At 66.7% G+C, this 55075-nt stretch carries 56 protein-coding genes (2 of these 56 cut by a window edge); 35 read left to right on the plus strand and 21 right to left on the minus strand.

Annotated elements, in window-relative coordinates; translation table 11 throughout:
- Window positions 1-401 carry the 5' end (the start) of an S-(hydroxymethyl)mycothiol dehydrogenase gene (locus tag ABRP28_RS16735; protein ID WP_350001431.1) on the minus strand. 685 nt of this gene lie to the left of the window's left edge, so only the first 401 of its 1086 coding nucleotides appear in the window; its start codon is at window positions 399-401; its stop codon lies off the left edge, out of view.
- Between the two features lie 500 nt (window positions 402-901).
- Between ABRP28_RS16735 and ABRP28_RS16740 the strand changes: the two genes are divergently transcribed.
- From ABRP28_RS16740 to ABRP28_RS16765, 6 genes are all read left to right on the plus strand, one after another.
- Window positions 902-2263, plus strand: coding sequence for an MFS transporter (locus ABRP28_RS16740; protein WP_350001429.1), 1362 nt, complete (start codon window positions 902-904; stop codon window positions 2261-2263).
- A 63-nt stretch (window positions 2264-2326) separates the two neighbouring features.
- Complete coding sequence (locus ABRP28_RS16745) at window positions 2327-3592, plus strand: aminopeptidase P family protein (protein WP_350001428.1); 1266 nt, start codon at window positions 2327-2329, stop codon at window positions 3590-3592.
- An 89-nt stretch (window positions 3593-3681) separates the two neighbouring features.
- Window positions 3682-4491 (plus strand): IclR family transcriptional regulator, encoded by an 810-nt coding sequence (locus tag ABRP28_RS16750; protein ID WP_350001426.1) that lies wholly within the window; start codon window positions 3682-3684, stop codon window positions 4489-4491.
- Window positions 4492-4500: 9 nt separating this feature from the next.
- Window positions 4501-5319, plus strand: coding sequence for an HAD family hydrolase (locus ABRP28_RS16755; RefSeq protein ID WP_350001425.1), 819 nt, complete (start codon window positions 4501-4503; stop codon window positions 5317-5319).
- 176 nt (window positions 5320-5495) lie between these two features.
- The gene (locus tag ABRP28_RS16760) at window positions 5496-5759 is read left to right on the plus strand and encodes a hypothetical protein (RefSeq protein ID WP_350001423.1); all 264 of its coding nucleotides are present in this window, start codon (window positions 5496-5498) and stop codon (window positions 5757-5759) included.
- 84 nt (window positions 5760-5843) lie between these two features.
- Window positions 5844-6602: a glycerophosphodiester phosphodiesterase gene (locus tag ABRP28_RS16765; RefSeq protein ID WP_350001600.1), complete on the plus strand. Its 759-nt coding sequence runs from the start codon at window positions 5844-5846 to the stop codon at window positions 6600-6602.
- A 49-nt stretch (window positions 6603-6651) separates the two neighbouring features.
- On the opposite strand, the gene ABRP28_RS16770 is transcribed toward ABRP28_RS16765, so the two are convergent.
- Window positions 6652-7119: a hypothetical protein gene (locus ABRP28_RS16770; RefSeq protein ID WP_350001421.1), complete on the minus strand. Its 468-nt coding sequence runs from the start codon at window positions 7117-7119 to the stop codon at window positions 6652-6654.
- A 140-nt stretch (window positions 7120-7259) separates the two neighbouring features.
- Here ABRP28_RS16770 and ABRP28_RS16775 point away from each other — a divergent pair, with 140 nt between their 5' ends.
- A complete protein-coding gene (locus ABRP28_RS16775; protein ID WP_231456350.1) occupies window positions 7260-7526 on the plus strand; it encodes a DUF6480 family protein in 267 nt (88 codons plus the stop codon).
- A 63-nt stretch (window positions 7527-7589) separates the two neighbouring features.
- Here the strand turns inward: ABRP28_RS16775 and ABRP28_RS16780 are convergent, their stop codons facing one another.
- The 3 genes from ABRP28_RS16780 to ABRP28_RS16790 all read right to left on the minus strand — a co-directional run bounded on the left by ABRP28_RS16780 (window position 7590) and on the right by ABRP28_RS16790 (window position 12023).
- Window positions 7590-8651: an EAL domain-containing protein gene (locus tag ABRP28_RS16780; protein WP_350001419.1), complete on the minus strand. Its 1062-nt coding sequence runs from the start codon at window positions 8649-8651 to the stop codon at window positions 7590-7592.
- Between the two features lie 165 nt (window positions 8652-8816).
- Complete coding sequence (locus ABRP28_RS16785) at window positions 8817-10367, minus strand: EAL domain-containing protein (RefSeq protein ID WP_350001418.1); 1551 nt, start codon at window positions 10365-10367, stop codon at window positions 8817-8819.
- 18 nt (window positions 10368-10385) lie between these two features.
- Window positions 10386-12023, minus strand: a complete 1638-nt coding sequence (locus tag ABRP28_RS16790) for an ATP-binding protein (RefSeq protein ID WP_350001416.1) — start codon at window positions 12021-12023, stop codon at window positions 10386-10388.
- 259 nt (window positions 12024-12282) lie between these two features.
- Here ABRP28_RS16790 and ABRP28_RS16795 point away from each other — a divergent pair, with 259 nt between their 5' ends.
- From ABRP28_RS16795 to ABRP28_RS16815, 5 genes are all read left to right on the plus strand, one after another.
- On the plus strand, window positions 12283-13065 hold the full coding sequence (locus tag ABRP28_RS16795; protein WP_350001598.1) for a class I SAM-dependent methyltransferase: 783 nt from the start codon (window positions 12283-12285) through the stop codon (window positions 13063-13065).
- Window positions 13066-13225: 160 nt separating this feature from the next.
- The gene (locus ABRP28_RS16800) at window positions 13226-13669 is read left to right on the plus strand and encodes a hypothetical protein (RefSeq protein WP_350001414.1); all 444 of its coding nucleotides are present in this window, start codon (window positions 13226-13228) and stop codon (window positions 13667-13669) included.
- A gap of 93 nt (window positions 13670-13762) precedes the next feature.
- Entirely contained in the window at window positions 13763-14179 is a 417-nt protein-coding gene (locus ABRP28_RS16805; protein WP_350001412.1) for a hypothetical protein, read from the plus strand.
- 71 nt (window positions 14180-14250) lie between these two features.
- Entirely contained in the window at window positions 14251-15060 is an 810-nt protein-coding gene (locus ABRP28_RS16810) for an SDR family oxidoreductase (RefSeq protein WP_350001411.1), read from the plus strand.
- Window positions 15061-15174: 114 nt separating this feature from the next.
- Window positions 15175-16299: a glycerate kinase gene (locus tag ABRP28_RS16815; protein WP_350001410.1), complete on the plus strand. Its 1125-nt coding sequence runs from the start codon at window positions 15175-15177 to the stop codon at window positions 16297-16299.
- A gap of 4 nt (window positions 16300-16303) precedes the next feature.
- On the opposite strand, the gene ABRP28_RS16820 is transcribed toward ABRP28_RS16815, so the two are convergent.
- From ABRP28_RS16820 to ABRP28_RS16830, 3 genes are read right to left on the minus strand one after another with little or no spacing between them, the layout of a single operon-like run.
- Window positions 16304-16648, minus strand: a complete 345-nt coding sequence (locus tag ABRP28_RS16820; RefSeq protein WP_350001409.1) for a LuxR family transcriptional regulator — start codon at window positions 16646-16648, stop codon at window positions 16304-16306.
- Window positions 16649-16673: 25 nt separating this feature from the next.
- Window positions 16674-17336 carry a DUF6766 family protein gene (locus tag ABRP28_RS16825; protein ID WP_350001407.1) on the minus strand — a complete coding sequence of 221 codons (663 nt, stop codon included), beginning with the start codon at window positions 17334-17336 and terminating at the stop codon, window positions 16674-16676.
- A gap of 2 nt (window positions 17337-17338) precedes the next feature.
- Complete coding sequence (locus tag ABRP28_RS16830; protein ID WP_350001406.1) at window positions 17339-17860, minus strand: DUF6328 family protein; 522 nt, start codon at window positions 17858-17860, stop codon at window positions 17339-17341.
- Window positions 17861-18069: 209 nt separating this feature from the next.
- On the opposite strand from ABRP28_RS16830, the gene ABRP28_RS16835 reads away from it, so the two are divergent.
- The 5 genes from ABRP28_RS16835 (at window position 18070) to ABRP28_RS16855 (ending at window position 22294) form a co-directional block, all read left to right on the plus strand.
- Window positions 18070-18969 (plus strand): SDR family oxidoreductase, encoded by a 900-nt coding sequence (locus ABRP28_RS16835; RefSeq protein ID WP_350001404.1) that lies wholly within the window; start codon window positions 18070-18072, stop codon window positions 18967-18969.
- 55 nt (window positions 18970-19024) lie between these two features.
- The gene (locus ABRP28_RS16840; RefSeq protein WP_350001402.1) at window positions 19025-19372 is read left to right on the plus strand and encodes a hypothetical protein; all 348 of its coding nucleotides are present in this window, start codon (window positions 19025-19027) and stop codon (window positions 19370-19372) included.
- A gap of 181 nt (window positions 19373-19553) precedes the next feature.
- Window positions 19554-20426, plus strand: a complete 873-nt coding sequence (locus ABRP28_RS16845; RefSeq protein WP_350001400.1) for a glycosyltransferase family A protein — start codon at window positions 19554-19556, stop codon at window positions 20424-20426.
- 93 nt (window positions 20427-20519) lie between these two features.
- Entirely contained in the window at window positions 20520-21416 is an 897-nt protein-coding gene (locus ABRP28_RS16850; protein WP_350001399.1) for a GAF and ANTAR domain-containing protein, read from the plus strand.
- Complete coding sequence (locus tag ABRP28_RS16855; protein WP_350001397.1) at window positions 21413-22294, plus strand: SGNH/GDSL hydrolase family protein; 882 nt, start codon at window positions 21413-21415, stop codon at window positions 22292-22294. Before ABRP28_RS16850 ends, ABRP28_RS16855 begins: the two co-directional genes overlap by 4 nt.
- On the opposite strand, the gene ABRP28_RS16860 is transcribed toward ABRP28_RS16855, so the two are convergent.
- On the minus strand, window positions 22291-23631 hold the full coding sequence (locus ABRP28_RS16860) for a solute carrier family 23 protein (RefSeq protein WP_350001396.1): 1341 nt from the start codon (window positions 23629-23631) through the stop codon (window positions 22291-22293). The two genes, ABRP28_RS16855 and ABRP28_RS16860, sit on opposite strands and share 4 nt — an antisense overlap.
- 210 nt (window positions 23632-23841) lie before the next feature.
- Here ABRP28_RS16860 and ABRP28_RS16865 point away from each other — a divergent pair, with 210 nt between their 5' ends.
- Window positions 23842-24447, plus strand: coding sequence for a malonic semialdehyde reductase (locus ABRP28_RS16865; RefSeq protein WP_350001395.1), 606 nt, complete (start codon window positions 23842-23844; stop codon window positions 24445-24447).
- 134 nt (window positions 24448-24581) lie between these two features.
- Window positions 24582-25091: a 2'-5' RNA ligase family protein gene (locus ABRP28_RS16870; protein WP_374152878.1), complete on the plus strand. Its 510-nt coding sequence runs from the start codon at window positions 24582-24584 to the stop codon at window positions 25089-25091.
- Here the strand turns inward: ABRP28_RS16870 and pgm are convergent.
- Complete coding sequence (gene pgm / locus ABRP28_RS16875) at window positions 25088-26749, minus strand: phosphoglucomutase (alpha-D-glucose-1,6-bisphosphate-dependent) (protein WP_350001393.1); 1662 nt, start codon at window positions 26747-26749, stop codon at window positions 25088-25090. The two genes, ABRP28_RS16870 and pgm, sit on opposite strands and share 4 nt — an antisense overlap.
- Window positions 26750-26996: 247 nt before the next feature.
- Between pgm and ABRP28_RS16880 the strand changes: the two genes are divergently transcribed.
- Entirely contained in the window at window positions 26997-27863 is an 867-nt protein-coding gene (locus ABRP28_RS16880; RefSeq protein WP_350001391.1) for an NERD domain-containing protein, read from the plus strand.
- Between the two features lie 51 nt (window positions 27864-27914).
- Window positions 27915-28520, plus strand: a complete 606-nt coding sequence (locus tag ABRP28_RS16885; RefSeq protein ID WP_350001389.1) for a DUF4190 domain-containing protein — start codon at window positions 27915-27917, stop codon at window positions 28518-28520.
- 131 nt (window positions 28521-28651) lie between these two features.
- Here ABRP28_RS16885 and ABRP28_RS16890 read toward each other — a convergent pair whose 3' ends face one another.
- Together ABRP28_RS16890 and ABRP28_RS16895 are read right to left on the minus strand one after the other, a co-directional pair.
- Complete coding sequence (locus ABRP28_RS16890) at window positions 28652-30079, minus strand: FAD-binding oxidoreductase (RefSeq protein WP_350001594.1); 1428 nt, start codon at window positions 30077-30079, stop codon at window positions 28652-28654.
- A gap of 240 nt (window positions 30080-30319) precedes the next feature.
- Window positions 30320-31018 (minus strand): FCD domain-containing protein, encoded by a 699-nt coding sequence (locus ABRP28_RS16895; RefSeq protein ID WP_350001387.1) that lies wholly within the window; start codon window positions 31016-31018, stop codon window positions 30320-30322.
- Window positions 31019-31152: 134 nt separating this feature from the next.
- On the opposite strand from ABRP28_RS16895, the gene ABRP28_RS16900 reads away from it, so the two are divergent.
- The 3 genes from ABRP28_RS16900 to ABRP28_RS16910 are packed head-to-tail and all read left to right on the plus strand — an operon-like array spanning window position 31153 to window position 35294.
- On the plus strand, window positions 31153-32520 hold the full coding sequence (locus ABRP28_RS16900) for an SLC13 family permease (protein ID WP_350001384.1): 1368 nt from the start codon (window positions 31153-31155) through the stop codon (window positions 32518-32520).
- Between the two features lie 49 nt (window positions 32521-32569).
- Window positions 32570-33784, plus strand: a complete 1215-nt coding sequence (locus tag ABRP28_RS16905; RefSeq protein ID WP_350001382.1) for a CoA transferase — start codon at window positions 32570-32572, stop codon at window positions 33782-33784.
- 1 nt (window position 33785) lies between these two features.
- On the plus strand, window positions 33786-35294 hold the full coding sequence (locus tag ABRP28_RS16910) for a carboxyl transferase domain-containing protein (protein ID WP_350001380.1): 1509 nt from the start codon (window positions 33786-33788) through the stop codon (window positions 35292-35294).
- 25 nt (window positions 35295-35319) lie between these two features.
- Here ABRP28_RS16910 and ABRP28_RS16915 read toward each other — a convergent pair whose 3' ends face one another.
- The 4 genes from ABRP28_RS16915 to ABRP28_RS16930 all read right to left on the minus strand — a co-directional run bounded on the left by ABRP28_RS16915 (window position 35320) and on the right by ABRP28_RS16930 (window position 38173).
- On the minus strand, window positions 35320-35796 hold the full coding sequence (locus tag ABRP28_RS16915) for a lipopolysaccharide assembly protein LapA domain-containing protein (protein ID WP_350001378.1): 477 nt from the start codon (window positions 35794-35796) through the stop codon (window positions 35320-35322).
- 187 nt (window positions 35797-35983) lie between these two features.
- Window positions 35984-36184 carry a hypothetical protein gene (locus ABRP28_RS16920; protein WP_350001376.1) on the minus strand — a complete coding sequence of 67 codons (201 nt, stop codon included), beginning with the start codon at window positions 36182-36184 and terminating at the stop codon, window positions 35984-35986.
- A 171-nt stretch (window positions 36185-36355) separates the two neighbouring features.
- On the minus strand, window positions 36356-36583 hold the full coding sequence (locus tag ABRP28_RS16925; protein WP_350001374.1) for a hypothetical protein: 228 nt from the start codon (window positions 36581-36583) through the stop codon (window positions 36356-36358).
- Between the two features lie 138 nt (window positions 36584-36721).
- Window positions 36722-38173: an amidase gene (locus ABRP28_RS16930; RefSeq protein WP_350001372.1), complete on the minus strand. Its 1452-nt coding sequence runs from the start codon at window positions 38171-38173 to the stop codon at window positions 36722-36724.
- A gap of 195 nt (window positions 38174-38368) precedes the next feature.
- Here ABRP28_RS16930 and ABRP28_RS16935 point away from each other — a divergent pair, with 195 nt between their 5' ends.
- From ABRP28_RS16935 to ABRP28_RS16945, 3 genes are all read left to right on the plus strand, one after another.
- Window positions 38369-38695, plus strand: coding sequence for a rhodanese-like domain-containing protein (locus ABRP28_RS16935; RefSeq protein WP_350001370.1), 327 nt, complete (start codon window positions 38369-38371; stop codon window positions 38693-38695).
- Window positions 38696-38823: 128 nt separating this feature from the next.
- A complete protein-coding gene (pheA, locus tag ABRP28_RS16940) occupies window positions 38824-39804 on the plus strand; it encodes a prephenate dehydratase (protein ID WP_350001369.1) in 981 nt (326 codons plus the stop codon).
- A 94-nt stretch (window positions 39805-39898) separates the two neighbouring features.
- On the plus strand, window positions 39899-40102 hold the full coding sequence (locus ABRP28_RS16945; protein WP_350001367.1) for a hypothetical protein: 204 nt from the start codon (window positions 39899-39901) through the stop codon (window positions 40100-40102).
- 3 nt (window positions 40103-40105) lie between these two features.
- On the opposite strand, the gene ABRP28_RS16950 is transcribed toward ABRP28_RS16945, so the two are convergent.
- Entirely contained in the window at window positions 40106-41161 is a 1056-nt protein-coding gene (locus tag ABRP28_RS16950; RefSeq protein WP_350001365.1) for a diacylglycerol kinase family protein, read from the minus strand.
- A 91-nt stretch (window positions 41162-41252) separates the two neighbouring features.
- Between ABRP28_RS16950 and serS the strand changes: the two genes are divergently transcribed.
- From serS to ABRP28_RS16970, 4 genes are all read left to right on the plus strand, one after another.
- Window positions 41253-42533, plus strand: a complete 1281-nt coding sequence (serS, locus tag ABRP28_RS16955; RefSeq protein ID WP_350001364.1) for a serine--tRNA ligase — start codon at window positions 41253-41255, stop codon at window positions 42531-42533.
- Window positions 42534-42709: 176 nt separating this feature from the next.
- Window positions 42710-43723 carry a hypothetical protein gene (locus ABRP28_RS16960; RefSeq protein WP_350001362.1) on the plus strand — a complete coding sequence of 338 codons (1014 nt, stop codon included), beginning with the start codon at window positions 42710-42712 and terminating at the stop codon, window positions 43721-43723.
- Window positions 43724-43893: 170 nt separating this feature from the next.
- Window positions 43894-44754 carry an HAD family hydrolase gene (locus ABRP28_RS16965; RefSeq protein WP_231456318.1) on the plus strand — a complete coding sequence of 287 codons (861 nt, stop codon included), beginning with the start codon at window positions 43894-43896 and terminating at the stop codon, window positions 44752-44754.
- Window positions 44755-44779: 25 nt separating this feature from the next.
- Window positions 44780-45364 carry a histidine phosphatase family protein gene (locus ABRP28_RS16970; protein ID WP_350001360.1) on the plus strand — a complete coding sequence of 195 codons (585 nt, stop codon included), beginning with the start codon at window positions 44780-44782 and terminating at the stop codon, window positions 45362-45364.
- Window positions 45365-45376: 12 nt separating this feature from the next.
- On the opposite strand, the gene ABRP28_RS16975 is transcribed toward ABRP28_RS16970, so the two are convergent.
- Window positions 45377-45976, minus strand: a complete 600-nt coding sequence (locus ABRP28_RS16975) for a hypothetical protein (protein WP_066273089.1) — start codon at window positions 45974-45976, stop codon at window positions 45377-45379.
- Window positions 45977-46113: 137 nt separating this feature from the next.
- Here ABRP28_RS16975 and ABRP28_RS16980 point away from each other — a divergent pair, with 137 nt between their 5' ends.
- Window positions 46114-48492, plus strand: coding sequence for a phosphoketolase family protein (locus tag ABRP28_RS16980; protein WP_350001356.1), 2379 nt, complete (start codon window positions 46114-46116; stop codon window positions 48490-48492).
- 72 nt (window positions 48493-48564) lie between these two features.
- Here the strand turns inward: ABRP28_RS16980 and ABRP28_RS16985 are convergent, their stop codons facing one another.
- Complete coding sequence (locus ABRP28_RS16985) at window positions 48565-49317, minus strand: DUF429 domain-containing protein (protein ID WP_350001354.1); 753 nt, start codon at window positions 49315-49317, stop codon at window positions 48565-48567.
- A 158-nt stretch (window positions 49318-49475) separates the two neighbouring features.
- On the opposite strand from ABRP28_RS16985, the gene ABRP28_RS16990 reads away from it, so the two are divergent.
- On the plus strand, window positions 49476-50324 hold the full coding sequence (locus tag ABRP28_RS16990; RefSeq protein WP_350001352.1) for an alpha/beta hydrolase: 849 nt from the start codon (window positions 49476-49478) through the stop codon (window positions 50322-50324).
- Here the strand turns inward: ABRP28_RS16990 and ABRP28_RS16995 are convergent.
- Window positions 50246-51655 carry a carboxylesterase family protein gene (locus tag ABRP28_RS16995; protein WP_374152879.1) on the minus strand — a complete coding sequence of 470 codons (1410 nt, stop codon included), beginning with the start codon at window positions 51653-51655 and terminating at the stop codon, window positions 50246-50248. The genes ABRP28_RS16990 and ABRP28_RS16995 overlap by 79 nt on opposite strands.
- A gap of 175 nt (window positions 51656-51830) precedes the next feature.
- Window positions 51831-52319, minus strand: coding sequence for an inorganic diphosphatase (locus tag ABRP28_RS17000; RefSeq protein ID WP_079596875.1), 489 nt, complete (start codon window positions 52317-52319; stop codon window positions 51831-51833).
- Window positions 52320-52472: 153 nt separating this feature from the next.
- Here ABRP28_RS17000 and dacB point away from each other — a divergent pair, with 153 nt between their 5' ends.
- Window positions 52473-53999: a D-alanyl-D-alanine carboxypeptidase/D-alanyl-D-alanine-endopeptidase gene (gene dacB, locus ABRP28_RS17005; protein WP_350001348.1), complete on the plus strand. Its 1527-nt coding sequence runs from the start codon at window positions 52473-52475 to the stop codon at window positions 53997-53999.
- Between the two features lie 167 nt (window positions 54000-54166).
- Window positions 54167-55075, plus strand: the 5' portion of a protein-coding gene (locus tag ABRP28_RS17010) for a zinc-dependent metalloprotease (RefSeq protein ID WP_350001346.1). The gene runs 225 nt beyond the window's last position; 909 of the gene's 1134 nt are visible here — the first part of the coding sequence; it begins with the start codon at window positions 54167-54169; its stop codon lies beyond the right edge, outside the window.

Consider the following 55075-nt stretch of genomic DNA (forward strand, 5'->3'; position numbering starts at 1 on the left):
AAGGCCCCGATGCCAAGAGCGGGAGAGAGTTCGGTGCCGTCTTCCAGGGTCATTTTCTGGGTGGCGTTGGCGGTGTTGAAGCAGTACTGCGGCTGGCCCTTGGCGCAGGCGCGGCATTCACCGCAGACGGCACGCCAGTTCAGGATCACACGGTCGCCGGGGGCGATGGAGGTAACACCGTCGCCTACGGCGCTGACAACACCGGTGGCTTCATGGCCCAGCAGGAAGGGGAAGTCATCGTTGATGGCGCCCTGCTTATAGTGCAGGTCCGTGTGGCACACCCCGCACGTCAGAATGTCCACGAGGGCCTCGCCCGGGCCCGGATCCGGCACCAAAATGGTCTCCACCGACACCGGAGCGTTCTTTTCCTTGGCGATGACTGCCTTGACTTTATGAACCATGATTCCTGTGTTCCTTTCATTGGCCGGACAAAGATCCCGGCCCGACTACCAAGTCTAGAAGCTGTGGCCTCTCCGGGGACTACCCAAATGGGCGGGTGGCGGGCAACCAGACGGGTGGTCGGGCCACGCGATCTCCTCCAGCCCGTTGCCGCTAATTGCGTAATGCACAACACGATGCGCACAGCGCTTACTCGAAATATGTCAGTCGGCATTGGGGGTGTCAATAGACCGCCCGCGCGTAGGGGGCGTAAAGCGAGAGCACGCCAAGGGGTGATTGGAATACTGATGCAACTCTATTGCATCTGCGACAACTGCAGTGATCCGGTGCGTACGCCGCTCCGAGTGCCGCGCAGGCCTGGGTCCAGTTAGGGCACTGCACACCTCTTACGAAGAACCAGAAAAAGTATCCGCTCCGCAACCATTGACCGTGGCGGCCATCACACCTTAGTCTGTTGCAACAGCGTTGCGCTGAATGCAACCCCAGACACTTTGGTGGATACATGAGTAACGAAACTTCCTCCCCATCCCGCCGCCGCTCCCCGGGCGGCACCCTGAGTGATCCGCGCCCCGCCCCTGCCGACAACGCCGTCAGCAAGGAAACCAGGCGCCGGGTCATCGCTGCCAGCTTCATCGGCAACTTCGTTGAATGGTTCGACTACGCCGTCTACGGCTACCTGGCCGTCACCATCGCAACGGTCTTCTTTCCGGAATCCGATCCGCAAACCGGGCTGCTGCTGACCTTCGCCCTCTTTGCCATCTCGTTCCTGGTACGCCCGCTCGGCGGATTCATCTGGGGCCACATCGGCGACAGGGTGGGCCGGCGGACGGCACTCTCCCTGTCAATCCTCATCATGTCTGGAGCGACGTTCTGCATCGCCCTGATCCCGGGCTATGACACGATCGGCATCTGGGCGCCCGTCCTGCTCCTGATCATCAGGGTGGTCCAGGGCTTCTCTGCCTCCGGCGAATACGCCGGCGCCTCGGCCTTCCTGGTGGAGTACGCCCCCGCCAACCGCCGCGGCCTCTACGCCGCCGTCGTCCCCGCCAGCACCGCCGCCGGCCTGCTCCTCGGTTCGCTCATGGCCGGCCTGCTGACTACCTTGCTCTCCTCCGATGCGATGCAGAGCTGGGGCTGGCGGCTGCCCTTCCTGCTGGCGGCCCCAATGGGCCTGATCGGCCGGTACATCCGGACCAAGCTCGAGGACACCCCCGTGTTCCGGGAACTGGCCGCCGAGGACCACGCCGTCAAGGCCCCTGTGTCCAGCCTCTTCCGCAATCACTGGCGGCAGCTGCTGCAGGCCGTCGGCGCCGTACTGCTCAACGCCGTCGGCTTCTACGTGATCCTCAGCTACATGCCCACCTATCTGTCCTCTGAGCTGGGCCTGGGCGAAACCGAATCCTTCCTGGCCACCACCATCGCCCTGATCACCTACATCGGCTTCATCTTCCTCACCGGCATGCTCTCGGACCGGTACGGGCGCAAGAAGGTGCTGATCAGCGCTTCGGTTGCCTTTATTGTCCTGACCGTCCCGGCCTTCGCACTGCTCGGCACCGGCAACTTCCTGGTCATCGTCCTGGTCCAGATCCTGCTGGGCGCCATGCTCACCCTCAACGACGGCACGCTCCCCAGCTTCCTGGCGGAAATGTTCCCCACCCGGGTCCGTTACAGCGGCTTTGCGGTCAGCTTCAACCTTTCCAACGCCCTGTTCGGCGGCACCGCCCCGTTCATGGCAACGCTCCTCATCGCCGCAACCGCCAGCGACCTGGCACCGGCCTGGTACCTGGTGGCTGCCGCCGTCGTCTCCCTCATCGCAGTGTCCCTCTCCCGGGAAACCTGCAAAGAGCCCCTGCGGCACGAATAGCTTCCCTCCCTAAACCAAACCAACCGCACCTCAAGAAATGCATTAGAGAAAGGCATCGCCACGATGACCATCACCACCGAGAACGCCACCACCAACGCCACCACCGTCGCCGAACTCGAGCGCACCAAGATCCTCAAGAACGGCGAGAAGGTCAGCCTCACGTTCTCCGATACCGAGTTCGAGCGCCGCCTGGCCGGCCTGCGCCGCATCATGGCAGAGAAGGACCTGGACGCCGTCGTCCTCACCAGCTACCACTCCATCAAGTACTACTCCGACTTCCTCTTCACCACCTTCGGACGCTCCTACGGCATGGTGGTCACCAAGGATGACACCGTCACCGTCACCGCCAATATCGACGCCGGCATGCCTTGGCGCCGCAGCTACGGCGACAACATCGTGTACACGGACTGGCGCCGCGACAACTACATCTTCGCGATCCAGGAAGTCCTGCGGACCCGCGGCATCAACCCACGCCGCCTCGGCGTCGAGGACGACTCGCTGCCGCTGGACAACCGCAACAAGATCCAGGCGGCCTTCCCGTCCGCCACCCTGGTGGACGTGGCCCAGGCAGCCATGCGCCAGCGCATGATCAAGTCTGCCGAGGAAATCGAAGTCATCAAGCACGGCGCCCGCATCGGCGACCTCGGCGGCGAAGCCATCCGCAACGCCATCACCGCGGGGATCACCGAGTACGAGGTTGCGCTGATCGGCACCGAGGCCATGGTCCACGAGATCGCCCGGACCTTCCCCGACTCAGAGATCCGCGACACCTGGGTGTGGTTCCAGTCCGGCATCAACACCGACGGTGCCCACAACTGGGCCACCACCCGCAAGATCCAGGAACACGACATCCTGTCCCTGAACTGCTTCCCCATGACGTCCGGCTACTACACGGCGCTGGAGCGGACGCTGTTCTACGGTGAACCGGATGCCCGCTCATTGGAGCTGTGGAACATCAACGTGGAGGTCCACAAGCGCGGCCTGGAGCTGATCAAGCCGGGAGCCGTCTGCAAGGACATCGCCGCTGAGCTCAACGAGATCTACGTGGGTTACGGGCTCCTGGCCAACCGCACGTTCGGCTACGGCCACTCGTTCGGCGTCCTGAGCCACTACTACGGCCGCGAAGCCGGACTCGAACTCCGCGAGGACATCGACACGGTCCTGGAGCCGGGCATGGTGGTCTCCATGGAACCGATGATCACCGTCCTGGACGGCCAGCCGGGCGCCGGCGGCTACCGCGAGCACGACATCCTGGTGGTGGGCGAGGACGGCGCGGAGAACATCACCAAGTTCCCGTTCGGCCCCGAGCACAACATCATCGGCGCCTAATCTCCTCCCTGTGTCAACGAACACCCGGAAGCGGCGCCAACCCCCTGGCGCCGCTTCCGGCCCTCCCTTAGGGAATGATGGGTAGCACCATGACTGCAACAGAACCCGAGACCACAGGCAACGGCGACAGCAAGGGCGCTTCCGTCATCGTCAACGCGATCGCGGTCCTCCGGACCTTCTCGGCGGACGAGCCCCTGCTCGGCGTCACCGAGATCGCCAACCGGGTGGGGCTGCACAAGAGCACGGTCTCGCGGATACTGGCCACCTTCGAGCAGGAGCACCTGGTGGAGCGGGACGCCGAAACGCGGCGGTTCCGGCTTGGGCTGGGACTGATTGCCGTGGCCGGGCCGCTCCTCGCCGAGCTTGAGGAGCGCCGGGTTGCCTATCCCGTACTGCGTGAGCTGTCAGAACAGACCGGCGAAACAAGCGCCCTCATGGTGTGGAGCGGTGATGAATCCATTTGCGTGGAGCAGATCGCCAGCCACCACCAGATCAAGCACACCACGCCGCTGGGAGCCCGGTACAACGACGCCCTCAGCGCCTCCGTCCAGGTCTTCCTGGCCCGCGAACCCGAACCCCGGGTCCGCTCCCTCCTCAGCAGCGGGGCCATCAGCTATCCGGGCCTGGACGACTCCAGCCTGGACGGCTACCTGGTCCGGCTGAAAGATGACATCCGGCGCGGCTGGGCCGTCAACTACGGGGAAACCTCCATCGACGAGGTGGGCCTCGCAGCTCCCGTCTTTGACCACCGGGGCGAGGTGGTGGCCGCCGTCCTGATCCCGGCACCCCGGTTCCGGGTGTCCCAGGACAGGCTGCAGGCGCTGGGGGAGGCCTGCGCCGGGGCCGCAGCGAAGGTCACCGCCCGGCTGGGTGGGAGGGGACGCAGGCCCGCAACGTAGACTGGCAGGATGCGGTTGGTAGCAAGCGACATTGACGGAACGATCCTCGGCCACGACGGAAAAATCAGCGGCCGCACCGTCCGTGCCTTCCACGCCTGCCGGGATGCCGGCGTCGAACTCGTTTTTGTCACCGGGCGCCCGCCGCGCTGGCTGCACCCCCTGCAGGACCAGCTGGGCCATACCGGCACCGTCATCTGCTCCAACGGAGCCGTGGTCTGGGACCTTGAGGCTGACAAGCTGGTTTCCGCCCGGACGCTGACCCTCGATGCGGTCCTGGAAGTCCGCCGCGTCATCAAACGGCTGCGCCCCGCAGCGCTGTTCGCCGCCGAGACGCTCGGCGGGTTCCATCTTGAACCCGGGTTCATCGAAAACGGCTCCAGCGAACTGCTCTCTGAATTCACGCCGGCGCCGCTGGCGGAAACGCTGGTTAAAGACGACGCCGTGGTGAAGTTCCTGGCAATTGTCCGCGAAGGCACCGCCGACGACTTCCTCGCCGAGGTGGCCCCCGCCGTCGAACACCTCGCCTCCGCCACCCATTCCTCACCCGGGGTGTCCATGCTCGAGCTCGCCCTGCCCGGGGTCAACAAGGCCGTCACCCTGGCCGAGTACGCCTCCGCCCTGGGCATCGGTGCCGAGGACGTGGTGGCGTTCGGGGACATGCCCAACGACATCGAGATGCTCCGCTGGGCCGGGCACGGCTACGCCATGGCCAGCGGGCATCCGGAAGCCATCCGCGCGGCCGGGCAGCAGGCGCCGCATTTCGACGACGACGGCGTGGCCCAGGTTCTGGAATCGCGGCTGGCCTCGCTGGGCGTGCGGCTTTCCTGATCCCGGCGCGGGACATTGCCCCGCCCAAGTGCCGCACTTTCTCCCAGGTGCGCTGGACATTGCCCCGTTTTCACAGCTGGCGCTCACCTCACGTTCACCTTCGCTCCCTAACGTTGGGGATGGAGGGCCCAACCCCTCCATCCCGGCTCAAGGGGTAACAGGCTCGAGGGGTAGCAATGGCAAGAAAAACTAAGCTTGGAACCGCTGACGTGCCGCGCCAGGCGGCGCCCGCGCCGCACTGGAAGAAGCTCAGGCAGGGCGACCGCGTCCGCGTCCTCTTCGCTCCCGGCTTCGAGGCCGGCGGTCTGGTTGATGCAGTCACCGCTGACCACTCCGCGGTGTGGATCGATTTCGACGGCGGCCGCGGCCGGACGCTGCTGCACTGCAGCGATGGCGTGGACATCGTTCTTGAAGAAGACGCAGTCACGCACGAGGGCTGACGCTGACCCGGCCTGCTGCGGCAGGGGTACGCTCGCAGTGTGAGCCTTCCGTTCTTTGACCATGCCGCCGCGGACGGGTCCCCGATGCCCATCGCGATGGCGCATCGGGGATTTTCACGTGACGGCCTGGAAAATTCCATGGCCGCGTTCCGCGCCGCCGTCGACCTCGGCTACCGCTACCTCGAAACCGATGTCCACACGACCGCCGACGGGGTAGTGCTCCTCTTCCACGATGAAACGCTGGACCGCGTGACCGACGGCAGCGGAAAGGTGTCCGAGCTCCCCGCCCACGAGGTGGCTAACGCACGGATCGGCGGGCGCGAGCCTATCCCGCGGTGGGACGAACTGCTGGAGGAGTTGCCCGGGGTCCGGCTCAACGTGGACGTCAAGGACTGGAACTCCGTCCGCAGCATCGCGGCCGGAATCGAAAAACACCAGGTGCACCACCGGGTATTGCTGACCAGTTTCTCGGACCGCCGGCGGCGGGCGGTGCTGAAGTTGCTGAGCCAGCCGGTGGCGGCATCGGCCGGTGTGGTGTCGGTGGGCTTGTTCACGCTACTGGGCCGCCTGCTCCCCGGGCCGGTCTTCAGGTGGAGCATGCGCTGGAACCTTCGCGGAGTCCACGCCCTGCAGGTTCCGGTGCGCTATGGCCAGCTGCAGGTGGTGACGCCCGGCTTTGTCCGCCGCGCCCACGCCCTGGGCCTCGTAGTGCACGTCTGGACCATCAACGATCCGGACGAGATGCACCGGCTCCTGGAGCTCGGCGTGGACGGGCTGGTCACCGACCGTGCGGACCTGCTCCGCGGGGTGCTGCTTGAACGCGGAGAGTGGCCGCACGGCTGACGGCGCCGGCGCCAGCCGTGCTGTCTACTCCCCGGATCCCGCGCGGCTGCTAACCGCGGCCGGTGCTGGTGGACGGGTCCTGGTCGCCTTCGGACGGGTCGGCCCGCAATTCGTCAGGGTTGGACTCCGGCAGGCCTCCTGAGCCCGGGACGCCACGCTGGGATGCGGGAGAGCCGCCCGGTGCCTGCGCGCCGCCGGTGAGGCCGCCGTCGTCGTCCTGGCCTGTACTGCTGTTTCCAGCGGCGGCCGGGCCGCCACCCTCACTATCCGGCTCCACGTCCCCGCCAAAGGGGGACTCGGAGACCGGGCCCGGAGCAGCTCCGGTCTTGAGCCCCGGGGCCTTCTGCTTCTCCGCCTCCATGGCATTGGAGCCCTCGCTGATGGAGGAGTGGACCTCCACGTCATCGTTCGGGTCGGTGGGTTCAGGAACATGCGCTGACTCTGTGGGCTTCGATGTCCCCGCCAGATCCTCCATGGCGTTTTCTGCTGCCTTGCCGATGCTGTCGCCGATACCCATGTGACTGCTCCTTCTCACGTCGCGTGCCGGGCGCCCCAGCGGATGCCCGGAGCATTACCCTTCCAGAATTATCAGCATGCTTACAATTAGTCCAGAGCCGGGGCAAGGAACCGCGGCCGGGCAGGAAGGACGCAAGCACCATGAGCAGCTACCATCCCGAAAATGATCCAGCAAACCCGGACCAGCCGGGCAAGACCCCGCCTGCCGATGCCAGGGAAGGCGTGAGCCAGCCAGCTGCCGGCCAGCCCGGCGGCGCCGGTCAGGGCGGGAAAGACTCTGCCGGCTCGTCGAATCCGGATCCCGCCGAGGGCAACATCACTGGGCTGGAACCGGGCGGGGGAGTACCTCCGGGCGAGACGCCTCCGGCGGAAGACCAGATGAGCGGCGACCAGGGGCACAGCGAATAGCACCAGCGGCGGCTGGTCCTCCGGATGTCCGCCGGAGGGCCGCCGGCCCCGCTGGCGGCGGGGTCAGTGCGATTCGTTGGCCACCGACGATTCGCCGGCCTGCCCGCTTCCCGCAAGATGGCGGTTGATCCCGTCCACGTCGAGGCGGCCGTTCCAGCTGGCCCAGTCTTTGGGCCGGACAGAAGGCCTGCCCAGCAGGTAGCCCTGCCCGGCGCTGATGCCCAGCTCGGTGAGGACTTTGAGTTCCCCCACGGTCTCGACGCCTTCGGCGACGAGGGTGGTGCCGATCTGCTCCGCGAAGTCCACCAGGCAGGCGGCCAGGGCGCGCTGGATGCCGTCATTGTCCACATCACCGATCACGTTCCGGCCCAGTTTCAGGAAGTCCGGCCGGAGGTGCACCATCCGGCTTAGTGCCCCCGCCCCTGAGTGGGTGTCGTCCACGGCGATCCTCAGGCCGCGGTCCCGCAGCGGATTGATGGCGGAAATGAACTGCGGGTATTCCTCGTCCTTGACGGTCTCCGTCATTTCGAGCACAACCCGGTCGATGGGCAGGTCGATGTGGTCGAACAATTCAGGCAGGCGGGGGTCCAAGCAGGAAGCGGGCGAAATATTGAGGGACACGAACAGGTTCCCGGGAAGCGACTTCGCCGCAGCGGCCGCAGATCCCAGCGCTGCGAATTCCAGGTTCGCGCCGAGGCCGACGGCGGCGGCCTCGGCAAACCACAGTTCCGCGGCAGCTCCGTCATCGCTGACGAACCGGGACAACGCCTCGACTCCCACCACGGTTTTTTCTTCCAGCCCATAGATTGGCTGGAAGGCGGTCATGAGCATCTGGCTTTCGAGCAGCGCGCTGATGCGTGACATGCTGCGGATCGCGTCGATTTGTTCTGCCACTTTTGGCGGGACCGCGGGGGTGATCCGCATTTCCCGGGCGCTCTCCAGCGTTTCCACGGTGTTGGCGTCGCTGCGCCGCGTTTCCAGGAGATATTCGAGCAGCGCCCGTTCCGGCACTCCCGGATTTTCGTCCAGGCTGTTGCTCAGCCGCTGCCGGACAGCCTCTCCGGACGGATCAGTATCCGCCAGCACAGCGGCAATAATTCCCCATGCTTGTGTACGAACCGACATTAGCTACGCCCCCAGTTGACGAAGTAATGACCCAGTGGCCCCGATGTTGTTCAATTTCCAAACGCCTTTTAATTCCGGTGTCCATGCTGAAACCTGATTTTCGCGGCGACGAAAACCAGACACCGCACGATGATCGTATATCGCGGGAAACAAAAGCGCAGTACTTTACCCCTGTTGGGCTGCGCTTTCAGCCCGGCCCGCCAACAATTCGGGAATTTGCTCGGGCGGGACGGGCCTGCTGAAGAAGTAGCCCTGCGCGCTGAGGCAGCCCAGGCCGCGAAGGAGCTCGGCCTGCTCCGCCGTCTCCACGCCTTCCCATACGGCCTCCAGCCCGCAGGCCCTGACCAGTTGCAGGACCGCTGCCACCAGTGCGGGCTGGGTCGGATCGGTTCCCAGGCCGGTGATGAGGGACCGGTCCACCTTCACCCGGTCCACGGGAAGCCGGCGCAAATAACTGATGGACGAGTACCCGGTGCCAAAATCGTCGATTTCGATGCCCACGCCCAGGCCCCGCAGCCCGCCCAGTGAATAGCGGTCCAGCTCGTTCCCTTTGACGATTGCCACTTCCGTCAGCTCCAGCACTACCTGCTCAGGCCTCACGCCGGTTTCCTTCAGGACATTCCTGACGTCCTCGATGAACTGCAGGCTCTGCAGGTCGGTGGCCGAGATATTGATCCGGACGGAGAACCGGCTGTCCACCAGCCCTGCGCCGATCCAGTCGCGGAGCTGATGCACCGCGGCCCGGAGGACCCACAGCCCCAGCTCGGAGATCAGGCCGGCCTCTTCGGCGAGGGGAATGAACTCATCGGGCATGATGAAGCCGCGGGTCGGATGGTTCCAGCGGACCAGGGCCTCCACGCCTTCGATCCGTCCGGTAGCCAGCTCAACCACGGGCTGGTAGTAGAGGGTCAGGCCGCCGTCCTTGAGGGTGGCACGCAGGTCCTCCACCAGCTGGCTGCGGAGCCTGCGGACCAGCAGGAGCCCGGGTTCGAAGCGGTGCAGCCGGTTCTGGCCTTCCGCCTTTGAGGCATACATGGCGACGTCGGCTTCCATCAGCATGTCCTCGGGGGTCTTGCCGGCACCGCCGGCGCTGAGCCCGATGCTCGCACCGCAGCGCACGCTGCGGCCGGGCAGCTCCACCGGCTGTCCCAGGGCCGCCAGGATGCGGTGCCCCACGATGCCTGCCTGGTCCGGGGACGCCGCGGGCAGGACAATGGCGAACTCATCACCGCCCAGGCGGGCAACCACGTCGGATTCACGGACGGCGCCGCGGATCCTTTCTCCCACGGTCACCAGGACATGGTCGCCGGCGGTGTGGCCCAGGCTGTCGTTGATGGATTTGAAGGCGTCCAGGTCCATCAGCAGGAGGGCGGGGCCCTCCCCGGACTGGGGGCCGGCGTCGTCCGCCTCCAGTGCGCCCTTCAGAGCGTCGATCAGGGCGGAGCGGTTTGCCAGGCCCGTGAGCGGGTCCTGCATGGCCATCTTCTGCATTTCCAGGTGGGCCTCGTGCAGGAGCTGGGTCCGCACCTGCACGCGCTGCTCGAGCTCTTCGTAGATGATCTGCAGATCCTCGGCCAGCAGGTTGGTGCCCATGATGATGGCGTCGAGTTCATCGCGCGCGGGAGACACCTCGATCCGGGAGGTGAGGTCGCCGGAGGCAAGGCGCACGATGCCTTCCAGGAGCTGGGAGAGCCGCGGGTCGTTATCCGCAAACATTCTGTTCCTGCATCGGGTTCAGTTTTCCTGGCTGCGGGTGTCAAGGGGGAGGCTGACGGTGACCGTTGTACCGCTGCCCAGGGTCGAGGACACATCGATCCGGCCGCCGTGCCGGGACACGATGTCCTTGGTGATGGCCAGCCCCAGGCCGGTCCCGGGAATGGCGCCGGACATGGCGTTGGAGGCCCGGTAGAAACGCGTAAAGACGTGGTCGATCTCATCACTTGAGATGCCGATACCCGTGTCCGCGACGCTGACGGTGGCCCAACGGGTGCCATCCGATGCCGAGTGCGACTCGCTGCCCACCTCGATCCGCCCACCGCTCGGAGTGAACTTGATGGCGTTGGAGACAAGATTGGTGAAGACCTGCTGCAGCTGCACCTCATCGGCAAGAATCTCCGGGTCCTCGGGAACCGGGTCCACCGCGATTGTGACGTTTTGCTGCGTGGCCAGGGGCCTGAGTGCTGCCGCAACCAGGTCCAGTGTTTGTCCCAGCCGCACCGGGGTGAGGTGCAACAGGCTGTCATCCAGGCCATTGCGCGAGACGCTCAGCATGTCCTCGATCAGGATCCGGAGCCGCTCCGTGTTCCGGACCACGATGTCCAGCATCTGGTGGACTTCGGGGGAGACGGGCTGCTCGGTGCTCTCCTGGATCATGTCCAGGTAGGCCATAATGGACGTCAGCGGAGTCCGCAGCTCATGGTTCACCGTTGCCAGGAAGTCCGTTTTGGCCTTGTCGAGCTGCTGCAGCTGCTTCACCACCTGCTGCTGGCTGCTGATCAGGTGGCTCTGGATGAGTCCGTACGCCGCATTGCCGGCCACGTGCTGCATGAGCCCGAGCTCGGTGCCGGACCATGTCCGCGGTCCGTCAAGCATCGCGATCCAGATGATGCCCAGCGACGAGCTCCCCTCGCCCATGGGCACTGCCAGCGACGAAACGGCATTGGCGATTCCCGGTGCAGGCGCATCTCCCGCCGCAGGCTCGTCCGTCCCGGCAGTGGACATGGTCTCGGCATTGGCCCAGAGCCGGTCCGCCGTCTGCTGCGCGTATTCTTCATCCGGAAGCGCCTGTTCGGGGAGGGGCTCAAGGCCCGGCCTGCTCCAGGCAGCGTTGATACGGGGAACCCGGCTGTCTTCGAAAGTGGACAGCCATACGTGATCCGCCTTGAACGTCCGGCCAAAGCCGGCCACCACATGGCGGGCTATCTCCTGCGGATCGTTCGTTGCCCGGACCGCTGCCGATACCTCCCGCAGCTGTTCGCGGAGGGCTTCGGTTTCCTGCCGCGCGGCTTTGCGGCGGGCCACCTGGTCGATCAGCGCGGTGGCGCGGTGGACCAGTTCCCGGGGCGGCGGCGGCTTGGCGATGCAGTCGTGTATGCCGGAGGGGCTCATGGCTGCGAGCTCCGCAGGATCGTCCAGGTCCACTACCACCAGGACCGGCGCGGAAGTTTCCACGGCGGAGAGCGAAGCGTCCGCCACCACCACGGAGGGCTGGCAGGAGTCCACTGCCGCTGCGAGCTCGTCAGCGTTCCCCGCACACTGGACGCTGTAGCCGGCGTCCCGCAGCGTCCGGGCGTACGAATCCAGCCGCCCGCCGTCGGGATCAGCCACGACGGCGATGCGATCGCTCAGGTCACGCGGCGATTCAGCCGCCACAGTGCCCCCTTCCCTCCCAGTTGACTCTCATTGTATGGCGACGCCGGGCGGGCGGACCGGTGAAAAGCGCACGTTAAGGGGGCGGCGGACTTAAAGGTCCCGGCGGGGGGCGGGGGAAGCGCCGGAATTACGGGCATGCAGCCTGCAGCAATCCGGCAGATCGCATCCGGGACCAGCAGACACCTATATTTGTTCCGTGTCCTCCCCAGCGAAGTCCCCTGCCGCAAAGTCTGTGCGTTCCGCCCTGCAGAAATACCTGATGGTTCCCAAGCTCATCAGGCTGTCCCGCTCTGCCCCCAAGGACCGGCCGGTGGCATGGGACACGTACTGGGCGGGTATCCGGGGCAGGGGAGCCGGAAGTGAAATTCTGTGGGATCCGGGTACGGACGATGAGTTCCTCGGCTACCGGGACGTGCTGCTCCGTCACCTGGACCGTGGACTTCCCGTCATAGATATGGGGTGCGGGCACGGACGCTTCACCAGGGCACTGGCCGGCGTCTTCGCCGAGGCTGTGGGTGTGGATGTGTCCGGGCACGCGGTAGCCCATGCCGAAGCCCAATCCGGCGCGCAGTCCGGTGCCGGCGGCCAGGCAAGCAGGGTCCGCTACCAGGCCCTGGACATGACCAAAACCGGCGCGGCCGGAGCACTCGACATCCAGGGCGACGCCAACGCCTTCATCCGGGGCGTCCTTCACGTCCTGGATGCGGCTGACCAGGCGGCGATGGTGGAAAACCTGCGGCTGCTGGCCGGCAGCCGCGGCACAGTGTTCCTGGCGGAGACGAATTTCCAGGGCAACCCGGTGGAGTACGTCTCCCACCTCGGCGCCACGCCCCGCAACATCCCGGCTCCGCTGGAACGTGCGATCCGCGGGCTGCCCATGCCCGGACACTTTGGCCCCGATGAACGCTCCCGGGCCTTTCCGCCGGAGGCTTGGGAGCTCCTGGCAGACGGCGAGGTGGCCATTGAAACGAACCCAATGACCGGGGTTGGCGGACAAAGCCGGGTTCCGGGCTATTTCGCGGTGCTGCGGCCGAGGAAGTAGCCGTCCCCGGTTCTCTTTCCGCAACTGTCGCTTGTCCCGGCTGGTGTTCCCCACAGTCGTTCCACAAGGTACTTCCAGAACCCTTGACACATGGCCGGATCTGGAGGCTAGATGGTAAGTAGACTTACTACTTAGGGACCTTGGGGAAAGGACGGCCACCGTGGCACAGGACAAGGGCAGCAAGGCCAGCGAACGCGGAGCGGACCCGGAAGATCTGGGAGCCGGCCCCGACGAAGGCAAGATCCGCACTGGCCCCGAGTCATCGAAATCCCTCAAGTACTCACAGGAGGTCACCTCAACGGAGGACGAACCCGAGCGCGAAGGCCGGAGCCTGGCCACCACGCACCACGAAGTGATCCGGCAGTGGGCCGAAGAACGCAACGGCGTTCCGGCCACCGTGGAAGGCACCGAGCACGGCGACCATCTCGGAGTGCTCCGGATCGATTTCGGTGGCGAGAACGACAAGCTCCGCCACATCAGCTGGGAGGAATGGTTTGAAACCTTCGACTCCCGCGGGCTGAACTTCATCTACCAGGAACAACGCGGCGACGGCCAGCAGTCCAATTTCTTCCGGCTGGAAAATCCCGGCCGCGAAGACGCTTAAGCCGTTACCCTTCCAGCCGCACACGGCCCAGCACCGGCCACCCATGCCGGAGCTGCTTTGCCGCCGGCGGAAGCAGAACCCACAGGAACTACCATGCGCAAACTTATTCCTTCCGGTGGCCTCCGGACGATGCTGCTGCCCCCCACCTACGGCCAGCACGTTACCCGCTCCACGGAATTCACTGTTCTCTCGGTCGAGATCTGGGCCACCGGGCTGGTGGTCAACATCCATATGGCTTCCGATGGCGGACCTGAGCCACGCATCATCCTTGAGGACCACTTCGGCACCGAGTACTTCTTCCAGGACTCCGCCACGCTGGGGTCCCGGAATTTGCAGGTTTTCAGCCCGTCCGTGCCGCCCGGAACCAGGAGCCTGACCATAAGGTCCGCCGATGATCCCGAAGGCCGTCCGGTGGTGACCTTCGCCGTCCCGCTGATGGCCGTGCCGGAAGCGGAACACTCCGCACAGGACGGCGATACCCGGCAGGAGGAACTCCGCCGCCCGGCCTAGCCAGCTGAGGAGCAACTCGGCCGTCATCCATCCACGTACTGCCCCGCTTGACTGACTGAAAGGCTGCCACCATGCAGGACACCGCAGGATTCACCCCAAGCACCGCCATCGTGACGGGATCGGACTCGGGCATAGGGAAGGCTGCCGCCGTCGCCCTTGCCCGGGCGGGGATGGATGTCGGCGTCACCTGGCACTCGGACAAAGCTGGGGCCGAGGACACTGCCGAGGAGGTCCGCCGGCTGGGACGCAAAGCTGTGGTGCGGCAGCTGGACACCACCGAACTGCGTGCCGCTGCCGCCGTCATTGAGGAACTGGCAGACGAACTGGGCGGAGTCGACGTCTTCGTCAACAACGCAGGTGCCGGTGACGGGACCAAGTTCCTGGACCTGGACATCGACACCTGGATGCGAACCCTGGACACCAACCTCAACGGCGCGTTTGCCTGCCTGCAAGCAGCGGCCCGCCGGATGGTGAAGGCGGGCAGCGGAGGGCGCCTCATTGCGGTCACCAGCGTCCATGAATTCCAGCCGCGGGTGGGGGCGTCCGCCTATGACGCGTCCAAGCACGGCCTTGGCGGGCTCATGAAGACGCTGGCCCTTGAGCTGGCGGAGCACGGCATTACAGCCAACAGCGTGGCCCCGGGTGAGATCGCCACGCCCATGACCGGGCAGGAAGATGAGGACCCCACCACAAAGGACCGGCCGGGTGTCCCGCTGGGAAGGCCCGGCGACGCGCGGGAAATTGCTGCCGTCATCGCCTTCCTCGCCTCGCCGGCGGCCAGCTACGTCAACGGCGCCTCCTGGGCAGTGGACGGCGGGATGCTGCAGATGGGCCCGCAGGCAGGATCGCACATCACCAGCCACGAGTGGCGCGAAGGCTGACCCAGCCTCCGCCCCCGCGCCAGTCACGCTCCTCGCACTGACACAGGGCGCCCCGCTGTCCGCATTTCGGATTTGGCAAGCGCTTTCCAATCGCCGGCTGGCATGATGGAGCCCATGCGCATTCTTATTGCTCCGGACAAGTTCAAGGGTTCCCTGACGGCGGCTGAAGCCGCTGCTGCCATCGCGGAAGGTGCGCTGCGGGTGTACCCGGAGGCCGTTGCCACCCAGTTCCCCATCGCCGACGGCGGCGAAGGAACCTTGGAGGCAGCCGTGGCCGCCGGCTTCGAGGAGCGGCTCAACGCCGTCGTGGGTCCCATCCTGGCACCCCTCGGAGCAGCATGGGCCATCCACAAGTCCGACGACGGCAAGGTCACCGCCGTCATCGAAACGGCCCAGGCCTCCGGCCTTGCGGACATGAAGCCCACCCCGGCCAACGCGCTCCGGGCCCACAGCTACGGCTGCGGCCAGCTCATCGCTGCGGCCCTGGATGCCGGGGCCACCGAAATCGTGCTGGGGCTGGGCGGATCGGCAATGACCGACGGCGGCAGCGGCGCCCTGCGGGCCCTCGGGCTGAAGCCGCTGGATTCCGCCGGGAACGTAGTACCGCTGGGCGGCGGATCACTTGCCGATGTCGCCTCGCTGGACACCAGCGGCCTTGACCCCCGGCTGGCCGCCACCACTTTCAGGATCGCCGTGGACGTCCGCAACCCGCTTTTTGGGGCGTCGGGCGCCGCGCATGTCTTCTCACCGCAAAAGGGCGCGGACGCGGACACCGTGGAACTGCTCGACGCCGGCCTCCGCAACTGGGCATCAATCCTCCGTGAGGCAACTGGCCGGGACGTGAACGTCCCCGGGGCTGGCGCCGCGGGCGGCTTCCCGGCGTCGTTCCTTGCCTTCACCGGGGCCACGCTGGAAGGCGGCTTCGCGCTGGTGGCAGGCCTCACCGGCCTGGCGGGACAGTTGGGCGGGACTGACCTGGTGATCACCGGCGAGGGTTCCATGGACTCGCAGTCCTTGACCGGAAAAGCGCCCATCGCGCTCGCGGACGCGGCACGGGAGCGCGGAATCCCCGTGATCGTGGTGGCCGGGCGCATCCTGGTGACGCCTGAAGAGCTTGCTGAACATGGGGTAGTGGCTGCCGCGCAGCTGCTGGACGTTGCTCCCAGCCCGCAGGACGCCGTCGCCCACGCCGCCAAGTACCTGGCCTGGGCAACAAGCCAGGTACTTGAGGGCGCCTGAATAACTACACGATGGTGGTGTTGCGGCGCCGCCGCCAGACCAGGATCAGGATCAGCACCACGACGGCTATCCCGGCGATGAACCATGGGGCGTAATTGACCCTGGTGGCCTCGTTTTCAGCCGACTCGCCCGTGCCCGGATTCGCAGGGCCGGTGGAAGCGGTATCGCCGGGGGAAGGCGTCGGGGATGTGCCCGTTACTGCCGATCCGGCCGCGGACGGTGCGGTGCCTTCCTGCGCTGCAACAGGCGCCGCGCCGGCGGAGGGCATGGCCTGCGCCGCTCCCAGCGAAAACGCGGGTGCGGCGATGAGCAAAAGTGCCAGAAGTGCAGACCTCAGGATCGTTCGCATGCTCTTTTCCTTTCGGGGAAGCGGCTCAGGTGCCGGTGTCGTGATGGGGTTCTGCCACGGGCTTTGATTCGGGTGATCCTTTTTCGCGCAGGTACACCGACGCGCCCACCAGGACGGCGACGGCCAGGAATTCGCTTTGCCAGTTCTGGAAGGATTCGAACCAGAAGCGGCTTGTGCCCACATACTGAAGGGCAGTGACGGTGGGCTGCCCGTGGCTTTGCTGTTCCTCGTTGTACGCCTCAGCCCCGCCCAGTGCGTGCGCCGTAAACGAGCCCAGGAACAGCAGGAACAGGAGGATCGACAGCGAGTGCTCGTAGACCTTCAACGCGGCGCCGCCGGCCTTGACCGGCCAGGGGGTGGCCTTTGTGATGGCCGCCTGCCTTGGGTCCTCGTCCTGGGGAGCGTCCTTGCCCACCGGCTTGGATTCGGATGAGCCTTTCTGGAACAGGAAGACAGTCAGGACCACATACATGGCCATCTGCAGGAACTCGGACTCCCAGTTTTCAAAAGTGGCCTCGATGAATTCGCCGGTGGCCATGAACTGGAGGACTGAGACTGCGGGTTCCCCGTGCGCCTGCTGCTCCTCGCTGTAGTTGGCGGCTCCGGTAAGGATCATGCCGGTGAAGAAGACCAGGAACAGGCCCGCATTCACCAGGAGCAGCCCATGCTCCTTTACCCATTTGCGCATGGCTAATCTTCGTCCTGGTCCGGCGACGCCTGCCCGGCCGCAGCGCGCCTGTTCAAGTGGATGGGGACGTAGACCAGCAGGACCACCATCACGGCCATCAGCGTTCCGCCCGCAGTGAGGCCGGCAGTGCGCCCCGCAGCCACGTCAAAGACCAGCGCTGCGGTGCCCGCGCTCAGCAGCGCGATGCCGGCAAGGGTGATTTTGGCGATCGTGTCCCCGCTGGAGACCAGGGTTTCCTTGAGCCGTTTCCGGAAGAGCCGCCGGTGCACACTGACCGGCAGGAGAATGAGCGCCGTGGTCAGCGCGGCAACCACCACGTTGGCCAGGTAGAGCCCCACCTGGAAATCATCAAGGTCTTCAAACCGTTCCTGGAAAGGGAGTGTCAGCAGGAAGCCGGCCAGGATCTGGACGCCCATCTGCAGTACCCGCATCTCCTGCAGCAGCTCGGCCCAGTTCCGGTCCAGCTGCTCCTCACGGGTTTCGTTCCTGCCCGTTCTGCCCGTGTAGTCCTCCACCTCGGACATTGCCTCTCCTTCCTGTGTGCCTGCGCCTTGTTCCCTTTCTACTCTTCCCGTACCCAGAAACAAGGCAGCCGTTGCACCCACAGCAACATTTGATAAGTTTACTGATTATTCGCCCTGATCGGTGGACTTTGCTCCTCCGGCCGGGATAGCTTCGAAGAGCAGGTGAACGGCGGAGCTCTTCGAAAACCGACACAGTGAGCAGGCGGACTATGAGCGACACAGACAAGCAGGTGGACCAGCCCAAGGATCCCCGGGGCGGCTACCACGCGGGCCCGTTTCCGGAGCAGGAGCAGAAGCAGCCCGGGCTCACGGCGCCCATGGAACCGAAGCCGGACCACGGGGAACTGAGCTACGAGGGCCACGGCAAACTGCAGGGCAAGGCGGCGCTCATTACGGGCGGCGATTCCGGGATCGGCAAGGCCGTCGCCATTGCGTTCGCGCGTGAGGGCGCAGACGTGGCCATCTCCTATCTTCCGGAAGAGGAAGAGGACGCCCAGGACACCGCGGACTGGATCCGCAAGGCGGGCCAGCGCGTCCTCCTGTTCGCGGGGGACGGCCGCGAAGAGGCCTTCAGCACCCGCATCGCCGAGGAAACGGCAGCCGGATTCGGGCGGCTGGACGTTGTGGTCCTGAACGCGGCCTACCAGAAGAACCGCGAGAGCCTTGAGTCCCTGCCCACGGAGGAATTCGACCGGGTCTTCAAGACGAACCTCTACTCACTGCTCTGGACGGCGAGGGCCGCGGTGCCGCTCCTCAAGCCGGGCGCCTCGATCATCACCACTGCATCGATCCAGGCTTTCAATCCGTCCCCGGGGCTGATCGACTACGCCATGACCAAGGCTGCCCAGGTGGCGTTCACCAAAGCGCTGGCCCAAGAATTGGGTCCCAAGGGCATCCGGGTCAACGCCGTGGCCCCCGGGCCTATCTGGACGCCGCTGATCCCGGCGACTGAGTGGCCGGAAAAGCTCCCCAAGTTCGGCCAGGACACGCCCCTGGAGCGGGCCGGCCAGCCGGCCGAACTCGCCGCCGCCTACGTGCTGCTGGCCTCCGAGGACGGCTCCTACATTTCCGGGGCCGTTCTGCCGGTAACCGGCGGCAAGGGCCTCTAGGCAGGAAGCGGCCGGCAGCAAGAAGTTCCATCCCAACGGACAACAGGAGGAAATGATGACGCAGGAAAACCAGCACGCACAGCCCGAGACGGACCCCGGCGGCTACGGCACGCCCACCGCGGAGCAGGAACTGGGTGAAGGCCAGGGCGCTGCGGGCGGCGGAACGGGCAGCGTGAACACCAACGAGCCGCAGTCCGGCAGCGGCGGGAATCCCGTGCCGCGCGACGTGGACCTTCCCTCCAGCGCCGCCGAAATCGACGAGTCCAACGACGACTCCCAGGGTTCCGCTCCGGTCTCATCCGAACCCGGACAGGAAGCGGCCGGAATTCCGGACGGCAGCGGCAACGACCTCCCCAAAGAGAAGTCACCGAACGACGACGACGAGAGCTTCGACGCCGGCTGACCGGCCGGCCGACGCCGTCTGACGGCATGGCATCACTTCCCTGGAGGCCTCCGCCCTGGTTCCCCGGAACCTGGGGCGGAGGCCTTCGGCGTGCCGGGCATAGACCGGCGTGAGGTGGGTAAGGGTCACGGCGAACCCCATTCGCAATCAATGCCCTCATGCAGGCGCCAGGAGGTGGGCCGTGGCCAGGAGATCGTCGGAACAATGGGCGCAGCGCGTGGAGCTGCCGGACAGCGTGGACGTGGATGTCCTGTTGCCTACCTGCCACCGCCCGGCTGAACTTGCCGTCACCCTCGCGGGTCTTGCCGCGCAGGCCGAGCCGTCCTTCGCCGTCGTCATCAGTGACCAGTCAGCCGGCAGCCCCGGCTGGGAACATCCTGCTGCCGCGGCCATGGTGAGGGTGCTCGAAGCCCAGGGCCGGCCCGTCACCCGCCTCCGCCACCTGCCGAGGCGTGGCTTGGCTGAACACCGCCAGTTCCTGCTGGAGCAGTCCAGCGCGGAGAAATGCCTTTTCCTCGACGACGACGTGTGGCTGGAACCCGGGGCGCTCCACCGGCTCAGCTGTGCCCTTGACGAGCTGGAGTGCGGTTTCGTGGGGATGGCGCCCCAGGGCCTGTCCTATCTTGAGGACAGGAGGCCGGAGCAGACCGCAGCCTTCGAGGCCTGGGAGGGCCCGGTTACGGCTGAGCGGATCCGGCCCGGCGCTCCCGGTTTTGAGCGGTGGCCCCTGCACAGCGCCGCAAACCTCAGCCATATCAGCGCCGACCTGTCCCTGCAGCCCGGCCAGTGGGTTCCATACCGGGTGGCCTGGCTGGGCGGTTGTGCGATGTACCGCCGCGACGCACTTACGGCCGCCGGGGGCTTCGCCTTCTGGGACAGCCTGCCGCCGGACCACGCCGGCGAAGACGTCGTGGCCCAGTGGAAGGTGATGGAGTTGTATGGGGGTGCCGGCATCCTGCCCTCTGGGGCCGTCCACCTTGAGTCGCCCACCACGGTGACGGACCGGGATGTGGAGGCGCGCGACGTCGTGCTGAGCCAGGAGCCGGCCGGCTGATCCGTACCTCCCCCTCCCTTGAAACGCGCGGGGGACGTATTCTTAGAAAGAGGTTTTGCAGTAGGCCGGAGCGCTTCAACCAAGGCGTTGATTATGGCCGCGGAACCCACAGGTCAGCTCGGCTGGGGACCCCTTCCAGTACCCCCGGAACAGGTGTTCGACAGCAAGGACGTTGAGACCTATCTCTGGGACGTCACGCGCGACTTCATGGCCGATATCAAGGGGAGCCAGCGCGGCATCAGCTGGGCTGCCACCATCTTCCGCCTGGGCCAGGCGCACACCGTTGCTGCCGGCACCGAGACCGCCCGTGAAGCGGACCGGGAACAATGCTCCTTTGCTGACGGCCCGGTCATGGAGGCGCTCCGAACCAGCGAATTCGTGCTGCTGTCCGACGTCAGCCGCGACCGCCGCTGGCCCGGGTACGCCAGCGCCGCCGCCGGACACGGCGTGCAGTCCCTCCTGTCCGTGCCCATCGCATCCGAGGGCGGAACGAGCGCTGCGATCAACCTTTATGCCGCCTTTCCGCACGCCTTCAGCAGCGACGACCTCCTGCGGAGCCGGACCTATGCACAGCAGGTGGCCAGGGCCCTGCGTGTTGTAGTGCGGGTCGCGGAGCGCGCTGAAGCGACGGCGGGGATCGCCGTCGTGCAAAGCTCCCTTGTCCTGGTGGACCTGGCGGTGCGCAGCCTCATGGATGAGTACGGCCTTAGCCGCGAGGGGGCGCTTCGGTTCCTGCAGACGCAGGCGCTGCACCACGAACTCGACCTGCGCGATGCCGCCCTGAACGTAGTGGTGCCGGGTGCCGGGAGGGAGGGGCCCGGACCCCAGCCGGGCAGGGAGCCTGCCGGACTGAGGCAGGGACCGCCCGACGGCGTCGCGGACTTCCGCCTGTTGCCTCCCGCCGAGCTGGACCAGGAGGTGCGGCCCCGGCGGCGTAAAGCCCGTCGCGCCAAGGACCCGTCGCACACGGAGGAAGGGAGGACGGCATGACAACGCCGATGCAGGAGCAACGGCCCGGCCAGCCGGTTGGCCCGGGGCAGCACCCATGGCACCGCTTTGTGGCACTCGGCGATTCCTTCACCGAAGGGGTGGGGGATCCCGAGCCCTTGAACCAGGGCGGGCTGCGGGGCTGGGCTGACCGCGTGGCAGAGGAGCTCAGCGCGCGGCAGCCTGATTTCGCCTACGCCAACCTGGCGATCCGGGGCTTGCGGCTGCAGGAGATCCTCGATCAGCAGGTGGGCCCGGCGCTGGCGGCGATGCCTGACCTGGTGACGCTCTCCGCCGGCGGCAACGACATCGTGTTCCGGCGCAGCGATCCGGACAAGTTGGCCGAGAAGATCGACGCCGGCGTGGAGCAGCTCACCCGCTCCGGAGCCACAGTGGTTCTTTTCGCCGGCCCGGATTGGGGCACCACACCGGTTTTCGGCCAGATACGCGGCAAGGTGGCCATCCTCAACGAAAACCTGCACATGGTGGCAGCCCGGCATGGCGCCGTCATGGTTGACCTCTGGTGCCTGCGCGACCTCACCCGACCCGGCATGTGGGATCCTGACCGCCTTCATTTTTCGCCGCTGGGCCACCACACCATAGCTTTGGGGGTACTGCAGGCCCTGGCCGTCAGCCACAGCCTTGAGCCGCTGCAGCCCAAGGCGCTTCCGCCGCGAAACTGGAAGGAAGCCCGGGTTGGAGACCTTGCCTGGGCCCGCGAGTACCTTGTTCCCTGGGCGATCCGCCAGGTCAGGCACCCCACGGGGGCCCCGCTGGTTCCCAAACGTCCCCGTCCCGGGCCCGTCTTTGGCCATGGGCATCTACCGGTCATTCATCCGGCGGCCCTGCCCGCCGAGCCCCTGTCCCTGAACGAGGCCTAGCGCTTTTTCGGTGAGCGTTTCGCGGCCGCCTTGGCCTCCGAAGGCAGTCCCGCGTGCTCAGTTTCGGGCTCGGCTACCGTGCCCCGGGCCTTCGCGATGGCCTTCATGCCGTGGTAGATCACCAGGGCGGCGGCTGACCCCAGGGCGATGCCGGTGAACTTCAGGTCACCGATGGTCCAGGTGTAGTCCGCAATGCCGACGATCAGCGCCACCGCGGCGGTGGTCAGGTTCACGGGGTTCGAGAAGTTCACCTTGTTCTGCACCCAGATCTTCACGCCGAGGATCCCGATCATGCCGTACAGCATGGTGGCCGCGCCGCCCAGCACTCCGGGCGGGACGGTGGCGATGAGCTCGCCGAACTTGGGGGAGAAGCTCAGGAGGATGGCGAAGACGCCTGCCACCCAGTAGGCCGCCGTCGAATAGACCTTTGTGGCAGCCATGACGCCGATGTTCTCGGCGTACGTGGTGGTGCCGGAACCGCCGCCGAAGCCGGCCAGCACGGTGGCCGCGCCGTCAGCCATCAGCGCACGTCCGGAGACGCCGTCGAGGTTCTGGCCGGTCATTGCGGCCACGGACTTCACGTGGCCGATGTTCTCCGCCACCAGGACCAGCACTACAGGCACGAACAAGCCCAGGACGCCAACATGGAACTCGGGAGTCTGGAACTGAGGCAGGCCCACCCAGGCCGCGGCCTCCATCTTGTCGTAGCTCACCTCACCGCGAAGCATCGCCACAAGGTAGCCCACCACCACGCCCACCAGGATGCTGAGGCGGCCCAGAATCCCCCGGAACAGCACGCTCACCAGGATGATGGTGGCCAGCGTAACCACGGCGGTGACGGGAGCGGCGTCGAAATTCTGCTTTGCCGCAGGCGCAAGGTTGAGCCCGATCAGCGCCACGATGGCGCCGGTGACGATAGGCGGCATCAGGCGGTTGATCCAGCCTGCGCCGAACTTCTGGACGATGGCCCCCACCAGGGCCAGGGCGGCGCCCGCCATGACCACGCCACCCAGGGCTCCGGGCACGCCGAACTGCTGCTGGGATGCCATGATGGGCGCGATGAACGCGAAGCTTGAGCCCAGGTAGCTGGGAACCCGGCCCCTGGTGATCACCAGGAACAGGAGCGTTCCGATGCCGGAGAAGAACAGCGTGGTGGCTGGCGGCATGCCGGTGATGATGGGCACCAGGAAGGTGGCGCCGAACATGGCCACCACGTGCTGCATACCCACGCCGATGGTCAGCGGCCAGGCCAGCCGCTCGTCCGGGGCCACCACATGCCCCGGCTTGATGGACTTGCCTGTGCCGTGCAGCTTCCATTTGATTCCGAGCATGCTCATGGGCGGAGGCCTTTCGGGGGCTTTCGAGGGGTGCCGCGAGGGGCGGAGATTAACTGGGATAAGAATACCGCCCGTGAACTCGCGCCGGACTGCTGTGTCTGATGTCACGGGCCGTCACGGGAAGAGGACACGGCTGGTTGAAGTTGCAACCATTGGAAAGCAACGAGGCCAGCCCCATACGGACGGGGAGGCACAGCGAAAGGTAAGCCAATGACCATTGCCCACGAAGAAGCGGTTATCGATCCGGCCGCCGTCGACGCTATTTTCGCGCAGGCCCGCACCGCCAACTCCTTCACCGGAGAGGTGACCGACGAGCAGGCACAGGCCATCTACGAGCTCACCAAGTTCGGCCCCACCGCTTTCAACTCACAGCCGCTGCGCGTGACCTATGTCCGTTCGGACGAAGCGCGTGCCAAGCTGGTGGACGCCCTCATGGCCGGCAACCGCGCCAAGACGGCCTCCGCCCCGCTGGTGGCCATCCTCAGCTACGACACGGACTGGGCCGGCCGGTGGGACGCCTTCCTCCCCGGCTACAACGCCCCCAAGGCCATGTACGACGCCAACCCGGAACTCGCCGCCGCCACGGGCAACAACAACGCGCACCTGCAGGCCGGCTACTTCATCCTGGCCGTCCGTTCCCTCGGGTTCGCCGCAGGCCCCATGACGGGAGCCGACTTCGGTGCCATTGACGAGGCGTTCTTCCCCGACGGCGGCCAGAAGAGCTTCCTGGTGGTCAACATCGGCCAGCCGGCCGAGGACGCATGGGGCGAAGCCAAGCCCAAGTTCGCCTACGAGGATGTTGTCCGCACCGTCTAGGACGCTCTCTCACTTAATGTGCTCTTTCTGCCAACGCTCCTTCACCCGGTGAGGGAGCGTTGGCGTGTAAGGCGCATCAAGTGCGAGAGCGTTGGGTTGTGCCGGCCCGGTAGGGGGAGTGGGAGACTGGTGCCATGCCGATGCGGAACCTCATCTTCGTGGTGTTCGTGGAGCCGGTGGCTGAAGGCTCCGTTTTCCTGCGCACGGACTGGCCGCTGCACATCACGCTTGTGAGGTTCGACGTCGGGACTGCCGACAGTGCCGACGCCGCCGTCCGCCTGGCCGTCCTGGCAGGCCCCCACGCGGCAGCGGCCCTGGGCGCGAACCTCCAGGTGGGGGAGGACGCGGGTTTCGGCCGGAACGGCTCCGTGCCCGTCAGCCTTGTCCCGCCGCAGCCGGACCTGCAGGCGCTGCACGAGCAGCTGGCCACGGCGGTTGAAAGCTCCGGCGGCAGGATCCTCACGCCGGCCCACACCAGGTCCGGCTACCGGCCGCACATCTCCCACCAGCACGGCCGCCGCCTGCGCGCGGGCGAAACCCTGGTGCTTGACCGGATTGCGCTGGTGGACATGGCGCCGGACGGTGACCATACCGTCCGGCGCATCCTGCGGCTGTGGGCCCTGCCGGAAAACCGGGGCAGCTAGGCGATAACGCTGTCCACCAGGGCCTTGGCTTCCGCCTGGACCTGCTTGAGGTGCTCCTCGCCCTTGAAGGACTCGGCGTAGATCTTGTAGACGTCCTCGGTGCCGGACGGGCGGGCGGCGAACCACGCATTCTCGGTGACCACCTTGAGCCCCCCAATCGATGCGCCGTTGCCCGGAGCCTCCGTCAGTTTGGCCAGGATGGGTTCCCCGGCCAGGCTCGTCGCAGTGACGTCCGACGGCGACAGCTTGCCGAGTGCCGACTTCTGCTCCCGCGTGGCTGCTGCATCAATGCGCGCGTAGACGGGGGCGCCGAACTGGTCTGTCAGGCCCTTGTAGAGCTGGGACGGGGACTTGCCGGTGACGGCAGTGATTTCCGAAGCGAGCAGGGCCAGCAGGATGCCGTCCTTGTCCGTGGTCCAGACGCTGCCGTCCAGCTTATTGAAGGATGCGCCGGCCGATTCCTCGCCGCCGAAGGCACCCTCGCCGGAAAGCAGGCCCGGCACGAACCACTTGAAGCCCACCGGAACCTCAACCAGCTTGCGGCCCAGGCTCTCGGCCACGCGGTCGATGATGGAGGATGACACCAAGGTCTTGCCCACCACGGAGGCCGGGTTCCAGCCGCTGCGGTTGCGGTAGAGGTAGTCGATGGCCACGGCGAGGTAGTGGTTCGGGTTCATCAGCCCGCCGTCAGGTGTAACAATGCCGTGCCTGTCGGCGTCGGCGTCATTGCCGGTGGCGACGTCGAATGCGGCCGAGCCGTCCGCACCAGCAGACATGCGCTTGATCAGGGAGGCCATGGCCGCCGGGGAGGAGCAGTCCATCCGGATCTTCTCGTCCCAGTCCAGGGTCATGAAGGCCCACTGGGGATCCACGGTGGGGTTCACCACGGTGAGGTTCAGGTGGTGGCGCTCGCCGATCTCGCCCCAGTAATCCACGGACGCGCCGCCCATGGGGTCCGCGCCGATGCGCACCCCGGCGTCGCGGATGGCATCCAGGTTCAGGACGGAGGGGAGGTCGTCCACATAGCTGCTGAGGAAGTCGAACTTGCCGGTGCTGTCGGCAGACTGGGCATCAGCAAGCGGAATCCGCTTAACCCCGCGCAGGCCGTTCTCGAGAAGCTCGTTGGCGCGGTTGGCGATCCAGCCCGTGGCATCGGAATCGGCGGGCCCACCGTGCGGGGGGTTGTACTTGAAGCCGCCGTCTGCCGGCGGGTTGTGGCTCGGCGTCACCACGATGCCGTCTGCCTGCGGGGCGCCGGCGGCGGCCTTGCGGTTATACGTCAGGATTGCGTGGCTGAGCGCCGGGGTGGGGGTGTAGCCGTGGCGGGCGTCCACGAGGACCTGGACGCCGTTGGCTGCCAGGACCTCCAGCGCGGAGTTCTGCGCCGGCTCGCTGAGGGCGTGCGTGTCCTTGGCCAGGAACAGCGGCCCGGTGATGCCCTGCCCGGCCCGGTACTCCACGATGGCCTGCGTGATGGCAACGATGTGCTGCTCATTAAAGGATGCCTTCAGGCTGGAGCCGCGGTGTCCGGAGGTACCGAACGCCACGCGCTGGCCGGGATCACCCAGATCGGGCGTGATGTCGTAATACGCGTCAAGAAGCGCAGTGATGTCAACAAGGTCCTGGGGTTGGGCAACTGTGCCCGCGCGGCTAGCCATGCCACCAGCATGCCAGACAGGGACCTGAGTCAAAACGATCCGTCCGGAATCCGGCCACTGTGTCCGGCCTGTGACGGAAGATCGTCATCAAACGAGTAGTGAACCTGAGTACCGGCCCCACCAAAGTACTTATATACCGCCTGCTGCACGCCCTGTTACTTTCGAGAAAGTCGGGGAAATCATCCGTAAGCAAGGCACGACGGCGGCCCTCCGCCGTCGTCCTTCCGGCAGGGAAGCAGGGGCGGCCATGGGGGCAGGAGACGGGAAAGCCGAGCAGTCCAGGCTGGCCGCCGAAAGGGTGGCCAGGCTCAAGCGCCGGCTTGACGAAGCGGAGGTTTCGACAAAGCCCTGGGACGCGGATGCCGTAAGCGGGAAGGTGGTCGCGGACAAGCTGGGTGAGCTGGTGCCGCGCGGCTGGTACGTGCTCCATGACGTGCACTGGCCCGGCCGCCCGAAAGCCAACCTGGACCACGTGCTCGTGGGGCCGGGCGGAGTTGTGGTGGTGGACTGCAAGAACTGGACGGGCGAAGTCCGGGTGTTGTCCGGGGTGCTCTGGCAGGGGCGGTACGCAAGGACGCAGGCTGTGGAGGGCGCCCTGGCCCAATGTGCTGCGGTGTCCTCCGTGGTTTCGCCGCCGTACCGGAGGCTGGTCCGTCCGCTGATCTGCATGGCCGCCCAGCCGGACCTGTTTGGGGTGACCGGCTCCGACGTGGCCGTGGCCGGAACGCAGCGTGTGGTTGGCGCCATCGAGGCGTTGCCCCAGGTGCTGGACCAGCAGGCGGTGGCGGGACTGTATGCGCAGCTGGGCCAGGAGCTGACGCATGAACAGGAACCGGGCATCATGGCGTTCCGGCACGTCCGCCCGGGCACGGTGGTTCCGCCGTCGGCGCCACCCGCGAATGCCGCAGCCCCGGCTCTGAGGCCGGGTCCACCAGCGCGTCCGGTGGCCCGGCGCGGCTCTTCGGCAGTCCGGGCCGGGGAAGGCCACACCCCAGCGGGACGCCGGCCGGGTTCAAAAGCCCGCCGCCCCGGTACCGCCGGTGCCGGACAGCTGGCCCTGCTTGCGGCGTTCGTCATCTTTGCCATGTACGTGTTGCCCTACTGGGGCCAATAGATCCGCCCCTGGGGCGGGGGTAGGCTGGAACCAAAATCCGTAGGGGGAACCATGTCTGACCAGCCCGGCCAGCGGCCTGAATCCGGCCAACCTGAGTCCAATGCACCGTCCGGCCTCGAGCCGCCCCGGTTCGCGCCGCCGTACGGCAGCCAGCCGTCCCCGCCGCAGTACGGGCAAGGCGGCTACGCGCAGGACCGCTTTGGGCAGAACAGCTCTGGACAGGACAGCTTGCGGCAGGACAGCTACGGGCAAAGCGGGTCCGGGCAGGGCACGTACGGGGAACCCGGCCAGTATGGCGGAGCCTACGGCCAGCCGCCGGGCCCGTTCAGCCAGCACCCCGCTCCCTACGGCCAGCCCGCGGGCCCGTACCCCCAGCAGGGGTACTACGGCATGCAGCCGGAATCGAAAACGCTGAGTATCGCCAGCATGGTGTGCGGCATCGCCTCGGTGATCATGGGCTGGCTCCTGCTCCCGCAGATTGCAGCAATCATCACCGGCCATCTGGCGCTCAAGCGCGAACCCGCCGGCAGGGGCATGTCCATCGCGGGGCTGGTCCTGGGCTACCTGTGCCTCCTGGGCTACGGCGCGTTCTGGCTGCTGGCCATCATCGGCCTGGCGATTGCCGGGTCCAGCAGCGGTCCAACGTACACGTTCTAGGCGGCACCTGACGCTAACCCTGCGTGAGCGCTGTGCCAGGCGCAACGCAACACGGCGGCCCGCGCCCGCGGACGTGCCGGCGTCGTGCATTCACCGCCGGCGCCCGCCCCATCAGCGCCGGCGCCCATCCGTTATCCGGGCGCCTGCGTTGGCGGGATGTTGTGGTTGAGGCGGAAGACATTCTGGGGATCGTAGCGGTTTTTGAGTGCCACCAGGCGCTCGAACTTTTCCGGACCGTACGCTCTTCGCGCGGCGTCCACGCCCTTCAGCCCCACCTCGGCGCCGAGGAAATTGACGTACTCGCCGTGCTCCGCGAACGGCTGCATGAGTGCGTAGGCTTTCCGGGCAAACGCGGTCAGCCGCTCGTCCTCTGAAGGGTCGCGCCAGAAGCCGTAGACATTGAGCCAGTACCGGGCAGACCGGTTGGGGAACGCCGTCGCGTCCTCCGGCACCTGCCCGAACTTCCCTCCCATGTGGTGGATATCGATGCCCGTGCCCTCCCACGCCAGCTCGGATGCGAAACCGAGCAGCACATCCGCCGAATCCTCGTCGAGGCGGGAAAAGGAGACGTTCTTCCAGTAGCCGCGCGAGCCTTTGGGAAAGGCGCTGTCCATGGCGCTCTGCCAGGTGGTCCACGGGGCAGGGCCCACCTCCTCCTCGTCAGGCGGGGCAGCGGCACGGAGCCGGTCTGCCAGGGCGAGGCCGGCCTGCTGGTCCTCCGCCACCCACGCGAATCCGATGACCATCCATGGATCGCCGCCCATCCCGAACTCCGCCGGAAAAACCAGGAACGAAACTATGGGGTTCATTTCCTCCGGCAGGTCCCGGGCCCACTCGGCAAAAGCCAAAAGGGCGCTGCGCCAGTGCTCCCTGCGGTAGAACAGGTTTCCGCCCAGTGGCTCCGGCGGCAGTGGGCGGGCACGGAAGGTGAAGGAGGAGACCACGCCGAAATTTCCGCCACCGCCGCGCAGCCCCCAGAACAATTCCGGGTTCTCCTGCGCGCTGGCGTGCAGGTGCTCTCCGGTGGCGGTGACAACGTCCACAGCTTCAAGATTGTCCAGGGTCAGGCCGTCGGAGCGGGTCAGCCACCCCACGCCGCCGCCAAGGGTAAGTCCCGCCACGCCAGTTCCGCTGATCACGCCCAGCGGGACGGCAAGGTTGTGGGCGGCAGTGGCACGGTCGACGTCGGCAAGGGTGGCTCCGGGCTCCACGGTCACCAGCCTGCTCCCGGCGTCCACATCGACGCGTTTCAGCGGTCCCAGATCCAGTACCAGTCCGCCTTCAACACTGCCGTGCCCGGCGACGTTGTGCCCGCCGCCACGGACTGCCAGCGCCAGCCCGCTGCGCCGGACGGCGTCCAGTACGGCGTCGATGTCGGCGGTCGCCCCGGCACGCACGACGGCGCGTGGCCGGAGATCGACCATGCCGTTCCATACCGTGCGGGCTTCTTCGTACAACGGATCATGCGGCTCGATGAGGGTGCCGGACAGCCGCGTGCGCAGTTCGCGGAGCGTCTGCTGTACTTCCAGTTCCCTGTTGGTGTGATGGACGGTGGACATCATCAGTGCTTCCGTTACGGGTCTGAGCCCTTGCCTATGAGGGGAAGTGAGAGGCGCCGGGGCGCCTCGACGGAAGAAGGGCCTGCGGGAACCGGCGGGCAGGCTCATGCGATGTCCAGATTTTAGGATCGCCGGAAGGCCGGGTCAACAAGTTTTTGGCCACGGTCGCGGCTTGCGTTCGCACACAGCCATGCGGCGGCCGCCTGTGTTTGACCCTGCGGACACTGTGGCCGGATGCTGCTAGCGGAGCAGCTCCACGTCCGAGACCAGCTCAATGTGGGCAAGCATGGCTTCCGCTGCTCCCGCAGCGTCCTGGTTCCGGATGGCCTCAGCGATCTTCCGGTGCGAGGCGAGCGACTGCTCGGGCCGGCCGGGCTGGCCCAGGGATTCCATCCGCGTTTCCAGGATCATTTCCGCGATAAAAGCCATCAGCTGCGCAAGCACGGAGGAGTGGGCCGCAGCAGTGATGGCCTCGTGGAAGAGCTCATCGCCGTGGGCGCCGCGCTCGCCGTCCTTGATCTCCCTGCCCATGACGTCGAGGGCGTTGTCAATGGCAGCGAGGTCCTCATCAGTACGGCGTGCCGCGGCGAGGGCGGCAAGCTTCCCCTCCAGGGTGCTGCGCGCCTCGACGATCTCAGGCAGCCTGCTGCGGTGCTCGCGGAGGCCTTTGATCACGGAGGCGACACTGGGCCTCCGCGCCAGGACCGCCCCGGTCCCGTGCTGGACGTCAATGACGCCGAGCACTTCGAGGGCCACCAGGGCCTGGGCCAGGGTGGCTCGGGAAACACCCAAACGCTCCGCGAGGTCTCGTTCTGCCGGCAGCAGGTCGCCGGGCTTCAGTTGCGCAGATTCGATGTAGGACAGGATCTGCTCCACCAGCTGTTCATACAGCCGGGGGCGGGTAACGCGTTCAAGTCCCAGCCGTGATGCCTTCTCCACAAAGCCCTCGCTACGTCGTCGGTGCTTCCAGACTACAGCCACTGCTATTGACAGATTGACCTGGTGTCTAGGAGGCTAGTCCAGTGAGCCAGTTACTCACGTCACACTTTTCGTTCCCCAATGGAGGACCAACGATGTCCGCTCCTGTTTTATCGATCATCATCCTGGCGGCGATGTTTTTGCTCGCCACCGTCCTGCCCCTGAACATGGGCGCGCTGGCCTTCGTTGGCGCCTTCCTCCTGGGCACCGTAGTGCTGGGCATGACCACCAATGACATCCTGGCCAACTTTCCCGGCGGGCTGTTCCTGACCATCGTTGGCGTCACGTACCTCTTCGCCATCGCCCAGAACAACGGCACCATCGACCTGCTTGTCCGCGGGGCGGTCAGGATGGTTGGAAGCCGCGTCGCGCTGATTCCCTGGGTCATGTTCGCCGTCACCGCCGTCATTACCGCAGTGGGCGCACTGTCTCCCGCCGCCGTCGCCATCATTGCCCCCATCGCGCTCAGCTTCGCGGGCAAGTACAAAATCAACCCCCTCCTGATGGGCATGATGGTGATCCACGGTGCGCAGGCCGGCGGGTTCTCTCCCATCGCCGTCTACGGCGTCACGGTGAACGGCATCCTGGCCAAGACGGACCTGGACTTCAGCCCCACCGCGCTGTTCCTGTCCAGCCTCGTGTTCAACCTCATCATCGCCCTGGTCCTCTTTGTTGTCCTTGGCGGACGGAAGCTGCTGTCCTCGCGGGTGAGCCACTTCGTGGAGCAGGCCGCGGAGGCACGGATGGCAGTGAGCGTCGGTGCCAAGGCCGCCTCCGACGTTCCCTTCAAGGGCTTCGGCTCCGGCATGTACGGCCCCCGGGATCCGGCTGGCGACGGCGTGGCCGCAACCAGGGAGCGCTCCGAGCGCATTCCGCAAATGGTCACCATCGCCGGCCTCATTGCGCTGGCCGTCATCGCCCTCGGTTTCAAGGTGGACGTCGGATTTGTCTCCATCACCATCGCGATCGTGCTGGCCCTGGTCTCGCCGGCAGCCCAGAAGGGTGCCATCAACAAGATCAGCTGGTCCACCGTGCTGCTCATTTGCGGCATGCTGACGTTCGTCGGGGTGCTGGAGGAAGCCGGAACCATCGAATTCGTCTCCAACGGCGTGGCCGGGTTGGGGATGCCGCTGCTGGCGGCGCTGCTGATCTGCTACATCGGGGCCGTGGTGTCCGCCTTTGCCTCCTCCACCGCCATCCTCGCAGCCCTCATCCCGCTGGCCGTCCCGTTCCTTTCCACCGGCGAAATCGGCGCTGTCGGCGTGATCTGCGCCTTGGCCGTGGCCTCCACGATCGTGGACGTTTCGCCGTTCTCCACCAACGGCGCACTGGTCCTGGCCAATGCTCCCGAAAGCGTGGACAAGGACCGGTTCTACAAGCAGATCCTGGGCTACAGCGGCGTGGTCATCGTGGCCGGACCGGTCCTGGCCTGGCTCGCGCTGGTGGTTGCCGGGTGGCTCTAGCCGGCATCAAAACCAGAACATTCCCTCTCATGAGACAAGGAACCAGCGCATGAGCAGAACCGATAGCACGCAAGGCCCCCTCTCCGGCCACCTCGTGGTTGACCTGAGCCGGGCCCTGGCCGGGCCGCATGCCGCCATGATGCTGGCCGACCTGGGGGCACGCGTCATCAAGGTGGAAAACCCGGGCACCGGCGACGACACCCGCGGCTGGGGCCCGCCGTTCGTCGGCCCGGAGGATGATCTCCAGTCCACCTACTTCATGTCCTGCAACCGCAACAAGGAATCCATCAGCCTGGACCTGAAGAGCGGGGACGGGCAGGCTGTGCTGCGGCGTCTGCTGGAACGTGCGGACGTGGTGATCGAGAATTTCCGCCCCGGCGTCATGGACCGGCTGGGCTTCTCCACCGCCGCCATGCACGGGATCAACCCCCGGCTGGTGATCCTCTCCATCACCGGATTCGGGCACGACGGTCCCGAGTCCCAGCGCAGCGGCTACGACCAGATCCTCCAAGGCGAGGCCGGGCTAATGTCCCTCACCGGCTCCGGGCCCACGGATCCCCAGCGTGTCGGCGTGCCCATCGCGGACCTGCTTGCCGGGATGAACGGCGCCTCCGGCGTGCTGGCGGCCCTGGTTGAGCGGGGCCGGACGGGCCGCGGGCAGGTTGTGCGCACCTCCTTGCTGGCCTCACTGATCGGGGTGCATGCCTTCCAGGGGACCCGCACCACCGTTGCGGGCGAAGTTCCGCAGGCCCAGGGCAACCACCATCCGTCCATCGCGCCCTACGGACTGTTCGCCTGCCGGGGCGGGAGCGTGCAGATCAGCGTCGGCAGCGAACGGCTCTGGACCTCCTTCGCGGCCGCCTTCGGCCTGGACCCGGCGGCGGCGGGCTTTGCCAGCAACGCTGAAAGGGTGCGGAACCGCGCCGGGGTGATTGCCGCCGTCGAACGCGTCTTTGCGGACTACGACGCAGCGGAGCTGCTGCAGAAACTGAACGACGCCGGGATCCCGGCAGGCAAGGTGCGCTCGCTTGACGAGGTGTATGCATGGGAGCAGGTGGCATCCCAGGGCCTCGTGGTGGACGTGGACCATCCGCTGCTCGGCAAGGTCAGCCTGCCCGGCCCGCCGCTGAGGTTCTTCGCCCCCGGGGACGCCGCGGAAACCACGCTGACCCAGCACGACGCGCCGCCGCTGCTGGACGAGGACGGCCAGGACATCCGCCACTGGCTGGGCACGGCAGCCGCTGTTGCGGCCGGGGCGAAATAGCATGCCGACGACGGAAAAGGTGCGGCACCTGAGTGCGGCTGAATTGCTGGACAACGTGGTGGACCAGGGCTCCTTCGTCTCCTGGGATGCGCCGGCACAGGAACCCGAGGTGTCTGCGGAGTACTGCCGCGACCTGTCAAAGGCCCGGGAGCGGAGCGGCACTGACGAGTCCGTCATCACGGGGGCGGGGCTCATCAGGGGCCGCAGGGTGGCGGTGATCGTCAGCGAATTTTCCTTCCTGGCCGGGTCTATCGGCCACGCGGCGGCGCAGCGGATCGTCGCCGCCGTCGAACGCGCCACCGCCGAGGGGCTGCCGCTGCTTGCCGGCCCGGCCTCCGGAGGCACGCGCATGCAGGAAGGAACGCTGGCCTTCCTGTCCATGGTAAAAATCACCGGGGCAGTGCGGGCGCACCGCCAGGCCGGGCTTCCCTACCTGGTGTACCTGCGGCATCCCACCACTGGCGGCGTTATGGCGTCCTGGGGGTCCCTGGGCCACATCAACGTCGCCGAGCCCGGGGCATTGCTGGGATTCCTGGGCCCCAGGGTCTACGAAGCGCTGCACGGTGAGGCATTCCCCGGCGACGTGCAAACAGCGGAGAACCTGTTCAACAAAGGGCTGATCGACGGCGTGGTGGAGCCAGGCCAGCTTGCCGACCTCGTGGCCCGGGCACTGGATATCCTGTGCGCAACGGCGGGACCCGTACCTGCCCCGCCCGCGACGCTCACGGTGAGGCCCGCCGCCGCGGACGCCTGGGCCTCCATCGGCATCTCCCGCCATCCCCGGCGGCCCGACCTGAGGCAACTCCTGAAGTACGGTGCCGTAGACGCCCTGCCACTTAACGGCACAGGCCAGGGGGAGAAGGACCCCGGGCTGCTGCTTGCCCTGGCACGCTTCGGCGGGCAGTCCTGCATCGTCCTGGGGCACGCCCGCCCACTGCGCAAGGACGCCGCCGGCATGGGTCCCGGTTCCCTCCGCGAAGCCCGGCGCGGCATGAAACTTGCGGAGGAACTGCGGCTGCCGCTGCTCACGGTCATCGACACTGCGGGCGCGGCGCTCTCGCCGGAGGCGGAAGAAGGCGGGCTGGCAGGAGAGATTGCGAGGTCACTGCACGAACTCATCGGCCTGGCGGCCCCGTCGGTCTCGGTGCTGCTGGGCCAGGGGTCCGGGGGAGGGGCGCTGGCGCTGCTGCCCGCGGACAGGACCATCGCGGCGCAGCACAGCTGGCTCTCCCCGTTGCCTCCCGAGGGGGCCAGCGCCATTGTGCACCGCACCGTGCAGCATGCTCCCGCGATGGCCCAGACACAGGGGGTGAACGTGGCTTCCCTATACGCCCACGGGCTGGTGGACCACATCGTGGATGAGCGGGACGACGCGTCCCTTGAACCCCGCGAGTTCTGCCGGCGGATGGCTCAGGCCATCGAATACGAGCTGGCGTCGATCGCCGGCCTGCCCGTGCCGGAGCTCGTTGCCGCGCGGTCCGCGAAATACCGAAACCTCGGCGCGGGGTAACCGGCCCGCTTGCGGCGGGTGGGCGCTACTTCCGCTGGCGGAGCCGTGCGCGGTGGGCGTTCCTGCGGAGCTGGAGGATGCGGGCGCCCCCGGCCACGGCAACCAGGACCCCTCCGGTCACGCTGGCAATAAACAACGCCATGCCCAGCGGTACAAGGCCTTCAAGGCCGAAGTACCGCACGGCCACCTGGTCCTGGTTTTGCAGGATAAAGATGATCAGCAGGATCAGCAGCACCAGGGCCGCCACCACTGCCGCCCACACCACTCCCGTGCGGGTCACGCCGGGCTGATCCCCAGCTGAAGGTTGTGGCGCGGGAGTGCCCGTGCCTGCCGGCAGGGATGCGTCCGGGCGGGACTGTGCCAGGTCGGCGGAGGTGTCTGCAGTGGAATCCGGAGTGTAATCCGCCGGGAAGGGTGTGCGGGACGGTGCCGAGGGGCCGCCGGCATGGTTTCCGGGTCCCTGCTCCGGCTGTCCGGCGGGTGGGTAGTTTCCGGTACTCATGCTGGTTCCCTTCGTCACGCGTCAATGATAAGCATGCTTATGGTTACACCATAGTGGGAGCGTTTACCAGGGCACAATGCGGGGCGCTCCTGCTCCAGCCCACCTCAGGCGCTTTTCCGGTTCCTACGGTGCCGGAAACAGCGGAGGGGCCTTCAATGAAGACCCCTCCGCGGACCGTGACGCGGCCTTAGACCTTTTCCCTGCTTCGTTCAGCTGAAGGGGCGCCGGGCGTCCGGGTCTTCCGCCAGCCGGGGAATGCCCAGAACGTGAAGTCCTGCGCCTTCACCGGCTTCTCCGGGGTTTCCACCGGGGTTTCGTGCTTTGCCTCAGGTTGGCGCTCAATGTCTTTCCTGCCCCACCCGAAGTCCTTGCTGGATGAATAGCACATCACAAACCTCCTCATCGTGACTGCCCTTTAATCGTCCTCCCGATCGGCGGCGGAGTCGACACTTTCGCCTATAGCCGTGGCGCTGTTTGTGGCGCTGTTTGCAGCGCTGCCGCACTCCTGCGCGGCCGCCGGCCCGTCACGCGCCAGTGGCCCTCACTCGTCCGGCGCCGGTCACCTGCCGGCGGCAACGTCGTCGGCTTCCTGCGGCCGGTGGAACTCGCACGGTCCGTGGTGCCGGAGCGGCAGGAGGCAGGTCCGTCCGCTGGGGAGATGGACCAGGGCGCAGCGGCCCTGCCCGGCCAGGTCCTCCCTGATATTGGCGTTGCTGAGGTCAGGCCTGGCTCCATCCGGTTGAGGTCGCGCGTCGCTGGCAGTAGTGACGGGATTTTCAGCTTTCATACGGCGACTCCTCGTCGAGCAGTGGCCGGCGGAAGGTACCGCGGCCTGTGGCACTGCCACAAGTCTGCTCCGCACGGGTTACGGGTGCATTAAGCCGGCGTTAGGAGGAGGTCAACAGTGGCGCCGCGGGCGGCCAGTTCAAAAATCCAGTTGGCGGGCCACCTGGAGCAGGAGGGTCTCTGATCCCATGGGCCCCACGAGCTGTACTCCCATCGGCAGTCCCTGTCCTGGCGTCCCGCCGGTCCAATGCACGGGCAGCGTAATGGCTGGCAGGCCGCACACGTTGACCATGGAAGACCAGGGCGCGAATTCGCACTGTTTTCGGTAGTCGCCGTCGGCATCGCCCGGCCACTGCGCAGCGGGCCAAAGGTCGGTGCCGTGCATGGCACCGGTGAACCAGCCCACCGGGCGCGGTGTCTGGGCAAGGGAGGGCATGAGCATCAGGTCCCACTGCGCGTACTGCACCATGGTGTCGTGCTGGAACTGCCGCAGGAACGCCACGGACTCAGCGAGTTTCGCAGGGCTCCGCTGCTGGGCCCGGCGTCTGAAGGTCCGGGTCAGGGGCGCCAGCAGCGCTTCGCGGTGGGGGCTGATCCTGGCCGCTCCTACTGCGGCGGTCCACGCGGTAGTGAACGCGTCAGGATACCGGTTGTCGTATCGGATGGAAGCGTCGCTGAGGGCATGTCCGGCATGCTCCAGCAGCTCCCCGCCGACCCGAAGGGCGTCCAGCGCATCCTGCTCGGGCACAAACGGAAAAGTGCCGGACCACGGGCTGTCCAGGCTGATGCCGATCCGCAGCTTTGGCGGCTCTTGGCTGACCGCTGCAAGGTAGCCGCCGTCCGGCCTGCCGGAAGCGTCAGAATCGGTCGCAGGTCGCGCGCCGGGTCCCGCCAGGGCATCCATCATGAGCGCCGCATCAAGGGAATTCCTGGCGAGGGGGCCGGCCACCACCAGGCGGGCAGGATCACCAGCGCTCTCCCCGGCAGGGACCACACCGCGGCCCGGCTTGAGCCCTACCAGTCCGCAGGCGGCAGCGGGGATCCGGACGGAGCCGCCGCCGTCGGTGCCCGGTGCGAATGGGAGCAGCCCCGCGGCCACGGCAGCAGCGCTGCCGCCGGAGGACCCGCCTGAGCTCCTGCTCAGGGCGTGGGGATTGCGCGACGGCGGCGCGATCCTGTTTTCGCTGTAGGCAGTCAGTCCGAATTCGGGAACCTGGGTTTTGCCCAGCGCGATTGCGCCCGCTTCCTTGAGCAGGGCCACTAAAGGGGCGTCGCTGGGCGCCGGCTTGTGATCCAGCGCCGCGCTGCCGTGTGTGGTCACCACGCCGGCCACATCCGTTAGGTCCTTGAAAGCCAGGGGCATGCCGTGCAGCATCGGCAGTTCCCCGGCCGGCAGACGGGCCCGTGCCGAGTCCGCAGCGCGGGCGTCTGCCATCGCCTGTTCAGCCGTCACGGTCACAAAGGCGCCCAGCAGGGTGTTCTGCTGTTCAATCCTGGCAAGGAAATGCGCCGCAGCTTCCGCTGCTGATACATGGCCATGGCGCAGAAGATCCCGAAGGGCGACGGCCGACAGCTCGTGAAGTTCAGGCAAGGCCCCACGCATCCACGCCAGGGCACTGATCGGACAGTAACTTGCGGCCTTCTGTAAGGGCACGGGCCTGCTGCTCAGCGAACAACGGATCCTCCTAGGGTCACTCAGAAGCTTAACGTGATGGAGCCCGACGCCGGATGGGGCCCAAAGCACTAGGCTTTAAACCGACACCGATCCGCGAAAGCAGGACCCTCCATGAGCGATTTCGACAACGTCCCCGTCGGCGACATCCCTAATGACGCCGTCATTCTTGACGTCCGTGAGGACTATGAATGGGTGGCCGGCCATGCAGATGGCGCACTCCACATTCCCATGGACCAGCTTCCGGCGCGGCTGGAGGAACTCGATCCGGACGAGGACGTCTACGTCATCTGCCGCACCGGCGGGCGCTCATTCCGCGTCGCCCAGTGGCTCACCGGCCAGGGCTATACCGCCATCAACGTTTCCGGCGGCATGGACATGTGGCTGGAGGCCGGCAAGCCGCTCGTCTCCGATAACGGCCTGAAGCCGATGGTCATGTAGCTGATGGTGCTGTAGGCCGGGCCCGCCGCCCGGTACGCCTCCGTTCACGTCCGGACCGGGCTTCCGCTGCTGCCGCCGTCTCTGCCCCCGGTGCGCCTGCCCGCGCTCATACCTCAGAAGGAATGTTTATGTCTGTCTCCTCACCCGTCTATGCCTTCCTCGGGCCAGAGGGTACCTTCACCGAGGCAGCCCTCCTTCAGGTGCCGGACGCCGCGCAGTCCACCCGGGTTCCGGCGTCGAACGTCAACGCGGCACTGGACAAGGTGCGTGACGGCTCAGTCCATGCCGCGATGGTCCCCATCGAAAACTCTGTTGAAGGCGGCGTCTCCGCCACCCTGGACGCGATCGCCGGCGGCGACGAACTGCGGATCATCCGCGAGGTCCTGGTGCCCATCAGCTTCGTGCTGGTTGCCCGCCCCGGAATCCGCCTGGCCGATGTGCAGCGGGTATCAACCCACGGCCATGCCTGGGCCCAGTGCCGCCTGTGGATGGACGCGAACATTCCGTTGGCCGAATACGTGCCCGGCTCATCCACGGCTGCTTCAGCCATGGGGCTCCTGGAGGAGGGCTGCCATTATGACGCCGCCATCTGCGCTCCGCTGGTAGCCCGGGACCAGCCCGGACTCTCGGTGCTGGCTGAGGATATCGGGGACAATCCGGAGGCCGTCACCCGCTTTATCCTGGTCAGCCGCCCGGGTGTCCTGCCTGCACGCACGGGGGCGGACAAAACCACGCTGGTGGTCCCGCTCCCCGAAGACCGGCCCGGTGCCCTGATGGAAATCCTGGACCAGTTTGCCAGCCGCGGAGTGAACCTCAGCCGGATTGAGTCCCGGCCCACCGGACAGTATCTGGGCCATTATTTCTTTAGCATCGACGCCGACGGGCATGTGGGCGACGAACGGATGGCCGATGCCCTTGCTGGGCTCCACCGCATCAGTCCTGCGACCCGATTCCTGGGGTCATATCCCCGGGCCGACATGCAGGCGGCGCCGGTGGAACCGCACACTGCTGACCAGGCCTTCCAGGCAGCACGAGCGTGGGTTGCGGAGATTTTCAGGGCCGCTGATGAAACCGCCGAAAGCGGTTCCCCCGCTTCGCCCAAAGCGTAGGTGAATGCCGTTCGAAGTACTTCCGCGGGTTGTGGACAATGCGTATGCTTACTTGATCCACACGGGGGATGGCCCCTAACGAAGGGAGCGCGTCATGACTGCCAGCGGCACCGAAAACGACGGCCAGGGGATGATCGTCAACCCCCGGCCCACTGCCGACAACCAGGACTGGGACGGGGATGACGCCGACCGTGCTGACCGCCTGCGCTTTGAAGAAGAGCAAGCCATGATCCGTGAGCAGTCCGAGGCCCATGCCGCGGCAAAGGCCGCCGAGGAGAAGAAGCGCAGGAGCGAATAGCCCCTAATCCTGCGCCTTCACCCGGATCAACAGGGACCGGGGCTCCACCTGGACGGTGAGCCTGGTAGCTTCTCCGGCCGTGTCGCCGTCCAACTGGATGGCCATGGGTTCCGGGCATTTGATGACCACCCTGCCGGACCGGTAGACGGTCATAACGGGCAGTTTCCCGCTGTGCTTGAACATGATCTTGACGTACATCAGCAGCCAGCCAAGGGCACTGCGCGGACTCATCACCACCACGTCCAGCATGCCGTCGTCAATCATGGCCTGCGGAATGAAATCGATGCCGCCCGGGATCAGTCCGCAGTTCGCGAACAAAACGCTGCGAATGTTGCGGACCTGCTCCGGGCTCCCATCCAGGGAGATCGAGACCTTCTTACGCCGTCCGGGCAGATGCCGCATGCCGGCCTCGGTATATGCCAGCCAACCCACCGCTTTCTTCAAGCCGGCGTTGGTGTCGGCGAGGATCTCGGCGTCCATGCCGATGCCGGCTATCACCAGGAACACGTGCTCTGAGGAGCTTCCGGCGCGGGAGTTTTCGATGCCCATCCGGGCTGTGTCAATGTACCGCTGCCGGCCGAACAGTGCGGTGTTGACGTTGGCGTGGAGGTCGTTGAGGTCCAGGTCCACGTTCCGTGCCAGGAGGTTGCCGGTACCCAGCGGGATGAGCCCCATGGCCACGTTGGTGTGCACGAGGGCCTCGGCCACCACCCGCACTGTCCCGTCCCCGCCGCCCACCAGGACGACGTCGGGCTTGTACGCAAGCGCAGCCTCTACCTGGGAATAGCCGGGGTCCTCCGCCGTCGTTTCGAAAAAGACGGGGTCCTCCCAGCCTGCCGCCAGGCAGCCGCGCTGGATGAGGCGTTTAGCTTCTTCCGAGCGCACCTTGATGGGATTCAAAATCACTGCGACGCGCTGGCGGGTAAGCCCTGAGTCCTGCGCCTCCCCGCCCACCGCACTCCGTACGTGCAGGGCCTTGAGGCGCCGCACGCCCCACCAGCTGGAGATGGCAAAGGCAAGCGCCACCGCAATCAGCAGATAGAGAATCAGGTCGCTCATGGTGCTTCAACAGTAGCCCGGCGGAAGGACTCCGGCTCCGGCGCGCCCGTTGCCGCCCGCCGTCGTGCGCGGGATTGGATACCCTTGTGTGGTGATCGACGTAAAAGACCTCAGCGAAAACCCTGATAAATACCGTGCCAGCCAGCGTGCCCGCCGCGCGGACGAGTCAGTGGTGGACGCGATCATCTCCGCGGATGCCGCCCGCCGGGCGGCGCTGATCCGCTTCGAGAACCTCCGGGCTGAACAGAACGCGTTCGGCAAGAAAGTGGCGCAGGCGAAGGGCGACGAGAAGAAGGCCCTGCTGGCCGAGGTCAAGGAACTGGCCAACGCAGTCAAGGCCGCCTCCGCCGAGGCCGATGCCGCGCAGACCAAGCAGGAAGAGCTGCTGCGCACCATCCCCAACGTCATCGAGGACGGCGTTCCGGAGGGCGGCGAGGACGACTACGTGGTGGTCAAGACCGTGGGCACCCCACGCGAGTTCCCCGACTTTGAGCCCCGGGACCACCTGGAAATCGGTGAGCTGATCGGCGCCATCGACATGGAGCGCGGCGCCAAGGTTTCCGGTGCCCGTTTCTACTTCCTCCGCGGCGTCGGCGCCCGGCTGGAGATGGCGCTGCTGCAGATGGCCATGGACCAGGCCATCGAAAACGGTTTTGTCCCCATGATCACACCCACGCTGGTGCGCCCGGAAACCATGCAGGGCACAGGCTTCGATGTAAACCACGACGCCGAGATCTACCGGCTTGCCGAAGACGACCTTTACCTGGTGGGCACCTCGGAGGTTGCGCTGGCCGGGTACCACGCGGACGAGATCCTCGACTTCGCCGCCGGCCCCATCCGCTACGCGGGCCAGAGTTCCTGCTACCGCCGCGAAGCCGGCTCGCACGGCAAGGACACCCGCGGCATCATCCGGGTCCACCAGTTCAACAAGGTGGAAATGTTCATCTACACGACGGTCGAGGAAGCCGCGGCCGAGCACCAGCGGCTGCTGGCGTGGGAAGAGGAAATGCTTGCCAAATGCGAGCTGCCCTACCGTGTGATCGACACCGCTGCGGGTGACCTTGGCACCTCCGCCGCGCGGAAATTCGACTGCGAGGCGTGGATTCCAACCCAGGGCGCGTACCGCGAGCTCACCTCCACCTCCAACTGCACCACATTCCAGGCCCGTCGCCTGAACATCCGCGAACGCGCGGTCAACCCGGAGGGTGTAGCCAAGGGCACCCGCGCTGTGGCCACCCTGAACGGCACGCTTGCCACCACGCGCTGGATCGTGGCGCTGCTGGAGCACCACCAGAACGCGGACGGTTCAGTCAACGTGCCCAAGGCGCTGCAGAAGTACCTGGGCGGCCTTGAGGTGCTCCCGGTCCTGTAGCTGGCTGCCTGTTCCTAAGCTTGTTCGCGGATCCGAACCTTCAAGATGAGGTTCTGCGAACAAGCTTCTGACCTGGCGCGTTCGAGAAGTTCTGGCGTTTCGGGCCGCGCGCCGCTTTGTCCACATAGCCCGGCCACACTGCTGACTCCCCATACTGTTCCGGCCAGCCTTGACCCATGGAGATTTTGCCGGGGCTCATCGATTCCGCTGCCATCCTTCGTGAGCGCGGGACTACGGACGCTATCCACCGCGAGTTCCGGGCCGGAAGGCTTGTCCGTATCAGGCGGGGATTCTATGTGCAGACCGCCGACTGGCTCAGGGCGCGGCCGTCGGAGCGTTTCGCCTGGTCGACGGCGGCAATCACCAGATCCGTCAAGGGCGCCGTGCTGTGCGGGGAGACGGCAGCGCTGGCCAGTGGATTGCCCACCCTTCGCACGCCTCCCTGCGTTGAGCTGGCCACCACCCTGCCGGGACGGAGCGGGGTGCGGAGGTCGCCCCTGATGGTCGTGGGGGAGGACAGTGCAGCACAACAGGTACGGGGAAAGCGCTCGTACCCGCTGCGGTACTGCCTCAAACCGGATGTGGAACCAGTGGCTTACGGGGAGTACCGCTGCACAAGCCGGATCCGGACAACCGTTGACGTTATGGTCACGGCCAGCTTCACCGAAGCCCTGGTGGTGGCTGACGGGTTGGCTCGGATACTTAGCCGCGAGGGAAGGCTGCCGTCGGATGCGGGTCTTCTTGCCATCCGGTCAATAGCTGATGGCATAGCGGCCCACCCTCATGCTTCCGCTCGACGCCGGGCGGAAAGGGTGGCAGTTCTGGCCAGCCCCCTGGCAGAGTCCGTTGGTGAGTCCTACAGCCGGGCGGCTTTCGACTTGCTTGGATTCGAACAGCCCGTATTGCAGCACGCCTTTCATGACGGGGAGGGCTTTATCGGCAGGGCAGACTGCTGGTGGCCCAAGCAGCGGGTGGTGGGGGAATTCGACGGAAAGGCCAAGTATGTCGAGGCCGCTGTCCGGGGCAAGGCCTCAGCAGAGGAGTCCGTATACCGGGAAAAGCTCCGCGAGGATCGGATCCGGCGGTTGGGCTTCGGCTTTGTGCGCTGGAGCTGGGCCGACCTGGAAGACCCCGGCCGACTCAAACGTAGGTTGCTCGCAGCCGGGCTGCGCCCTCGGATCAGAAGCTAGTTCGCAGATCGGAACCTTGAAAGCCATGATTTGCCAACAAGCTTGGGAGTGGTCGGCGCTCTCACATTAACACCCGCACGGGCAAACAAACTGAGGATGTTAATGCGGTGTTCAACATATCTGTGGCCTGCGTCCTAGCGCGGCAGGGGGACGTCTGGTTCACTATGTGAATGACAACGCTGACTGAAACCTCAGTCGCCGGCAACGATGACCGGCGAGACAACGAAAACAACAACAATGGGCAGAAACTGATGGTCGCCCTGGACGTGGACGGCACGCTGGTTGACCACGACGGCCACATGTCCCCAGGCGTCCGCGAATCCGCGCAGGCGGTGGTGGCTGCCGGGCACGAGGTCATGATCGCCACTGGCCGGTCCCTCAACGCCACATTGCCCATCATCGAGAAAATCGGCATCGAGCGCGGCTACGCTGTCTGCTGCAACGGCGGAGTCACCCTGCGGCTCCACCCCGGGCTGGACGGCGGCTACGAGGTCATCCACAAAGCCACCTTCGACCCCGGGCCCGCCCTCCGCGCGCTCCGCGAGCGGCTTCCCTCGGCCAAGTACGCGCTGGAGGACGCTGACGGGAACTTCCTGTCCACCGAGCGCTTCCAGGACCCCAGTTTCGGCGTCGAGGCTGTCGGCGTGGATTTCCACACCATGCTCGAAGCCACGGCCGTGCGCGTGGTGGTTTTCAGCACTGAGAACACCCCCGAAGAATTCAACGAGGCGATTGAGCACGTGGGCCTCGCCGGGGTCACCTACTCGGTGGGCTGGACGGCCTGGCTGGACATCGCCGCGGCCGGAGTGACCAAAGCGAGCGCGCTGGAGAACCTCCGGGGGAGGCTCGGCATCGAACAGCACCTCACGGTGGCCATCGGCGACGGCCGCAACGACATCGAGATGCTCAGCTGGGCCGGACGGGGCGTGGCCATGGGGCAGGCGCCGGAGGAAGTCATCGCCGCCGCGGACGAGGTTACCCACTCCGTGTTCGACGACGGCGCCGCCCACGTGCTGCGCAGCCTGCTCTGACGCCGTACAAGGCAGAATGGACAGCATGACCCTCACGACGTTCGCCCTCATCCGCCACGGCCAGACAGATTGGAATGCGCAGCGCCGGCTGCAGGGATCCACTGACATTCCCCTGAACGACGTCGGCCGGGCCCAGGCGCGAGACGCCGTCGCCGTGTTGTCCGCTTACGAATGGGACGCGATCGTGTCCTCGCCGCTGAGCAGGGCCGCCGAAACGGCGGACCTCATCGCAGCCGGCCTGGGCCTCAGCGATGTCCGCCGCATTCCGGAGCTGGCCGAGCGCAGCTTTGGCCCCGCCGAGGGCATGCAGGCAGGGCCCGAGCTGGAGGCAATGCGCATTCCCGGTGGTTTCCGCGGCGCCGAAAGCGAGGAGGAGGCAGCGGACCGGGGGCTGGCGGCGCTTGAGGCACTTGCCGAGGAATTCCGCGGCAGCCGGCTCCTCGTCGTCGCCCACGGAACGCTCCTGAGGGTCACCCTCAGCCGCGCCGTAGGAAGTACCCTGACCAGCATCGACAACGCGGTGCTGAACCTGGCGCACCACCATGCCATTGACGGCTGGCAGCTGGAATACTTCAACGGCGAACCGGTGATGGCCGCGACCCAGCGCTAACGCAGGCAGCTGCTAGCGCACTTCAAGGATCAGGGCCAGCAATCTGGCCGCCGCCGGCCGGGCCGCGTGCTCCTCATTCCACTGGGCCCGCGCCACCGCCTTGCTCACGGCCTGCGTGGTGATGCCCAGTTCCTGGGCCACCGCCTTCTGCTGGCCGCGGACGCCGGGGGTCATCAGGTCAAGCACCCGCCACTCGGCGCCGGACCTGTCCCGCACGATATGCCCCAGCAACCGCAGTACGGCCTCTGCGTCATGGGCGATGTCCGCCAGCGGCCCCTCCACCGCAACCGGAACCCGCTCCTTGCTGTTCCGGAGCCGGTCCACGGCACGCCGCGCGTACACCAGGCCGTGGCCGGACGCGTCCTTGATCTGGTTCGGCAGCGGTTCGTTGACAGGCCCGACGCCGATCCCCACGTACCAGGAACCGCAGCGGAGCGCGATCATTGCGGCCTCCACCGCCTGGTGCGGACAGTCCACGATGCCCTGGACCTCGTCCTCCACCGACCGGTCGAAGTCGAGGCGCGCAGGAATATGCCGCAGGTCCTTGAGGAGCTGCGGCACCCGGTCGCCATCGCGCCGGCTATCGGTCTGGTTGATTGTCAGCGTGAACATCTGAATCCAAAGACTACCGGTTGGTAGCAGCCCCAGGGCAAGCGGGGTTGCCTCGCGCTGGCCCATCTGGTGCGATGGGGGAACGGCCGGCCCCGGCGGTGACCAACAAGGGGGCCATACGCGACGTGAGGACGGTTATGACCAGCAGCATTGGGCCCGACGAACTTGAACTTGTGGACCGCTGGTGGCGCGCCGCCAATTATCTTTCCGTCGGGCAGATCTACCTCCGTTCCAACCCGCTGCTGCGTGAACCGTTGAAGGCCGAGCACACCAAGTCCCGGCTCCTGGGCCACTGGGGCACCACTCCCGGCCTGAACTTCGTCTACGCCCACCTCAACCGCGTGATCCGCCGCGACTCCGCCGAGATGCTCTTCGTGGCAGGTCCCGGCCATGGCGGGCCCGCCGTCGTCGCCAACGCCTGGCTGGAAGGCACCTATTCCGAGATCTATGGCCATGTGGGCAATGACGCCGACGGCATGGCCGAGCTTTTCCGGCAGTTCTCCTACCCGGGCGGCATTCCCAGCCACGCGGCGCCCGAAACGCCCGGCTCGATCAGCGAGGGCGGTGAACTCGGGTACTCCCTTGCCCACGCCTACGGCTCGGTGCTGGACAATCCCCAGCTGATCACCGCCGTCGTCATTGGCGACGGCGAGGCGGAAACCGGGCCGCTCGCCGCCAGCTGGCACTCCCACAACTTCCTGGACCCGGCCACGGATGGTGCCGTGCTGCCCATCCTGCACCTGAACGGCTACAAAATCGCCAACCCCACCGTCCTGGCGCGGATGCCCGAAGAGCAGCTGGAACAACTCCTGCGCGGCTACGGCCATGAGCCGTATTTCGTCACGGTCAAGGACCCGGAGAATACCGAGCAGGCGCACCGGGATTTCGCCGAAGTACTGGACCGGTGCCTGGCGGATATCCGGGCCATCCAGGACGCCCGCCGCACGCCGCAGCCCGGAACCGAAGATCTTGGCGGTGCCCCGCGCTGGCCCATGATCGTCCTGCGCTCGCCCAAAGGCTGGACGGGGCCGCGCGTGGTGGACGGGCTGCAGGTTGAAGGGACGTGGCGGAGCCACCAGGTGCCGCTCGCGGAGGTCCGCACTGACGCCGGGCACCTGAAGCAGCTGGAAGAATGGCTCCAGTCCTACCGGCCGGAGGAATTGTTCGACGGCGACGGGCGGCTGCGGCCCGACGTCGCCGTGGCAGCACCTGCCGGACCACTCAGGATGAGCGCCACGCCGCACGCCAACGGGGGACTGCTCAGGAAGGCCCTGAAGCTGCCCGCGTACCGGGACCACGCCGTCGAAGTGCCGCAGCCGGGAACGGAGCGCGTGAGCCCCATGATCACGCTGGGTTCGTGGATGCGGGACGTCATTTCGCTGAACATGGAAACCTTCCGGCTCTTCGGCCCGGACGAGACCGCGTCCAACCGGCTGCAGAACGTCTACGAGGTCACCGACAAGGTGTGGCAGTACCGGATTGACGACGGCGACGAGCACCTCGCGCGCTCCGGCAGGGTGATGGAGGTGCTGAGCGAACACCTGTGCCAGGGCTGGCTGGAGGGCTACCTCCTGACCGGGCGGCACGGGGTCTTCAGCTGCTACGAGGCCTTCATCCACATTGTCGACTCCATGTTCAACCAGCATGCCAAGTGGCTGAAGGTGCACCGGCAGCTGCCTTGGCGCCAGCCGGTGCCCTCGCTGAACTACCTGCTGTCCTCCCACGTCTGGCAGCAGGACCACAACGGTTTCTCGCACCAGGACCCCGGCTTCATTGACCACGCCGTGAACAAGAAGGCCGAGGTCATCCGGGTTTACCTGCCGGCCGACGCCAACACCCTGCTGTGCGTCATGGCCCACTGCCTGGCCTCCACGGACTACGTGAACATCGTGGTCAGCGGCAAGCAGCCCTCGCCCACGTGGCTGGGCCCGGCCGACGCCGCCAACCACTGCCGCCGGGGGCTGGGGATCTGGGACTTCGCCGGCTCGGAGGTGCCCGGCGAGGAGCCCGACGTCGTGATGGCCTGCGCGGGCGACGTGCCCACGGTGGAGACGGTGGCGGCGGCGGAACTGCTGAGGGAGGGTGCGCCCGGGCTGAAGGTGCGGGTGGTGAACGTGGTGGACCTGATGCGGCTGCAGGACGAGAGCGAGCACCCGCACGGGCTCCCGGCGCGGGATTTCGACGGGATCTTCACGGCGGACAAGCCCATCATCTTCGCCTACCACGGCTATCCGGCGCTGATCCACAGGCTGGCCTACCGCCGCAGCAACCAGGACGGGCTGCACGTGCGGGGCTACAAGGAAGAGGGGACCACCACCACGCCGTTCGACATGGCCATGATGAACGGCATTGACCGGTTCCAGCTGGCCATTGACGCCATCGACCGGGTGCCCGGGCTGGCCGAGCGGCATTCGTCCCTCCGCCAGAGCCTCCAGGACCGGCGGATGCGGGCCCGGGAACACACCCGCACGCACGGTGAGGACCCGGAGGAGATCCGGAACTGGCAGCTCGGCTGACCCCTTGGAGTTTTTGTCCAGATATGCAGGGTTGCCGGCGGGCGAAGTCGTCTTATCAGGACAAAAAATTCTTTAGGTGACCAGTCCGTCGAGGCCGCACGAGGGCAGGTGGATCCAGCCCTCGGTGCGGGCGGCCTCCACATGGGCTTCGCCAGGACGCTCCGTCAGCCCGAGGGCAACGGCGCGGGCCGTGAGCGAGGCGATGACGGCGTCGAACATGTCGTCCGAGGCGGCCAGCTGATCCCCGTAGCCCTCAAGGTCCAGCCACGGAGCCTGCTCCCTCAGGGTGCCAAGGAGCGCGGCACGCCGTTCCGCCTCGGAACTGCCCCGTCCCTTGTAGCCCCGGGCGTTCAACCCCCAGAGCTTCAGCGAGGCTGCCGGGTAAACCTCCGCAAGGCGTCCGGAACCGTCCCGGAGCTGCGGTCCGTGGAGCGCGGCGATCCTTGCCTGGATCACGGCGCACCGCATGGCGGGATGCGCCAGCCTGTCGGCGGAAACACTCAGCGGTATCAGGCCTGTCCGTCCCGTGACGAACCGGTCCGTGTCCCGGTAGGCCAGCAGCCGCCGTCCTTCTATGCCGTCATACGCCAGGACGGGGCCGGCGTCGAAGGCCAGGTGGCCGGCAAGGAACGGAATCAGCGCATCCGGCCAGCCGACCGGGCAGTCCACACCGGTCATGTCGCTGGCGCCGAAGAGCGAAACGATTTCCTGGTCCTGGACGTCAAGCCCCAGGTGCACCAGCCGGGCTGACCCGCGGTTCCACTCGATGACTGCCACGGCCGTCTTTTTCGCAGCCGCGGCCAGGTCCACTCCGAGCGTCTTCACGTGACCAGACTCTACCGCCGCCTAGCGACGCCGTCTGCCGACGCCGTCGGACGCCGCCGGCGGCGTCCGCGGTGGACATTGGATGACGCCCTGCCGTGGTTCTGCAACGCTGGTGGGTGGTGGGCCGCCCGGCTGGCCAACGCGAAAGGAACATCCTTATGCCATGGCTCGATGTGCTCGGCAACGACATCCACTACACGGACTCAGGCCGCGGCCAGCCGGTGGTGCTGCTGCATGGGCATGCCTCGGCCGCGGCGTGCTGGGCACCGATCATCCAGGAGCTCGAGCGGGACTTCCGGGTGCTGGCGTACGACACGTACGATCACGGCTGGTCGTCGAACTCCCCGCGGCAGGGCCCCCTGGTTGACCGGGCCGAGGAGCTGGAGCATTTCATCAGCTCCCTGGGCCTTGAGGACCCCATTATTGTGGGGCAGTCCATGGGCGGGATGACCACGCTCCGCTGGGCCGTCCGCCACCCCGGCAGCGCGGCTGCCCTGGTGGTCTGCGGGATGGGATGGCCGCTGGTGGTGCCGCCGCCGGGACAGGAAGGCCAGCCGGAAAAGTTCGAGGTCTTCAGCTCGCTCGACCAGGATGAGCGGATCTGGCTGGGTGTGGGAAACTCCTTCACGGAGCGGTGGATCGCGGACAACCCGAAGGACTTCGCCCGCTATATCAGGGTCCGTTCAACCGCTACGGCCATTGAAGCCGCCCGGCACCCGCGCAGCCTCGAACAAAGCCAGGGGGAGTTCCTCAGCGCGGACCCGCGGGACATCGCAGCTTTCCAGCAGGGCCTGGAATCAGTGGCCAGTCCGCTGGTGGTGCTGATCGGGGATGGGGAGAGGCCGCGCATCCGCCGGGGCGCGGAGCACGTTGCCGCCACGGTGCCCGGCGCCCGCCTCCTGGTTGTAGGCGACGCCGGCCACAATGCCTACTTCCAGCGCCAGGACATCCTGGTGGAGGCGATCCGCACGGCAGTTTCCACCACCCGGGGACGCCGGCGGGCCTGATGAGGCCGACGCTCCGAGGTGTATTGGAGGGCGCCCGGGATGCCGCCTTTTTTGCCAAGGCTGTCGCCGCGCGCAAAACGTGACCAAAGCGCCCGCAGTTCCCGCCCCACGGCGTCCACATCCTCCCAGCCGGCACCGGAGATCAGGCCCGCGCCATCCCAGGTGTTCCGGTTCCCGAAGAGCAGCGGAAGGTCGATGGTGTGCGCGGCGCCGAGGACGTTCCCCGGGGCGTGCCAGTGCAGCTCGTAACGGTGGGCCCTGCCGCCGGCCAGGACGTGCCGGCGCGCGAACTTCCGGGCCGCCCGGCCGTAGACGGTTTCGGTGACCACCCAGTTGATGGCCCTGAGGGCGGTGGGGCCGGCAACCGGGATACCGTCCAGCCGGCTGAGGTAGGGGCTGCGGGGGAGGAAGAGCATCGCCTCCTCCGAGGTGTGTCCGATCAGGATCTCCATGCCGGGCGCCGAGCGGTTCCAGGCGTCCTCGATCCCGGTTTCCTCCGGCAGCGGCGCATGCCCGTACTGCGTCCCGAACGGCATCGCGGCCAGCATGCCGAACTTCCGGGCCACCTGCGCCACATGGTCCTCCCGCTCCACTACCTCCATGGCGGGAGTCTCTTCGGTCACAGCCTCTGCGGCGATGCCCATGGCATGGTTCATTTTTGCCCGGCCCCGGGAGATGCCCAAGGGGGCGCTCTGGATGATGGCACGCTGGAACAGGGCCGGCGCTTCTGGCGTCGCCATCAAGTGGGCGATCGCGTCACCGCCCGCGGACTGGCCGAAAGCAGTCACCCGGCCGGGATCGCCGCCAAATGCGGAGATGTTGCGCTGCACCCAGCGGAAGGCCTCCAGCTGGTCCAGGAGCCCCAGGTTGGCAGGCCGGCCAGAGCGGGTTGCCAGGAACCCGAACAGCCCCAGCCGGTAGGTCACCGAGACCACAATCACGCGGTTCTCCGCCACCAGCACCGCGGGGTCAAAGATGGCAAGGTCGCCGGATCCGGTGGTGTAGGAACCGCCATGGATCCACACCATCACGGGCAGCTGCAAGCTTTCCGGGCTGGAAAGGTCCACTTCCGCGGGCATGGTGATGGACAGGTTCTGGCAGTCCTCGCTGCCCGGCAGTTCGCCGTACCGGGTGCCCAGGATGTCATCCAGGAACGGCACCGGCCCCTGCGGGCAGGCTGGAGCGGGGGAGGTTGCAGCGTACGGTTCGGTCCAGTCAGGTGCCGGAGTTGGCGGCTGGAAACGCCCGGCGGTGGCGTATGGAATCCCGGTGGCGCGGAGGACGTTGCCGTCCCGCCAGCCTGTGACAGGACCGCATGGGGGAGTAAACAAGGGCTCGGAACTCACAGTGCAACGATTCCACAGTTTCCTGGGAGTTTTTGTCCACTTGTGCAGGGTTGCCATGCGGGGAAGCCTGCATATCTGGACAAAAAATCCAGGAATGACGACGGCGGGTGGTGGGGTTCCTAAAGAACCCCACCACCCGCCGTCGAGCGTTGAATGGGGACTAGTGGCCGGTAGGCACGTAGCGCTTGATGGAGGCTTCCAGCTCCGCCTCTGCGGCGGCACGGTCGCCCCAGCCCTCGGCCTTGACCCATTTGCCGGGCTCCAGGTCCTTGTAACGGGTGAAGAAGTGCTCGATCTCCTTGATCAGGAAGTCATTGACGTCGCTGACTTCCTGGATGTGGTCAAAGCGGGCATCCACAGGGACGCACAGGATCTTGGCGTCGCCGCCGCCGTCGTCAGTCATGTTGAAGACGCCGATAGGGCGGGATTCAACGATGACGCCGGGGTGCAGGTCGAAGTCCTGCAGGAGCACCAGCGCGTCCAACGGGTCGCCGTCCTCGCCGAGGGTGTTCTCGAAGTATCCGTAGTGCGTGGGGTACTGCATGGAGGTGAAGAGGACGCGGTCCAGGCGGACGCGGCCGGTCTCGTGGTCGACTTCGTACTTGACGCGTGATCCCTTGGGGATCTCGATGGTCACGTCATGCTTCATGGAATGCTCCTCGGCAATTCGGGGGGTTCGCGGCACTTCTGACGGGCAACAAAAAGGACTGTCAGTGCCGCCGACTATTATCGAGGATATAGCGAGAGGCCCTGGAATCAGGAACTTGTGGGGAAATTTCAGGACTTGAGGACCGGCACCGGCATGACCAAAACGAGCGGCACGAACCAGTGGCCCGGCCGTGCCCGGCAGGCGGCGCGGAGCGGCGCCAGTGGTCTGCGGAGGTCCTGGCCGGCGGTCCTGCTGTCCATGCTCCTGGTGGCCCTTGCCGTCCCGGCAGCCCTGCTGGTGGCACCGGGCTTCCTTGGACCGGAACCACCGGCCCCCGCCCCGCCCGCACCCGCCTGGCAGCAGGTTCCGGCCACTCTTTCCACCGTGCAGGGACTCGCCCCGCCGGATGGGTCGGCCCCGGCGCCCCTTCCGTCCAGCGTCAGCGCCCGGCTGGAGCCGCTGTTGAAGACCGACGGCGGCGGGACCTTTACCGGGCTGGTGCAGGATTCCCTCACGGGCCAGGTGCTGTTTGACCGTGGCGGTTCCGAGAACCGGGTGCCGGCATCCAACATGAAGCTGCTGGCGGCCGTCGCCGCCCTGCGGTCGCTGGGCCCGGAACACCGCTTCACCACCCAGGCTGCGGCCGGGCCGGCGCCCGGCCAGGTGGTGCTGGCCGGCGGCGGCGACGTCCTTCTTGGACCCGGTGAGTCCGCCCCGGAGCAGGTGATGGGCCACGCAGGACTGGCAACGCTGGCTGCACGGACCGTGGAGAAGCTGCAGGAGGGCGGTGCGGCAGGGGAAATCAAGGTGCTGGTGGACGATTCCCTTTTTTCCGGCCCCGCACTGAACCCGGCGTGGCAACCAGGGGACGTGGCGGCCGGTGAAGTTGCCCCCGTGTATCCCCTGGCTTTGAACTCGGCCCGCTACGATCCCGCCGTTACCACTGGCCCGCGCCCGCAGGATGCGGCAATGGCGGCAGGGGAGGAGTTCGCCGCCCGGCTGCGGACGGCAGGTGCCGCCGCGGGACTCACCGTGGCAGCCGCCGTCGAACGCCTGCCCCAGGCGGCAGACACGCCGGCGCTGCCAAGCCCCGAGGGGGCCGGCCAGCCGGCGGTGCTGGGCGAGGTTCAGTCGGCCACCGTTGCTGAGCAGGTGAACCTGATGCTCCAGGACTCGGACAACTACCTGGCGGAGGCGTTGGGCCGGCTGACGGCATTGGCTGGCGGGCTGCCGGGCAGTAACGACGGCGCCACGGCCGCAGTGGGCGCGCAGCTGGCCGCTGCAGGCCTGGCTTCTGAAGGGATGAAGCTGGTGGACGTGTGCGGCCTCGCCATGGGCAACCAGGTCCCGGCCCGGCAGTTTGCCGAGGTGGTGCGGGCCATCGCGTCCGGTACGGATACCCGGCTCCGGGCTGCCCTGGACGGCTTCCCGGTGGCTGGCCTCTCCGGAACCTTGGACACCCGGTACCGTGACGCGGCCACCGCCCGGGGCGCGGGGCTGGTGCGCGCCAAGACCGGCACGCTGAACACCGTGCTGGCATTGAGCGGCTACGTGGTGGATGCGGACGGCCGGCTGCTGGTCTTTTCCTTTATTGGGAACGGGCTGGCCCCGGGCGCGGCGGGTAACAAGGAAGCGCTGGACCGCGCCGCCACCGCGCTCGCCGGCTGCGGCTGCCGCTAGGGTTGGGACGCGAAGCGGAAGGGCGGTCCTGCCCCGCATGAACGGCCCTGGTCCCCGGATGCGCCAGCATCGCCCGTGCGGCGCCGCGACGCCCCTGCTCGGGCAGATGGTTCGCCGGTGAGCGAACTTAAGGACTATCCCAAGCCTGCTGTGTTCTGATGGGAACCATGGAGTCAACTGCACGCGAGTCGTCAGCCAAGACGTTGTCCGCCACGGCACAGTCCCTGATCAACTGGGACCTCGCCGCTTCCACCGCCGCGCGCCTGGCTCCGGCCGGGCCCGTGCTGGACCAGGCCGCCATCAGCGAGGCCGTGGACAGCCTGCGGCGCCTGGCGGATGTGTCCGTTGACCATGTCCATCAGATCACCGGGCTGGAAGCCGCCCGCGATCTCCGCGACTCCTCCGTGCTGGTGGTGGACCGCGCGTCCTGGGCCAAGGCCAATACGCAAAGCTTCGCCGTGATGCTCAAACCCGCCATGGAAAAGATGCTGGAAAGCAGGCAGGGCAACCTGAGCCCAAGCGCCGCGAGCGTCAGCGGGGCCATCACGGGAAGCCAGCTCGGCGCCGTCCTGGCATTCCTGGCCAGCAAGGTCCTTGGCCAGTACGATCCCTTCGCGGCCCTTGCGGAAGGGTCCACCGCACCTCCGGCCGGCCGGCTCCTGCTCGTGGCCCCGAACATTGTGGCCGTGGAGCGCGAACTCAACGTCACCCCGGAGGATTTCCGGCTATGGGTGTGCCTGCACGAGCAGACCCACCGTGTGCAGTTCGCTGCCGCGCCGTGGCTCCGGCACCATATGCTCGAACAGATCGACCAGCTCAGCGTGCACCTGCTGGGCAACGTCGACTCCCTGATGGACCGGGCAACCGCCGCTGCCCGCTCCCTGAAGGACCGCAGTGCCTCCGGAAACACTCCCGGCCGCGGCGCCATCCTGGACCTCCTCCAGGACCCCGAGGAGAAGGCCGCAATTTCGCATCTCACCGCCGTGATGAGCCTCCTGGAAGGCCATGCGAACGTGGTGATGGACGCCGTGGACGCCAGCATCATTCCGTCCGTCAAGACCATCCGCCAGCGGTTC

The sequence above is a fragment of the Pseudarthrobacter sp. WHRI 8279 genome (assembly GCF_040224115.2).
GTDB lineage: Bacteria > Actinomycetota > Actinomycetes > Actinomycetales > Micrococcaceae > Arthrobacter.

Excerpts from the sequence above, each read along its gene's own strand:
- ABRP28_RS16740 (WP_350001429.1), top strand. The coding sequence starts at position 902 with ATGAGTAACGAAACTTCCTCCCCATCCCGCCGCCGCTCCCCGGGCGGC.
- ABRP28_RS16745 (WP_350001428.1), top strand. The coding sequence starts at position 2,327 with ATGACCATCACCACCGAGAACGCCACCACCAACGCCACCACCGTCGCC.
- ABRP28_RS16750 (WP_350001426.1), top strand. The coding sequence starts at position 3,682 with ATGACTGCAACAGAACCCGAGACCACAGGCAACGGCGACAGCAAGGGC.
- ABRP28_RS16755 (WP_350001425.1), top strand. The coding sequence starts at position 4,501 with ATGCGGTTGGTAGCAAGCGACATTGACGGAACGATCCTCGGCCACGAC.
- ABRP28_RS16760 (WP_350001423.1), top strand. The coding sequence starts at position 5,496 with ATGGCAAGAAAAACTAAGCTTGGAACCGCTGACGTGCCGCGCCAGGCG.
- ABRP28_RS16765 (WP_350001600.1), top strand. The coding sequence starts at position 5,844 with ATGCCCATCGCGATGGCGCATCGGGGATTTTCACGTGACGGCCTGGAA.
- ABRP28_RS16770 (WP_350001421.1), bottom strand. The coding sequence starts at position 7,119 with ATGGGTATCGGCGACAGCATCGGCAAGGCAGCAGAAAACGCCATGGAG.
- ABRP28_RS16775 (WP_231456350.1), top strand. The coding sequence starts at position 7,260 with ATGAGCAGCTACCATCCCGAAAATGATCCAGCAAACCCGGACCAGCCG.
- ABRP28_RS16780 (WP_350001419.1), bottom strand. The coding sequence starts at position 8,651 with ATGTCGGTTCGTACACAAGCATGGGGAATTATTGCCGCTGTGCTGGCG.
- ABRP28_RS16785 (WP_350001418.1), bottom strand. The coding sequence starts at position 10,367 with ATGTTTGCGGATAACGACCCGCGGCTCTCCCAGCTCCTGGAAGGCATC.
- ABRP28_RS16795 (WP_350001598.1), top strand. The coding sequence starts at position 12,283 with ATGGTTCCCAAGCTCATCAGGCTGTCCCGCTCTGCCCCCAAGGACCGG.
- ABRP28_RS16805 (WP_350001412.1), top strand. The coding sequence starts at position 13,763 with ATGCGCAAACTTATTCCTTCCGGTGGCCTCCGGACGATGCTGCTGCCC.
- ABRP28_RS16810 (WP_350001411.1), top strand. The coding sequence starts at position 14,251 with ATGCAGGACACCGCAGGATTCACCCCAAGCACCGCCATCGTGACGGGA.
- ABRP28_RS16815 (WP_350001410.1), top strand. The coding sequence starts at position 15,175 with ATGCGCATTCTTATTGCTCCGGACAAGTTCAAGGGTTCCCTGACGGCG.
- ABRP28_RS16820 (WP_350001409.1), bottom strand. The coding sequence starts at position 16,648 with ATGCGAACGATCCTGAGGTCTGCACTTCTGGCACTTTTGCTCATCGCC.
- ABRP28_RS16825 (WP_350001407.1), bottom strand. The coding sequence starts at position 17,336 with ATGCGCAAATGGGTAAAGGAGCATGGGCTGCTCCTGGTGAATGCGGGC.
- ABRP28_RS16830 (WP_350001406.1), bottom strand. The coding sequence starts at position 17,860 with ATGTCCGAGGTGGAGGACTACACGGGCAGAACGGGCAGGAACGAAACC.
- ABRP28_RS16835 (WP_350001404.1), top strand. The coding sequence starts at position 18,070 with ATGAGCGACACAGACAAGCAGGTGGACCAGCCCAAGGATCCCCGGGGC.
- ABRP28_RS16840 (WP_350001402.1), top strand. The coding sequence starts at position 19,025 with ATGACGCAGGAAAACCAGCACGCACAGCCCGAGACGGACCCCGGCGGC.
- ABRP28_RS16850 (WP_350001399.1), top strand. The coding sequence starts at position 20,520 with ATGGCCGCGGAACCCACAGGTCAGCTCGGCTGGGGACCCCTTCCAGTA.
- ABRP28_RS16855 (WP_350001397.1), top strand. The coding sequence starts at position 21,413 with ATGACAACGCCGATGCAGGAGCAACGGCCCGGCCAGCCGGTTGGCCCG.
- ABRP28_RS16860 (WP_350001396.1), bottom strand. The coding sequence starts at position 23,631 with ATGAGCATGCTCGGAATCAAATGGAAGCTGCACGGCACAGGCAAGTCC.
- ABRP28_RS16865 (WP_350001395.1), top strand. The coding sequence starts at position 23,842 with ATGACCATTGCCCACGAAGAAGCGGTTATCGATCCGGCCGCCGTCGAC.
- ABRP28_RS16870 (WP_374152878.1), top strand. The coding sequence starts at position 24,582 with ATGCCGATGCGGAACCTCATCTTCGTGGTGTTCGTGGAGCCGGTGGCT.
- pgm (WP_350001393.1), bottom strand. The coding sequence starts at position 26,749 with ATGGCTAGCCGCGCGGGCACAGTTGCCCAACCCCAGGACCTTGTTGAC.
- ABRP28_RS16880 (WP_350001391.1), top strand. The coding sequence starts at position 26,997 with ATGGGGGCAGGAGACGGGAAAGCCGAGCAGTCCAGGCTGGCCGCCGAA.
- ABRP28_RS16885 (WP_350001389.1), top strand. The coding sequence starts at position 27,915 with ATGTCTGACCAGCCCGGCCAGCGGCCTGAATCCGGCCAACCTGAGTCC.
- ABRP28_RS16890 (WP_350001594.1), bottom strand. The coding sequence starts at position 30,079 with ATGTCCACCGTCCATCACACCAACAGGGAACTGGAAGTACAGCAGACG.
- ABRP28_RS16900 (WP_350001384.1), top strand. The coding sequence starts at position 31,153 with ATGTCCGCTCCTGTTTTATCGATCATCATCCTGGCGGCGATGTTTTTG.
- ABRP28_RS16905 (WP_350001382.1), top strand. The coding sequence starts at position 32,570 with ATGAGCAGAACCGATAGCACGCAAGGCCCCCTCTCCGGCCACCTCGTG.
- ABRP28_RS16910 (WP_350001380.1), top strand. The coding sequence starts at position 33,786 with ATGCCGACGACGGAAAAGGTGCGGCACCTGAGTGCGGCTGAATTGCTG.
- ABRP28_RS16915 (WP_350001378.1), bottom strand. The coding sequence starts at position 35,796 with ATGAGTACCGGAAACTACCCACCCGCCGGACAGCCGGAGCAGGGACCC.
- ABRP28_RS16920 (WP_350001376.1), bottom strand. The coding sequence starts at position 36,184 with ATGTGCTATTCATCCAGCAAGGACTTCGGGTGGGGCAGGAAAGACATT.
- ABRP28_RS16925 (WP_350001374.1), bottom strand. The coding sequence starts at position 36,583 with ATGAAAGCTGAAAATCCCGTCACTACTGCCAGCGACGCGCGACCTCAA.
- ABRP28_RS16935 (WP_350001370.1), top strand. The coding sequence starts at position 38,369 with ATGAGCGATTTCGACAACGTCCCCGTCGGCGACATCCCTAATGACGCC.
- pheA (WP_350001369.1), top strand. The coding sequence starts at position 38,824 with ATGTCTGTCTCCTCACCCGTCTATGCCTTCCTCGGGCCAGAGGGTACC.
- ABRP28_RS16945 (WP_350001367.1), top strand. The coding sequence starts at position 39,899 with ATGACTGCCAGCGGCACCGAAAACGACGGCCAGGGGATGATCGTCAAC.
- ABRP28_RS16950 (WP_350001365.1), bottom strand. The coding sequence starts at position 41,161 with ATGAGCGACCTGATTCTCTATCTGCTGATTGCGGTGGCGCTTGCCTTT.
- ABRP28_RS16960 (WP_350001362.1), top strand. The coding sequence starts at position 42,710 with ATGGAGATTTTGCCGGGGCTCATCGATTCCGCTGCCATCCTTCGTGAG.
- ABRP28_RS16965 (WP_231456318.1), top strand. The coding sequence starts at position 43,894 with ATGACAACGCTGACTGAAACCTCAGTCGCCGGCAACGATGACCGGCGA.
- ABRP28_RS16970 (WP_350001360.1), top strand. The coding sequence starts at position 44,780 with ATGACCCTCACGACGTTCGCCCTCATCCGCCACGGCCAGACAGATTGG.
- ABRP28_RS16975 (WP_066273089.1), bottom strand. The coding sequence starts at position 45,976 with ATGTTCACGCTGACAATCAACCAGACCGATAGCCGGCGCGATGGCGAC.
- ABRP28_RS16980 (WP_350001356.1), top strand. The coding sequence starts at position 46,114 with ATGACCAGCAGCATTGGGCCCGACGAACTTGAACTTGTGGACCGCTGG.
- ABRP28_RS16990 (WP_350001352.1), top strand. The coding sequence starts at position 49,476 with ATGCCATGGCTCGATGTGCTCGGCAACGACATCCACTACACGGACTCA.
- ABRP28_RS17000 (WP_079596875.1), bottom strand. The coding sequence starts at position 52,319 with ATGAAGCATGACGTGACCATCGAGATCCCCAAGGGATCACGCGTCAAG.
- dacB (WP_350001348.1), top strand. The coding sequence starts at position 52,473 with ATGACCAAAACGAGCGGCACGAACCAGTGGCCCGGCCGTGCCCGGCAG.